The organism is Pseudomonas sp. S31 (genome assembly GCF_016648105.1).
GTDB lineage: Bacteria > Pseudomonadota > Gammaproteobacteria > Pseudomonadales > Pseudomonadaceae > Aquipseudomonas.
In genome coordinates this window covers 1-55,734 of record NZ_JACVVE010000030.1, presented here as the reverse complement: position 1 = coordinate 55,734, position 55,734 = coordinate 1, and the positions used below count along the sequence as shown (strand labels likewise).

Genomic DNA, 55,734 nt, shown 5'->3' with positions numbered 1-55,734 from the left:
TGCCGAGGGCTGGAAGCAGTTCACCCGGATTCTCGACGGCCTGGCACTGTCGCCCGAAGAGGACGCCGCCGCCGAGCGTGCCGCAGTGGCCGCCTTCGAGCGCTTCACCGAGCTGCTCAAGCACGCTTACGCTGTGGACGCCGCACCGGCCTGACACGCACCACCCGGCCACCCTTCCGGTGGCCGGACCGTTTTTCGCAGTGAGAACATGACCCGACCTGCCCGCTCCAAACTGTCGCGCCTGCTGTATGGCATCCTGGCTTACGTGAGCCTGGGCATCGGCCTGGTCGCCATCGTCATCCCCGGCCTGCCGACCACCGAGTTCATTCTCCTGGCCGCCTGGGCCGCGACGCGCAGCTCGCCGCGCTTGTCGGCCTGGCTGGAGCGCCACCGTCTATTCGGGCCGATCCTGTACAACTGGCGCAACGGCAAGATCATCCAGCGCCGGGCAAAGGTCAGCGCCACGCTGAGCATGCTGGTGTGCGCAGGATTGATGCTGGTGTTTCTCGAGCACCGCTGGCCGGTCTTCCTGGCCATTGGCGGCATGACCCTCGGCAACCTGTGGATCTGGTCCCGTCCCGAGCAGGCCAGCGTGCCGGCGTCAGAGGCTCAACAGCCCTGAATACAGGGAGTAGGCGGCAAACGCGGCGCCCAGCAGCACGGCGATGAAAATGAGTTTTTCCCAGGGTGTGAACAGCGCCTGGCCTTGCTCGCGCTTGGCCCGGGCGAACAGGATCACCCCAGGCGCATACAGCAACGCCGACAGCAGCAGGTATTTCAAACCGCCGGCGTACAGCAGCCACACCGCGTACAGCAACGCCAGCAGCCCTACCAACAGGTCCTTGTGCCGCCGTTTCGGCTGCCCCGCGTAGGTCTCGCCGCGCGCCGCCAGCAGCACCGCATAGGCCGCCGACCACAGGTAGGGCACCAGGATCATCGACGAGGCCAGGTAGATCAGGCTGGTGTAGGTACCCGCCGAGACCAGCGTGATCAGCAGGAAACCCTGAATCATGCAGTTGGTCAGCCACAGGGCATTGGCCGGCACGTGATTGGCGTTTTCCTTGGCCAGGAAGCGCGGCATGGTCTTGTCTCGTGCGGTGGCGTAGAGGATCTCGGCACACAGTAGCGCCCACGAGAGCAAGGCCCCGAGCAACGAGACCGCCAACCCGACGCTGATCAGCAGCCCACCCCAAGGCCCGACGATGTACTCCAGCACGGCGGCCAGCGACGGGTTCTGCAACCCGGCCAGTTCCGGCTGGGTCATCACCCCCAGCGACAGCACGTTGACCAGCACCAGCAAGGCCAGCACACCGAGGAAGCCGATCACCGTGGCCTTGCCCACGTCCGAACGGTTCTGCGCGCGGCCAGAGTAGACACTGGCGCCCTCGATGCCGATGAACACGAATACCGTCACCAGCATCATGTTGCGCACCTGCTCGAGCACGTTGCCGAATTGTGGATTGCTCAAGCCCCAGATATCGCGGGTGAAGATATCGGCCTTGAAGGCGAACGCGGCGATCACCACGAAGATCAGCAGCGGCACCACCTTGGCCACGGTGGTGACCTGGTTGATGAACGCCGCCTCCTTGATGCCACGCAGTACCACGAAGTGCACGGTCCACAGCAGCAGCGAGGCGCAGCCGATGGCGATTGGCGTGTTGCCCTCGCCGAAGATCGGGTAGTAGAAACCCAAGGTACTGAACAGCAGCACGAAGTAGCCGACGTTGCCCAGCCAGGCACTGATCCAGTAGCCCCAGGCCGAAGAAAAGCCCATGTAGTCGCCGAACCCCGCCTTGGCGTAGGCGTAGACCCCTGAGTCGAGTTCCGGCTTGCGGTTGGCCAAGGTCTGGAACACGAAGGCCAGCGCCAGCATGCCGACCGCAGTGATGCCCCAACCGATCAATACCGCACCGACATCGGCGCGTGCCGCCATGTTCTGCGGCAGAGAGAAGATCCCGCCACCGATCATCGAACCAACCACCAGTGCGATCAGTGCGCCAAGGCGTAGCTTCTGTCCCGGTTCGCTCATGACGCTCCTTAACTTGCACGCTGTTAACTTGCACGCTGTCATTCATTTGCAACAGCCAGCGGCCTCATATATGTACCGGGCTTATATAACTTCGACGATTAAAGCTATAGCACTCATAACTGCTTTGTCTATAGCACCGCTTATGACAAATACGAACACCACAAGCACTATAGGGGAATCTGCTAAAACGCGAAATCCATGTGAAAAATTTGCGAAACCTGCAAAAGCGGCTAGCTTGAGAGTTCGCAGGCTGCACAGAGCGATTGCTCTAGAAAGACATGGAGGTGCCAGTTTTCAAGGCCTGTAGCCAAGCTGTCGGCACGCTCCAGGAGCCGCGTGAAGGAAATCTCCCACTTCACGTGATCACACACTGATTTATGTCAGTTTGTGACTCAGGCGTCGGATTTATTCTGTCGTCAACTTTCTCCTGGTAGGAGTTGTTAAATGTCTGATTCTTCCGGAAAACTAAAACTCGGCGCATTAGTTGCACTTGTCGTTGGCTCGATGATTGGCGGCGGGATTTTCTCGTTGCCACAAAACATGGCCGCCAGCGCAGAGGTGGGGGCCGTGCTGATTGGCTGGGCGATCACCGCCGTCGGCATGCTGACCCTGGCCTTCGTGTTCCAGACCCTGGCCAACCGCAAGCCTGACCTCGACGGCGGGGTGTACGCGTACGCCAAGGCCGGCTTCGGCGACTACATGGGCTTTTCCTCGGCCTGGGGCTACTGGATCAGCGCCTGGCTGGGCAACGTCGGCTACTTCGTGCTGCTGTTCAGTACCCTCGGCTACTTCTTCCCGATCTTCGGCGAAGGCAATACCCCCGCGGCCATCATCGGTGCGTCGATCCTGCTCTGGGCCGTGCATTTCCTGGTGCTGCGCGGCATCAAGGAAGCGGCGTTCATCAACCTGGTCACCACCGTGGCCAAGGTCGTGCCGCTGCTGATCTTCGTGCTGATCTGCCTGTTCGCCTTCAAGCTGGACATCTTCACAGCCGATATCTGGGGCGCGGGTGCACCTGAGCTGGGCAGCGTGATGAACCAGGTGCGCAACATGATGCTGGTCACCGTGTGGGTGTTCATCGGCATCGAGGGGGCGAGCATCTTCTCGTCGCGGGCGGAAAAACGCTCGGACGTCGGTAAGGCCACGGTCATCGGCTTCATCACCGTGCTGCTGTTCCTGGTGCTGGTCAACGTGCTGTCGTTGGGGGTGATGACCCAACCGGAACTGGCCAAGCTGCAGAACCCGTCGATGGCCGCCGTGCTCGAACACGTGGTAGGCCACTGGGGCGCGGTGCTGATCAGTGTCGGCCTGGTTATCTCGCTGCTCGGCGCCCTGCTGTCATGGGTGCTGCTGTGCGCCGAGATCATGTTCGCCGCCGCGAAAGACCACACCATGCCGGAGTTCCTGCGCCGCGAAAACAGCAAGCAGGTGCCGGCCAACGCACTGTGGCTGACCAACGCCATGGTGCAGATCTTCCTCGTCATCACCCTGTTCTCCAGCAGTACCTACCTGTCGCTGATCTACCTCGCCACCTCGATGATCCTGGTGCCCTACCTGTGGTCGGCAGCCTACGGTTTCCTGCTGGCCTTGCGTGGCGAGACCTATGAACAAGCCGCAGCCGAACGCAGCAAGGACCTGTTGATTGGCGGTATCGCGCTCGTGTACGCCATCTGGCTGCTGTATGCCGGCGGCGTGAAGTATCTGCTGCTTTCCGCGCTGCTGTATGCCCCTGGCGCGATCCTGTTCGCCAAGGCCAAGCGCGAAGTCGGCCAACCGATTTTCACCAACATCGAAAAACTGGTCTTCGCCGCCGTGGTCGTGGGTGCCCTCGTGGCCGCCTATGGCCTGTACGACGGATTCCTGACCCTTTGATTTCCTGGTCTTCGCCTTATTGGAGGATTTGAACCATGTCCACTGAAAAACAGAAGTACGGTGTCCACTCCGAGGCCGGCAAGCTGCATAAAGTGATGGTTTGTGCTCCGGGCCTGGCGCACAAGCGCCTGACCCCCAGCAACTGCGACGAACTGTTGTTCGATGACGTGATCTGGGTCGACCAGGCCAAGCGGGACCACTTCGACTTCGTCACCAAGATGCGCGAGCGCGGCGTCGAGGTGCTGGAGATGCACAACCTGCTGACCGACATCGTGCAGAACAAAGAGGCCCTGAAATGGATCCTCGACCGCAAGATCACCCCTGACACCGTTGGCGTCGGCCTGACCAACGAAGTGCGCAGCTGGCTCGAAGGCCTGGAGGCCCGTCACCTGGCCGAGTTCCTGATCGGCGGCGTCGCCGGCCAGGACCTGCCGGCGAGCGAAGGCGCCGACGTGGTCAAGATGTACAACGATTACCTCGGCCACTCCAGCTTCATCCTGCCGCCGCTGCCCAACACCCAGTTCACCCGTGACACCACCTGCTGGATCTACGGCGGGGTGACGCTCAACCCGATGTACTGGCCGGCGCGACGCCAGGAAACCCTGCTGACCACCGCCATCTACAAGTTCCACCCGCAGTTCACCGGTGCCGACTTCCAGGTCTGGTACGGCGACCCGGACAAAGACCATGGCAGCGCCACCCTCGAAGGCGGTGACGTGATGCCGATCGGCAAGGGCATCGTGCTCATCGGCATGGGTGAGCGCACCTCGCGCCAAGCCATCGGCCAACTGGCGCAGAACCTGTTCGCCAAGGGCGCAGTTACCGAAGTGATCGTCGCCGGCTTGCCGAAATCCCGCGCGGCCATGCACCTGGACACCGTGTTCAGCTTCTGCGATCGCGACGTGGTCACGGTGTTCCCGGAAGTGGTCAAGGAAATCGTGCCGTTCATCATCCGTCCGGACGAGGGCAAGCCCTACGGCATGGACGTGCGCCGCATCAACAAGTCGTTCATCGAGGTGGTCGGCGAGCAGCTTGGGGTCAAGCTGCGGGTGGTCGAGACCGGCGGCAACAGCTTCGCCGCCGAGCGTGAGCAGTGGGACGACGGCAACAACGTGGTGGCCATCGAGCCGGGCGTGGTGGTCGGCTACGACCGCAACACCTACACCAACACCCTGCTGCGCAAGGCCGGCATCGAAGTCATCACCATCAGCGCCGGCGAGCTGGGCCGCGGCCGTGGCGGCGGCCACTGCATGACCTGCCCGATCGTGCGCGATCCGGTCGACTACTAGTTCGCCCAAACCCGGCGGCGCCAGCAGGCGCCCGCCGGGCCCCGCCCCACATTCATTGAAAGCCTAAGGAGATACCGTCATGGCGTTCAACATCCGCAATCGCAACCTGCTCAGTCTCGAACATCACACCACTCGCGAGCTGAAGTACCTGCTGGACCTCTCCCGCGACCTCAAGCGCGCCAAGTACACCGGCACCGAGCAGCAGCACCTGAAGGGCAACAACATCGCCCTGATCTTCGAGAAGACCTCCACCCGCACCCGCTGCGCCTTCGAGGTCGCCGCCTATGACCAGGGCGCCAACGTCACCTACATCGACCCCAACTCTTCGCAGATCGGCCACAAGGAAAGCATGAAGGACACCGCCCGCGTGCTCGGGCGCATGTACGACGCCATCGAGTATCGCGGTTTCAAGCAGGAAATCGTCGAGGAACTGGCCAAGTTCGCTGGCGTTCCCGTGTTCAACGGCCTCACCGACGAATATCACCCGACCCAGATGATCGCCGACGTGCTGACCATGCGCGAGCACAGCGACAAGCCGCTGCACGACATCAGCTACGTGTACCTGGGTGACGCCCGCAACAACATGGGCAACTCGCTGCTGCTGATCGGCGCCAAGCTCGGCATGGACGTGCGTATCGCCGCGCCAAAAGCCCTGTGGCCCCATGACGACCTGGTCGAACGCTGCAAGAAATACGCAGAAGAGAGCGGCGCGCGCATCACGCTCACCGAGGACGCCAAGGCTGCGGTCAAGGGCGTCGACTTCATCCACACCGACGTCTGGGTGTCGATGGGTGAGCCAATCGAAGCCTGGGGCGAGCGCATCAAGCTGCTCAAGCCCTATCAGGTGAACAAGGAGCTGATGAAGGCCTCGGGCAACCCGCGCACCAAGTTCATGCACTGCCTGCCAGCGTTCCACAACTCCGAGACCAAGGTCGGCAAGCAGATCGCCGAACAGTATCCGGACCTGGCCAACGGCATCGAAGTGACCGACGACGTGTTCGAGTCGCCAGCGTGCATCGCCTTCGAGCAGGCGGAGAATCGCATGCACACGATCAAGGCGATCCTGGTGTCGACCCTGGCCGATCTCTGACGGCTGGCGACACGCAGCCCTGTAGGAGCGGGTTCACCCGCGAAAGCGTCGGTAGCACCAGCTGCGTTGCTTGGGCTCACGCATTCGCGGGTGAACCCGCTCCTACAGGGGTGAGGTATGGCTTCGAAACCCTCTTTACTTGCTAAAAGGACATTCCCCATGCGTATCGTTGTAGCTTTGGGCGGCAACGCCCTGCTGCGTCGCGGCGAGCCCATGACCGCTGAGAACCAGCGAATCAACATCCGTACCGCCACTGAACAGATCGCCAAGATCCACCCCGGCAACGAGCTGGTCATCGCCCACGGCAACGGCCCCCAGGTCGGCCTGCTGTCGCTCCAGGGCATGGCCTACAAGCCCGACGAGGCCTACCCGCTGGATGTGCTGGGCGCCGAGACAGAAGGCATGATCGGCTACATGATCCAGCAGGAGCTGGGCAACCTGCTGCCCTTCGAGGTGCCCCTGGCCACCTTGCTCACCCAGGTCGAGGTAGACGCCAACGACCCTGCCTTCAAGGACCCGAGCAAGTTCATCGGCCCGGTGTACAGCAAGGAAGAAGCCGAACGCCTGGCCAAGGAAAAGGGTTGGGTGGTCAAGCCCGACGGCGACAAATACCGCCGCGTGGTGGCCAGCCCGAAACCCAAGCGCATCTTCGAAATCCGCCCGGTCCAGTGGCTGCTGGAAAAGCAGAGCGTGGTGATCTGCGCTGGTGGTGGCGGCATCCCCACCATGTACGATGACAACCGCAAGCTCAAGGGCATCGAGGCGGTGATCGACAAGGACCTGGCCTCGGCCCTGCTGGCCGAACAGCTCGAGGCGGACTTGCTGGTGATCGCCACCGACGTCGACGCCGCCTACATCGACTGGGGCAAACCGTCGCAGAAGGGCATCGCCGAAGCCCATCCCGACGAACTCGAACGCCTGGGCTTCGCCGCAGGCTCCATGGGGCCGAAGGTACAGGCCGCCAGCAACTTCGCCCGCAACACCGGCAAGGTGGCCGTGATCAGCTCGCTGGAAAACATCGAGGAGATCGTCAAGGGGACCGCCGGTACCCGAGTGTCCGTCAGCGCGTCCGGAATCAGCTACCGTTGATGCATCAGGCGGGCGCTGTCCGCCCGCCATCTTCACCTCCGGAGGACCGCCATGGCCAAGTACGAACCCGGTCACGTACACATCGAGCGCACCGCGCTGAACCAGAACGACCACAGCTATGACCTCAAGATCGACTACGAGGCGACGACCGACGAAAAGGAAGGCCGCGGGATCCAGTTTCGCCTGCATGGCATCATCGAAGGCAAGACGGTCGACGAGAAATTCTTCCTGTCCAAGGACCAGGTACTACCCAGTTTCCTGATGAAAGCCTCGCGCATTGCTCAGTCCTATCTCCCCCCGCACCAGAAATTCGAAACCCTGGGTTCGCCCCACAAACTCTACGACGCGATGTTCGAAGACATCCGCCAGAAGCTGGACGTGAAGTCCGGCGATCCGGTCAAACCCGAACACCTGGGTAACGCCTAACCTCATGCGTAACGGCCGCTCCCCTGTAGGAGCGGCCTCGTGCCGCGAAGGGCTGCGCAGCAGCCCCAAGCGTTGTGCAGCGCTGCCAGCCTTGGGCGCGGGCCCCGACTAGGGGCATACTAGCGCCCTCCCCAAGCCACCAACCCGCCCCAGCATGCGCATCCACGTCAGCTTCATCGACCGCGTCGGCATCACCCAGGAAGTCCTGGCCCTGCTCGGTGCCCGCAATCTCAACCTGGACGCGGTGGAAATGGTACCGCCGAACGTCTACATCGATGCCCCGACCCTGAGCCCTGCCGTGCTCGAGGAGTTGCATGACGCCCTGTTCGACGTGCAGGGCGTGCAGTCGGTGGAGGTGGTCGATATCCTCCCCGGCCAGCGCCGCCACCTGCAACTCGATGCCCTGCTCGCGGCCATGAGCGACCCGGTGCTGGCGGTGGACAGCGCCGGCAAGGTACTGCTGGCCAACCCAGCGCTGATCGCCTTGTGCGGGCGCGAATCGGCGGGCCGCTCGGTGAGCGAGCTGTTCGACGACCCGGCGTTGCTGCAAGCCCTGCTGGACAACAATTTCCACCTGCCGATGCGCGAAATGCAGCTCAACGGCCAGAGCCTGCTGCTCGACGCCACCCCTATCACCAACGCCGGCGGCCTGCTGACGCTGTACCCGCCTACGCGCATGGGCGAACGTCTGTCGGCCCTGCATCACGACCATGCCGAGGGCTTCGATGCCTTGCTCGGCGAATCGCCGGCGATCCGCACCCTCAAGGCCCGGGCGCTGCGTGTGGCGGCGCTGGACGCACCACTGCTGGTACATGGCGAGACCGGCACCGGCAAGGAGCTGGTGGCCCGCGCCTGCCATGCCTTGAGCAGCCGCCACGCCGCACCGTTCCTGGCATTGAACTGCGCAGCCCTGCCCGAGAGCCTGGCCGAGAGCGAGCTGTTCGGCTATGCCCCTGGCGCCTTCACCGGCGCCCAGCGCGGCGGCAAGCCGGGGCTGATGGAGCTGGCCAACCAGGGCACGGTGTTCCTCGACGAGATCGGCGAGATGTCGCCCTACCTGCAGGCCAAGCTCCTGCGCTTTCTCAACGATGGCAGTTTCCGCCGGGTGGGCGGCGATCGCGAGGTCAAGGTCGATGTGCGGATCATCAGCGCCACCCACCGCGACCTGGAGCGCATGGTGGCCGACGGCACCTTCCGCGAAGACCTGTTCTATCGCCTGAACGTGCTCAACCTGCAGGTACCTCCGCTGCGCGACCGAGGCCAGGACATCCTGATGCTGGCGCACTTCTTCATGCAGCAGGCCTGCACGCAAATCCAGCGTCCGCCCTGCCGGCTGGCCCCGGCCACCCATTCGGCATTGCTCGCCAACCCCTGGCCGGGCAACGTGCGCCAGTTGCAGAACGTGATCTTCCGCGCGGCAGCGATCTGCGAGGGCACGCTGGTGGACATCGGCGACCTGGACATCGCCGGCACCTCGGTGGCCCGTGGCCAAGACGGCGAAGTAGCCAGCCTGGAGCAAGCGGTCGGCGACTTCGAGCGGGAGCTGCTGCAACGCCTGTACGCCAGCTACCCCTCGACCCGGCTATTGGCGGGCCGCCTGCAGACATCGCATACCGCGATTGCGCAACGTTTGCGCAAGTACGGGATCCCCGGCAAGCCCTGAACGCGCTTCAGGCCAATTCCGCCAACAGCGGCTCGGGGCCCAGCAGGGCCTGGCGCTGGCGCTCGGCTTCGTGGCCCTCACCGAGCAACAGCAGGATGGCACACAGGCCACGGACGATGTTGTGGCTCGAACCCAGGTCGTTCATCAGCGAGCTGGTAACCATGCCATCCAGCGCCCCGCTGCGAATGCCGTCGTACAACGACTGGCGGAACCGCTCCTCGAAACGCTGCTCGCGCTCGTTCAGGGCCTGGAAGCGCACCGCCCATTGCTCGGGGTCGACATCGGCCAGGCTCAGCTGGCGGATCTCGCGCAGGCACTCCAGCACATGCCGGCGCAGCGCCAGGTAGTTCTGCCGCGCCACCGATCCGTCTGGCTCCAGGACATAGCGGCGCAGGTTCTTCTGCACCCGCCGGGCGTGCTTGACCGCGTCCACCAGCTGGAAAGCAGCCAGCTGGCAGTTACGCCAGAACGCCAGTTGCTCTGGTTCCGCCCAGGAAGATCATCGAGATGCCCAGCAGGAAGCGGCCGATGGCCTTGCCCTTGTCACCCAAGAAGCCCAGCAGCACGCCGAACACCAGCAACGGCATGGCCAGCGCCGACATGCTCAGGTTCTGCCCGGCCATGGCCAGGAACCAGATGCCGCTGGTGGCGCCCAGGTTGACCCCGAACAGCACCGCGATGCTACCAGCCAGGGTGATCAGGCCGGTACTGAGGAAGGCGATGGTCAGCAGCGACACCAAGGTGCTCGACTGCATGATGAAGGTCGCCACGCAGCCGAACATCAGGCCCTTGACCGGTGTCGCGGTGCTCTGCGCCAGCCAGGTCTCAAGGCGGCCACCGGCCAGGCTCTTGAGGCCCTGCTCGAGGCTTTGCATGCCGAAGATGAACAGCGCCAGGCCAGCCGCCAGCTGCAACCAGCTGGGGCTGAACCAGAACGACCAGGACAGCGCCAGGAACGCCAGCAACATCAATGAATACCGCGTGTTCAAAAACGTGCCCATGGTTGGCTCTCCCTCGCTGGCCGGTGACGCTGCGGACTGCCCAATCATAGCGGCTAAACGCCAGTGATAGAGCCCGTCGCTTGCACGGTAGCGAGGCAGGGGTCAGAACGGCACGGTCAACTTGATCCAATAGGCATCGCCCTGGGCGCGGTTGCGCACTTCGGTTTCCTTGGACCACTTGGCGGTGACGAACCAGCCGTCCTTGCCGCTGTACTTGATCGACGGGCCAATGGCGAAACTGCGCCCCTTGTTGTCGTCTATGCGCTCGCCATCCTGGCGGTCGTCGGTGGTCTGGCGGTAGTAGTAGCCGCCGATGCCGGCCACCCAGCCATTGCCGAAGCCCCAGCCGAGGGCATAGTCGACGTGGAATTCCTGGCCGGAGCGGTAATCGGTGTCGGGGTTGCGGCGGTTGAAGTCGTACATCACCTTGGCATCGGCGTTGAGCCCGTCGGGGTCGACGTAGGTCATGGCGTAGACCGGCTCGAACACCCAGTAGTTGCGCCCCGGGTTGGCCAGGTCGTTCTTGTCGTAGCGGCCGGTGGGGGCAATCATGTCGAAGGCCAGGATGCTGTGGAACTTCTCGCTGTGGTGAAAACCCAGTGCCGGGCCGAAGATCACGTCGCCCAGGCCGCTGTTGCGCTGCGACCGGCCATTGAGGCTGACCTTGACGTCCACCAGCGGCACGATCGCGTGCAGGCCCACGCTGGCGCCGAACAAGGTGTAGTCACTGACCCAGATCAGCCGGGGAACGATGGCGTTGGCGCGCACGCTGAAGTCCACCGGCAGCTTGCGGCCATCGTTGCCGCGCAGGTTGTCTGCCTCGTAGTGGTTGACGAACAGTTGGCCGTAGAAGCCGGGTGGTGGCATGGCGCCGCTCATGTAGTTTTCCGCACCCAGCGGGTAGGAAGTGCCCCCGCCTTCGGTGGCATGTGACAGGTTGGCCACGCCGAACAGGCCAAGGCCGGCGGCGAGGCGAAGCAGGGTCGCAAGGGTCGGGTTCATACAGGTCAACCTTTGTTGTTGTTATCGGTCGGGTGCACCTGGGCACCCCGCCCCTGGCGAGGTACCCGGCTATCAGGTTCAGATGCGCTTGAACAGGGCCGAACGCTGGCCTTCGCCGGCACCGTCGGCGGCGCTGTAGAAGCGCTCCATGAAGATGTCGCGTTCGAACAGACGGCCCTGCATCAGGCAGGTGATGGCGGCGTCGATCATCGGTGGCGGGCCGCACAGGTAGGCCTTGTGGCCGGTGAAGCGGCCATCGAAATGGGCCTTGGCCGCGTCGTGCACGTAGCCACGAAAGCCCTGCCAGGCATCGTCGTCACCGGCCTGGCTCAAAGCTGGCACGTAGCTGAAGTTGGCGAACTGGGCGGCCAGCGCGACGAACAGATCGTGGTTGTACAGCTCGGCGCGGGTGCGTGCGCCCTGGAACAGGGTCATCTGCCGGGTATCGCCCTGGGCCAGCAGGTCGAGAATCATCGATTGCGGGCTGGACAGCCCCGAACCGCCGGCGATGAAGATCAGGTTGCCCGGTTGCGTGCTGCGCACGAAGAACTGCCCGTAGGGCCCGGACAGCTCCACCGCATCGCCCACCTGCAACTGCTGGTGGATGTGGCTGGTGGCGAGCCCGCCTTCGACCAGGCGCACGTGCAGTTCGACTTCGTCGGCCCGGCCCGGCGGGTTGGCCAGGGAAAACGCCCGTGTGCCCTCGATGCCTGGCAGTTGCAGGTTGATGTACTGCCCGGCCTGGAATGCCATGGGCCGGTCGAGCTTGAGGTGCACACCGCGGATGGTCGGCGACAACTCCACCAGCTGGGTGACCGTTGCGCGATAGTCCTGCACCGGCAGGCCGGCGAAGTCCGGGTCGACGTCGATGTCGGCCTCGATCACCAGGTCGCTCTGGGGGATGGCGCAGCAGGCCAGCACCTTGCCCTCCTCGCGCTCCATGTCCATCAGGGCGAAGGGCGAAGCGGCGCCGATGTCCACCTCGCCTTCGAGCACCTGGCACTTGCAGGTGGCGCAGGTGCCATGGCCGCAGGCGAAGGGCAACCATACCCCTTGGCGCAGGGCGGCCTGGAGCAGGGTCTGGCCCTCTTCGACTTCGATCTGTTCGCCGGTGGGTTCGATCGTGACTTGGTAGCTCATGGCGCGGCTCCTCAGTTGCAGCTGCCACCCAGGCCTTCGAGGCCGGGGGTGTGCAGGTGCAGCAGGCTTTTGTGAACGACGCCGTTGGCAGCCAGGCCCCGCGCTGGATCGGGTGTGAACGATTGTTCGTCCAGGCGCCAGCGCGCGGCGGCGAAGTCCACCTGGGCGGCATCGGGGTGCAGGGCGATGGCCGGCTTGACCACCTGCTCGATGAAGTCGGCGAAGGGCAGCGCCGGGTCGACCGGCAGGGTGAACGGCGCGCAGAACAGCAGGTGGTTTTCCCAGCACAGGTAGACCAGCTGGGCGCCGTGGAAATTGGCCTGGCGATCCAGGGGTTGGGCAGTGTAGGTGCCAATGGCGGTCACGGGCATGACGGTGTCCTCTTGTTCTTGTAGGGCCGGGGCGGCACCCGCCGCCCCGGATGGCGATCAACCAGCCTTGCGCTCGGCGCTACGCAGCGCCTGCCAGCGTTGCTCCTCGGGCGAGCCCTGGTATTCGAAGTTGTCCTGGCCGGGGTCGATGTTGTAGTAGTCGCGCACCACCGCCTCGACGTCGCCGCCGCCGCAGTTGCCTTGGAGAATCTGGTGCACCGGCAGCCAGGCCTGGACGTACTTCTCCGGCTCGTGGGCGAAGATGTCGCAGCAGCCGTCGGAGCAGAAGTGGTAACGCTCGCCTTCATGCACCAGGCTGCGATGGCTGAGTTGGGTGGGATTGTCCGGCTCGGTGAACGCCAGGGGGATCTGGCAGATCTGGCACAGCATCGGCAGGGTCGGGTTGTAGAAGCGCTCGCCGCGCGCCTGCAACTCGCGCCAGTGCTCGTAGCGCGGCCGGTAGTAGCGGTCGAAGGTGTCCGGGTACTTGGCCGACAGCCAGTCCAGTTCCTCGTCGGTGGGGATCCAGGTGTGGAAGTTGGTGGCCTGGCTGTACTGGTAGAAGATCGACCAGGCCTGGTGGGTGATGTGCTCCTTGCCGATGATGGTCTGCTCGACGTACTTGGGTGGGCGGATGCCGTAGCGCTCCAGGTCCTTGAACAGCGCGCCACCGGCCTGCTCGAAGTACACCTCCCAGGCCTCGGCCCAGGACATGACCTTGTTCGGCAGCATGTAGTCCATCATCATCCCGACCAGGGTCAGCAGGCGGTAGCCGCGCCAGAACCATTTGTCGATCCAGCGCTGGACGATCGGCACGTTGTCCTCGTGCTGTTCGAGCAGGAACTTGATCACCTCCAGCCCCAGGGTCATGTGCCGGGCTTCGTCGGACTGCGCCGAGAAACCGAAGGTCACCGTGGCCATGTCGCCGTTGTAGGCGGCGCCAGACATGAACGGCACGAACAGCAGGTTGGTCAGCACGTACTCGAACGAGAACGAGATGGCCGTGAGGAATTCGAACGGGCCGGCGGTACGGGCATCCTCGAAGAACGACTTGGGCACCGAGAGGAACCACACCCGGTCGTGCATGTGGGCGAAGTCGTGCAGGCCGTTGAAGTGCTTGTTGTAGTGGCTCATCGCGTGCACCTGGGTCTGCACGTGACGCAGTTCGTCGATCGCCTGCATCTGGCAGGCGACCCGCGCGCCGGCACCGCCGAAGTGCCGGCCGACGCGGGCGAAGCCCTGGTAGGCCTGGTATTCCAGCGGCGTGACGCCGCTCAGGAACAGCTTCAGGGCATTGACGTAGCGCGCATCGGAGATGTTCTGGTGGCCGTTGTTCTGGGCGAAGGCGTCGAAGATCGCATAGAGCTTCTTTTCCTTCTCGGCCTGGTACTTCCAGTAGGCGTCCATGGTCAGGCGGAACGGGTCTTCCCACTTGTCCCAGTCGGTGATCTTGATCCCTTCGAAGTGCTCGTAGGGGTAGATGTCCTCCTTGGTCTGGTAGCTCGGCTCCCAGCCCAGGTCACGGGTCAGGCAGCGGTACTTGTCTTTCTGGTTCAGGCGTTTGGCGGCCATGGTGGTTCTCCGGATTCTTGTCGTTGTACGGATCAGTTCCAGTGCAGGGCGAAGCAGTCTTCGTCTTCCTCGACGTTGCCGCCGAGGGTGATCACGTCGATCAGCATTTCCTGCACGTCCCATTCGCGGCCGAGCTTTTCCTCCACCGTGGCGCGGTGGATTTCCAGACGGCCTTCGGCCTGCACGCGGATCATCGCTGGCTGGTGCTGCACCTCGGCATGGGGGTTGTCCTGGGTGATGGCCTCGACGATGTAGCGGGCGCTGTCGTTGTCCTGGAAGGCGATGTAGACGAGGGAAGTCATGCGCACGCTCCGTTCAGGCCGAGTTTCGCCAGGCGGGCGCCAAAGGCGGTGTCCACGGCATCGAGGGCATCACGGCCTGGGCCGAGGTCGGCCAGTGGGCGCAAGGCTGCCAACGCGCGACCGCGCCAATGGCCGACCCAGCCATCGATCAGTTGCTGGTTTTCCGGGCTGGCCGCGGTGACGGTCTTGACCAGCGCATCGACCCAGCGCTGGCTTTCACCGAACCACAGGCGCATGAATTCGGTGAGCATGCTGACCGGGGCAGCGCCGGCCATCGCCAGCTGGTCGTCGAAACGCTCGAACAGCAGCGGATACAACAAGCCATCGCTGACCAGGTTCTGGGCCAAGGTCAGCTCGAACCAGTCGCGCACCACCAGGGTGTCTTCGACGTAGCGGCGCAGGCCCTGCCAAGCCGGCTCATCGAGCCAGCGCTGCTTGGCCTCGGCGAGCAGTGCCAGGCCGTCGTCCTCCAGCAGCAGGCCGATGCGCGACAGGTACTGGGCGATGGCCAGGCGGTCCATGGCGTGGAACATGTGCATCTGCGTCACGCTGGTGCCGAAGGCGTCGGCGGCAATGCCGCTGTTGTTCATGTTGGCGCCGAGCTCGGCGTGGCGCAGCGGCAGCAGCAGGTGGGCGATCGAGGCGCGCAGTGGTGCCGGCAGGTTGGCCAGCAGCTCGCGTTTCTCGCAGAAGCCGAAGCTGTGCTCGGCGTTTTCCTGCATGCGCGCCCGGGCCTGCACGTAGGCGCCGTAGTAGTACTGGCGCGGGTCGCTGACCACGTACCAGTCGGCCATGCGCACGGCGGTGCGGGTGGGGTCGTTGAGCAGTTTGTCGGGCTGCCACAGCGGGCGGTAGTGGAAGTTGGTCGCCGCCTCGATGTCGAAGCTGGCCTCCTGGTAGCGGCTGGCAGGCTTGTCGCCGAAGCGCCGACGGGTATGGCTGAAGGTCTGGCGGATCGGCTCGACGGTAGCCGTCTTGATTTCAATGCTCATGCAAGGCGTCCTGTAGTTGTTGTTGTGGGCAAGGCTGCAGCGCAGCGCCTCAGTCGTCCTGGTCGCGGCCTTCGCCGTAGCGCCACTTGAGCATGTCGGCGTCGACGGCAGCGGCCATCGTCGCGTCCATGTGCTGCACCTGGTTGTGCTCGCAGAAACTGGCGAAGGCCGCTGCTGGCAGGACCAGCTCGACGAACAGGTCCGGGTAGCCAATGGCGAAGTCGAATTCGACGAAGGCGGCGCCCGGCTCGCTGCGAACGCGAACGTAACGCGGCATTTGCTCGAATGACGAAGTGGCTGGGGTCATGGTGAGTTGCTCCATCTGGGCTCGATGGGATCAGAGCAACAGCTGTGCCAGGCCGTAAAAACCTCGTGGGCATAGCTCATAACCAATTGATAAAAATTGACTTTTAAATCAGGAGCCTGGCCACCCAGGGCGCATCCAGAGGGCTGTCGGCCACCCTGTGCTCGCGGCAGATTGATCATTTGATCAATGCCTGATCGCGACGATGCAGCAAATGACCCATTCACCCGGCGATTGACTTTTGCCTGGCTTTCAGGCGGTTTTAGAAAGGACAGGACGGCCCATGCGTGCACACCCAGGCCTCCTCGGCATGAACGAAACCCGCCAGCCTGAGCGGGCCCATGCCGAAACCCCATACAACTACAATCAAGGGGCGCTACCTATGATCACCCAGTACCGGGCACCTGAACCGGCACCGGCCTTGAAGGACCTCACCGAGCGGGTGCGCTTTCTCGGCACCGAAGGCAAGATCTGGCTGGACGAACAACGCATGCTGCTGGTCCAGGCCGCGGTGATGGCGAGCATGCGCCGCGAGCTGATCGAAATGCTCGGGGTCGAACGGGCCAAAGGCTTCTTCCTGCGCCTGGGCTACCAGTCCGGGCTCAAGGATGCCGAGCTTGCGCGCAAGCTGCGGCCCAACGGCAACCCGGTCGAGATGTTCTTCATCGGCCCGCAGTTGCACTCGCTCAAGGGCATGGTCAAGGCCCGTCCACTGCAATTGGAGATCGACCTGGAGAGCGGCCACTTCTACGCCGATATCCAGTGGCAGGACTCGTACGAGGTAGAAAACTGCCAGCTCGAGAACCTGCACTCCGACCAGCCGATCTGCTGGATGCTGCTGGGCTATGCGATCAGCTACAGCTCGTTCTTCCTCGGCCGCCAGGTGCTGTACAAGGAAGTCAGCTGCCGGGGCTGCGGCGGTGCCGAATGCCGCATCATCGGCAAGCCCGTCGAGCAGTGGGAAGATGCCGATGAGTTCATGCGCTACTTTCAGAGCGACCCGATCATCGACGAGCTGCAGAGCCTGCAGGTGCAGGTGGCCAACCTGCGCCAGCGCCTGCAGTACGCGGCCGGGCAGTTCTATGGCATCGGTGACTCGGCGGTGTATCGGCGCTGCTGCACCTTGATCGACAAGGTCGCCACCGGCAAGGCCTCGGTGCTGCTGCTGGGCGAAACCGGAGTGGGCAAGGAAGTGATCGCCCGCAGCCTGCACCTGCGCAGCGAACGCGCCGGCGCGCCGTTCGTGGCCCTCAACTGCGCGACGATCCCACCCGACCTGATCGAGGCCGAACTGTTCGGCGTCGAGAAAGGTGCCTACACCGGCGCCCAGCAGGCGCGCATGGGCCGCTTCGAGCGGGCCAACGGCGGCACGCTGTTCCTCGATGAAATCGTCGAACTGACGCCGCGCGCCCAGGCCAGCCTGCTGCGCGTGCTGCAGGAGGGCGAACTGGAGCGGGTGGGCGACACCCGTACCCGCCAGGTCGATGTGCGGGTCATCGCCGCCACCCACGAAGACCTTGAACAGGCGGTCAAGCAAGGTCGTTTTCGCGCCGACCTGTTCTACCGACTGAACGTATTCCCAGTGCGCATCCCTGCCCTGCGCGAACGCCGCGAAGACATTCCACTGCTCATCGAGCACTTCCTCGGCCGCCTGCACGAAAGCTATGGCAAGAAGACTCGGGGGCTCAGCGACAGGGCAATGCAAGCCTGCCTACAGTACGAATGGCCAGGCAACATCCGCGAGTTGGAAAACCTCATGGAGCGCGGCGTGATCATCACTGACGACAACCAGAGCATCGCCGTGGATGCCCTTTTCCCCCAGGCCCCGGCCATCGACGAGAGCATCGGTTTGGGCAACGATGGCCGCCTGGTCGCCGACAGTGGTCCTGGCGCGCCAGGCTGGGTCGCGCAGATCATCGACAGCGGTACCAGCCTCGAATCGGTGGAAGGTGCATTGATGCAGGAGGCCATGGCCCGCTGCCAGCAGAATGTCTCAGAAGCGGCGCGGCTGCTGGGCATGACCCGCCCGGCCCTGGCCTACCGGCTGAAGAAGGCACCCGGCGAAGAGGCCCCAGGCAGGGCTTGAGCATTTGCGCAATGCCGGCAGGCGGTGTTGATCAAATGATCCACCGCCCTGCCCGGACCACCGCCTGGAGCCCCTGCAATGCCTGGGTTGGCGACCTGGCACCGGCTTTGCAAAACCGACTTCACCGGAAAAACAACAACAATGACCTGTGAGGTATCCCATGGCTGCAAAAATCGCTCATACCGCCGAACTGCTGGCGTTCTTCGAAAAGGCCGCAGGCGCCCACAGCGCACAGGGCAACCCGCGCGTGAAACAGATCGTCCTGCGCCTGCTGCAGGACTGCGCCCGGCTGATCGAAGACCTCGAGATCAGCGACGACGAATTCTGGTCGGCGGTCGACTACCTGAACCGCCTGGGCGGCCGTGGCGAGGCCGGTTTGCTGGTGGCCGGCCTGGGCCTGGAGCACTTCCTCGACCTGCTCAGCGACGCCCGCGACCAGCAGGCCGGGCATGTCGGCGGCACGCCACGCACCATCGAAGGTCCCCTGTACGTGGCCGGCGCGCCGTTGCACGAAGGCGAAGCCCGGCTGGACGACGGCACCGACCCCGGCATGCCGATGCTGCTCGAAGGCCAGGTGCTGGACCTGCAGGGCAAACCGATCGCCGGCGCCATCGTCGACGTCTGGCATGCCAATACCCAGGGCTTGTATTCCTACTTCGACTCCAGCCAGAGCGACTACAACCTGCGCCGACGCATCCGCACCGACGCCCAGGGCCGCTACCGCGCACGCAGCATCGTACCCAGTGGCTATGGCTGCCCTCCCGACGGGCCGACCCAGCAATGCCTGGACCTGCTGGGCCGCCATGGCCAGCGCCCGGCGCACATTCACTTCTTCATCTGCGCACCTGGCCACCGCCACCTGACCACCCAGATCAACCTGGCCGGCGACCAGTACCTGTGGGACGACTTCGCCCACGCCACCCGCGACGGACTGGTGGGTGACGTGATCCTGGGCGAAGACCCCAGCAGCGGGATCGCAGGGCGCTTTGCCAGCGTGCGCTTCGACTTCCAACTGCAACCGGCGAGCGAGGCCCAGGATGAATTGCGCAGCCAGCGACCGCGGGCGTTGCAGGCCAGTTGAGGGGCTGATCAACAGGCAAGTCCAAGCCTGAGCGCGCCCCCACAGCTCATGCGGAATGGAATCAATACACTGTATTGATTTCATTCCGTATGAGGTCGGTGGCTTATAGCCAAGGGTTTGATAGATCAAACCTTTTGCCACCGCTATATGACTGTATCGATTTCATTCCAATCAAGTATTTCGAAAAACCTAAACCTTCATATAACTAATTGATAAACATAAACTTTTTTTAAGTGGCCACATTCTTGCAATAAAAATCCTCACTGACCGGGCGCGCCTTACGCGCCACCAAGCCCTGCTTCCCGAGGATTTCCCATGAGCGAGTTGCGTTTCACTGAAGATCACGAATGGCTGCGCGTCGAAGCCGATGGCAGTGTCACCGTGGGCATCACCGCCTACGCCCAGAACGCCCTGGGTGATGTGGTCTACGTGCAACTGCCGGAACTGCAGCATTACGACAAGGGCGCCGAAGCCTCTACCGTCGAATCGGTCAAGGCCGCCAGTGGCGTGTACATGCCGCTCACCGGTGAAGTCGTGGCGGTCAACGAACAACTTGCCGACCAGCCCGAACTGGTCAACGAAGACCCGCTGGGCGAAGGCTGGTTCTTCCGCTTCAACCCGGCCGACATGGCCGAAGTCGACGCGCTGCTCGACCAGGACGCCTACGACCGCCTGATCAAAGCCAACGACGACGCCTGAGGAGACCGACCATGACCATCAACCTCGGCACCGCCAACGAATTCATCGCCCGCCACATCGGCCCACGCAGCGCCGACGAGCAGGCCATGCTCGCTACCCTCGGCTTCGACTCGCTGGAAGCCATGACCGCCGCGGTCATCCCCGACAGCATCAAGGGCACCAGCGTGCTCGGCAGCGAGGACGGCCAGAGCGAAGCCGACGCCCTCGCCGCGCTCAAGGCCATCGCCGGCAACAACCAGTTGTTCAAGAGCTACATCGGCCAGGGCTACTACAACACCCACACCCCGGCGCCAATCCTGCGCAACCTGCTGGAGAACCCAGCCTGGTACACCGCCTACACCCCGTACCAGCCTGAAATTTCCCAGGGCCGCCTGGAAGCGTTGCTGAACTTCCAGACCCTGGTCAGCGACCTGACCGGCCTGCCCATCGCCAACGCCTCCCTGCTCGACGAAGCCACTGCCGCCGCCGAGGCCATGACCTTCTGCAAGCGCCTGTCGAAGAACAAGGCCAGTCACGCCTTCTTCGTCTCGCAGCACTGCCACCCGCAGACCCTCGACGTGCTGCGCACCCGCGCCGAGCCGCTGGGCATCGACATCGTGGTGGGCGACGAAGCCCAGCTCAGCGATGTTTCCGCCTTCTTCGGCGCACTGCTGCAGTACCCTGCCAGCAACGGCGAAGTATTCGACTACCGCGAACTGGTACAGCGCTTCCATGCGGCCAACGCCCTGGTGGCCGTCGCCGCCGACCTGTTGGCCCTGACCCTGCTCGCCGCACCGGGTGAATTCGGCGCCGACGTGGCCATCGGCAGCGCCCAGCGCTTCGGCGTGCCACTGGGCTTCGGCGGCCCGCACGCGGCCTACTTCGCTACCCGCGACGCCTTCAAGCGCGACATGCCGGGCCGCCTGGTCGGTGTGTCGATCGACCGCTTCGGCAAGACCGCCCTGCGCCTGGCCATGCAGACCCGCGAGCAGCACATCCGCCGCGAGAAAGCCACCAGCAACATCTGCACCGCCCAGGTGCTGCTGGCCAACATCGCCAGCATGTTCGCCGTCTATCATGGCCCCGAAGGCCTCAAGCGCATCGCCCAACGTACCCACACGCTGACCTCGATCCTGGCTGCCGGCCTGGAAAAACTGGGCGTGCAGGTGGTCGGCGACAGCGCCTTCGACACGCTGACCCTGGCAACCGGCTCGGCGACCGCCGGCCTGCACGACAAGGCCCGCGCCCAGCGCATCAACCTGCGCCAGATCGACGCCGACCATCTGGGCTTGTCGCTCGACGAGACCAGCACCCAGGCCGATGTCGAGGCGCTGTGGCAGCTGCTCGGCGGCGACCAGGCGCAACCGGACTTCACCGCCCTGGCCTCCAGCACCGCCTCGCGTTTGCCGGCAGCACTGCTGCGCCAGTCGGAAATCCTCCAGCACCCGGTGTTCAACCGCTACCACAGCGAAACCGAGCTGATGCGCTACCTGCGCCGCCTGGCCGACAAGGACCTGGCGCTGGACCGCAGCATGATCCCGCTGGGCTCGTGCACCATGAAGCTCAACGCCGCCAGCGAGATGATCCCGGTGACCTGGGCCGAGTTCGGCAACCTGCACCCGTTCGCTCCGGCCGCGCAAAGCCAGGGCTACCTGCAGATGACCAGCGAGCTGGAAGCGATGCTCTGCGCCGCCACCGGCTACGACGCCGTGTCGCTGCAGCCCAACGCCGGCTCCCAGGGCGAGTACGCAGGCCTGCTGGCCATCCGTGCCTACCACCGCAGCCGTGGCGAAGCCCATCGCGACATCTGCCTGATCCCTTCCTCGGCCCACGGCACCAACCCGGCGACCGCGCACATGGCCGGCATGCGCGTGGTGGTCACCGCCTGTGACGCCCGTGGCAACGTCGATGTGGACGATCTGCGGGCCAAGGCGATCGAGCACCGCGAGCGCCTGGCGGCGATCATGATCACCTACCCGTCGACCCACGGCGTGTTCGAGGAAGCGATCGGCGAGATCTGCGCGATCATCCACGACAACGGCGGCCAGGTGTACATCGACGGCGCCAACATGAATGCCATGGTCGGCCTCTGCGCGCCTGGCAAGTTCGGCGGCGACGTATCCCACCTGAACCTGCACAAGACCTTCTGCATTCCGCACGGTGGTGGTGGCCCGGGCGTCGGCCCGATCGGCGTGAAGTCGCACCTGGCGCCGTTCCTGCCGGGCCACGCCCAGCTCGCGAACACCACCGGCGCGGTCTGCGCCGCGCCGTTCGGCAGCGCCAGCATCCTGCCGATCACCTGGATGTACATCCGCATGATGGGTGGCGCCGGGCTCAAGCGTGCCTCGCAGATGGCCATCCTCAACGCCAACTACATCGCCCGTCGCCTGGAAGAGCACTATCCTGTTCTGTATACCGGTGGCGATGGCCTGGTGGCGCACGAATGCATCCTCGACCTGCGCCCGCTCAAGGACACCAGCGGCATCAGTGTCGATGACGTGGCCAAGCGCCTGATCGACTTCGGCTTCCACGCCCCGACCATGTCGTTCCCGGTGGCCGGCACGCTGATGATCGAACCGACCGAGAGCGAGTCCAAGGAAGAACTGGACCGTTTCTGCGACGCGATGATCCGCATCCGCGAAGAAATCCGCGCAGTCGAGACCGGCAGCCTGGACAAGGACGACAACCCGCTGAAGAACGCCCCGCACACCGCGGCCGAGCTGGTTGGCGAGTGGGCCCATGGCTACAGCCGCGAGCAGGCGGTGTACCCGCTGCCGAGCCTGATGGAAGGCAAGTACTGGCCGCCGGTCGGCCGGGTCGACAACGTGTTCGGCGACCGCAACCTGGTCTGCGCCTGCCCTTCGATCGAGAGCTATCAGGACGTCTGATGGCCCTCGGGTCCACTGCCGCCCTGTAGGAGCGGGTTCACCCGCGAATGCGATGCTGGCCTCACCACCGCTTTCGCGGGTGAACCCGCTCCTACAGGGGTCACCGTCAACCTGGAGAATCGCCATGTCCTTGAGTGTCTTCGACCTTTTCAAGATCGGCATCGGCCCCTCCAGCTCCCATACCGTCGGCCCGATGCGCGCCGCCGCCCGCTTCGCCGAAGGCCTGCGACGCGACGGCCTGCTGGCCAGCACGGCCAGCGTCAAGGCCGAGCTGTATGGCTCGCTGGGGGCTACGGGCAAGGGCCATGGTAGCGACAAGGCGGTGCTGCTCGGCCTAGAAGGCGAGCACCCCGACAGCGTCGACACCGAAGCCATCCCCGCCCGCCTGCAGGTGATCCGCGACAGTGGCAGCCTGAACCTGCTTGGCGAACACCCCATCGCCTTCGTCGAGAAACAGCACCTGGCGATGATCCGCAAACCGCTGGCCTACCACCCCAACGGCATGATCTTTCGCGCCTTCGACGCCGCCGGCCTGCAGATTCGCAGCCGTGAGTACTACTCGGTGGGCGGCGGTTTCGTGGTCGACGAGGACGCCGCCGGCAAGGACCGCATCGTCGAGGACAGCACCGTGCTGGCCTACCCCTTCAAGACCGCCAGGGAACTGCTCGGCCACTGTGTCGCGCAGCAACTGTCGATCAGCCAGGTGATGCTCGCCAACGAGTCGGCCTGGCGCCCCGAGGCCGAGACCCGCGCCGGCTTGTTGCGCATCTGGCAGGTGATGCAAGACTGCGTCGCCGCCGGCTGCCGGCACGAAGGCATCCTGCCCGGCGGGCTCAAGGTCAAGCGCCGCGCCCCAGCCTTGTATCGCCAGCTCAGCCAGCACCCCGAGGCCGGCCTGCGTGATGCCTTGTCGGTGCTCGACTGGGTCAACCTGTACGCCCTGGCGGTCAACGAGGAAAACGCCCACGGCGGCCGCGTGGTCACCGCACCGACCAATGGCGCGGCGGGCATCGTCCCGGCCGTGCTGCATTACTACATGCGCTTCATTCCGGCAGCCAACGAGGACGGTGTGGTGCGCTTCCTGCTCACCGCTGCCGCCATCGGCATCCTGTACAAGGAAAACGCCTCCATCTCGGGGGCCGAGGTCGGCTGCCAGGGCGAGGTGGGCGTGGCCTGCTCGATGGCTGCCGGGGCACTGTGCGAAGTGCTCGGCGGCACCCCGCAACAGGTGGAGAACGCCGCCGAGATCGGCATGGAACACAACCTGGGCCTGACCTGCGACCCCATCGGCGGGCTGGTCCAGGTGCCTTGCATCGAGCGCAACGCCATGGGCTCGGTCAAGGCGATCAATGCGGTGCGCATGGCCTTACGCGGCGACGGGCAGCATTTCGTGTCGCTCGACAAGGTCATCCGCACCATGCGCCAGACCGGCGCAGACATGAAAAGCAAGTACAAGGAGACCGCCCGCGGCGGTCTGGCCGTCAACATCATCGAATGTTGACCCGAACAGCAAACCAAGGAGTCATCGATGTCCGAAACACTGCTCAAGACCCCACTGCACGCCCTGCACCTGGAACTGGGTGCGCGCATGGTGCCGTTCGCCGGCTACGACATGCCGGTGCAGTACCCACTTGGCGTGCTCAAGGAACACCTGCACACCCGCGAGCAGGCCGGCCTGTTCGACGTCTCGCACATGGGCCAGATCGTGCTGCGCGGCAGCGACGCCGCCAAGGCCCTGGAGAGCCTGGTGCCAGTGGATATCGTCGACCTGCCGCTGGGGATGCAGCGCTACGCCATGTTCACCAACGAGCAGGGCGGCATCCTCGACGACCTGATGGTCGCCAACCTGGGTGACGACACGCTGTTCCTGGTGGTCAACGCCGCCTGCAAGGACCAGGATCTGGCCCACCTGCAAGAACGCATCGGCGGCCAGTGCGAGATCCAGCCGCTGTTCGCTGAACGCGCCCTGCTCGCCCTGCAAGGCCCGGCAGCGGTCAAGGTGCTCGAGCGCCTGGCGCCGGAAGTGGCGGGCATGACCTTCATGCAGTTCCGCCCGGTCACACTGCTGGGCCAGGACTGCTTCGTCAGCCGCTCGGGCTACACCGGCGAGGACGGCTATGAGATCTCGGTGCCGGTCGCCGGCGCCGAAGCCCTGGCCCGTCGCCTGCTGGCCGAGCCGGAGGTACAACCGATCGGCCTCGGTGCGCGCGACTCGCTGCGCCTGGAAGCCGGCCTGTGCCTCTACGGCCATGACATGGACACCACCACTACCCCCGTCGAAGCCAGCCTGCTCTGGGCCATTTCCAAGGTACGCCGCGCCGACGCCGAGCGCGCCGGCGGCTTCCCCGGTGCCGAAACGGTGTTCGCCCAGCAGCGCCAGGGCGTGGCGCGCAAGCGCGTAGGCCTGCTGCCGCAGGAACGCACGCCAGTGCGCGAAGGTGCCGAGATCGTCGATGCCACGGGCAAGACCGTTGGCCAAGTGTGCAGTGGTGGATTCGGCCCGACGCTCGGCGCACCCTTGGCCATGGGCTATGTCGAAGTCGAACATGCAGCACTCGATACCGCGTTGTTCGCCTTGGTACGCGGCAAGCAAGTTGCCCTGAAAGTCAGCAAAATGCCTTTCGTTGCACAACGTTACTATCGCGGCTGAATGCACAACATGAGGTTCGCCGATATTCGTTTTCGAACCTCTTCCATAACTTTTCAACATGGCGCCAGGCCAGGCGCCATGCCGTTTCCGACAATTTTGTCGGCTATCGGCAAATGCCCGATTTCCTGCAGCTCGGAGGGCTTGTTTTTTTCTCGGGAGTTGGCGTAGAGTCACTGCACTGTGTTTGCATGGGTCGCAACAGTTCGTGACCTGGGCCAGTAGCCGCAATCTGCTACAACCCGTTCGACGTCTCTTACTTTCCTGCAACCCAGCCCGGTACTCTTTCGCCTACAAATATGTGAAAGAAACTGTCATCAAAAAATTTAAGCTTCATAGGAAACAAGACAATGGCTGAGCGTCAGAACGGTACCGTCAAGTGGTTCAATGACGAGAAAGGTTACGGCTTCATCACCCCAGAGAGCGGTCCGGATCTGTTCGTGCACTTCCGTGCCATCGAAGGCAACGGCTTCAAGAGCCTGAAAGAAGGCCAGAAGGTCACCTTCGAAGCAGTCCAAGGCCAGAAAGGCATGCAGGCTGACAAAGTCCAGCCTGTCTAAGCACAAGCCCGACTCCTAAAAAGCCCCTGCCATGTGCAGGGGCTTTTTTTTGCCCGTAGAATACCCGCTTCGCCATACGGAGCCGTCCTGCATGTCCAAGCCCCTGCTCTCCCCCCAGGGTGATTTCCCACCGGTCGGCCTGGGCCGACGCCTGGCGGCGATGTTCTATGACTTCCTGCTGTGCACCGCGCTGCTGATCGTTACCGCAGGCGCCTACAAGATGATCCAGATGGCGATCATCGGCGAAGCACGCATGCGCGAACTCACCGAGGCCGGCGCCCTGGATGGCGACCCACTGCTGTCGACCCTCCTGCTATTCGCCCTGTTCGGCTTCTTCGCCAAGTTCTGGACCCATGGCGGCCAAACCCTGGGCATGCAGGTGTGGGGGGTGCGGGTGCAGAATGCCGACGGCAGCGCCATCAGCCTGTGGCAAGCGCTGTTGCGCTTCGTGGTGTCGATTGCTTCGTGGCTGTGCCTGGGGCTGGGGTTCTTCTGGGCCCTGGTCGACAAGCGCAAGCGCGGCTGGCACGACATCTACTCGGAAACCCAACTGGTGCGGCTGCCCAAGCGTAAAAAATGACGTTACGCGTATTGCCGGCCCAGCGACCACAAAAAAGCCGACCCAAGGGTCGGCTTTTTCATGCAGCGTGTCCGTTACCCCGCCCTGCGTAACAGCCACAGCCCCGCGACCGCGCAGATCCCGGCGGGTATCACCACCGCCAGCAGCGGCGGGAAGCCGAACACCTGGCTCGATGGACCCAGCAGGTCGCCGGCAATCCGGAACACGAAGCCCACCAGCACGCCGGTGAACACGCGCTGGCCCAGAGTCACCGAACGCAGCGGGCCGAAGATGAACGAGATCGCCATCAGCACCAGGGCGGCGGTCACCGCCGGCTGCAGGACCTTGGTCCAGAAGGCCAGCCAGTAGCGCGCATTGTTCAAGCCCTGGTCAGCCAGGTAGTGAATGTAGTCCCACAGCCCGGTGATCGACAGCGACTCCGGTGCCAGGACCACGGTGTTGAGCAACTGCGGCGTAACCGAAACGTCCCAGTCTTCCTTGGCGTTCTTCACCACTTCGGTGTGATCGCCATGGAAGTGGGTGGTGCTGACGTCGCTGAGCACCCAGTGATCGTCCTGGAACTGGCCACGACGGGCGAAGCTGGAGGTGACGATCTTGCGTTCGTCATCGAAGCGATAGCGGGTGACGCCCAGCAGCAGGCCATTGGGCTGCACCGAGTTGATGTGCACGAACTCTTCGCCCTGGCGGTGCCACATGCCGCGCTTGGAACTTTGCGCCTCGCCGCCACCCTGGGCCAGCGAGCGGTCGGCCTGGGCCTTGTTCTCGGTGACCGGAGCCACGTACTCGCCGATCAGCACACCGACCAGCATCAGCACCAGCATCGGCTTCATCACCGCCCAGACGATACGGCCGATGGACACGCCAGCGGCACGCATGATGGTCAGCTCGCTGTTGCTGGCCAGGGTACCCAGGCCGATCAGGCAGCCGATCAGCGCCGCCATCGGCAGCATGTCGTAGAGACGACGCGGCGCGGTCAGCAAGGTGTAGATACCGGCGTCGAGCACCGTGTAGGTGTCGCTCAGGTCGCTCATCTCGTCGATAAAGGCGAACAGCGAGGCCAGGCCGAGAATGATCCCCAGCACGGCCAGGATGGCCAGCAGCACGCTCTGGCCGATGTAGCGGTCGAGCTTAGCCATGGGCCACCTCCGCACGACGCGCGGCACGCTTGAGGCGTAGCGGCTCCCAATACATCAGGCCGAGGCCGATGAGCAGGAACAGCCCATGCACCCACCACATGCCCAGGCCAATCGGCAACTTGCCCTTTTCCAGGGCGCCGCGTACGGAAATCAGCATCGTCAGGTAGGCCATGTACAGGAGAATCGCCGGCAGCAGCTTGAGGAAGCGGCCCTGGCGCGGATTGACCTTGGCCAGCGGTACCGCCAGCAGGGTCACGATGAACACCAGGATCGGCAGCGACAGGCGCCATTGCAGCTCGGCACGCTCGCGCAGGCCCTTCTGGCCGAACAGCTCAGAGGTCGGAATCGCCTCGCGCTCGGTGACTTCCTCGCTGACCTCAGGTTTGGGCAGCAGCACACCGTAGGTGTCGTACTTGATCGCGCGGTAGTCGGCCTGGCCGGGGTTGCCGTCGTAGCGGTAGCCGTTTTCCAGGACCAGGTAGCGGTTGCCGTCAGCCTGCACTTCCTGGTGGCCCTTCTCGGCGACCAGTACCGAAGGCGCGCGGTCCTTGGTCTTGTCCTGGTTGAAGCGTTTTTCCGAGATGAACACGCCGTCGAGCTTGACCCGGTCATCCGACAGCTGCTCGGTGTAGGTCACCCGCGAGCCGTCGCGCAGGGTCTGGAAACGCCCCGGCACCAGGGTGTCGAACTCGGTCAGGGCGTCCTGCTGGGCGATGATCTTCTGCACGTGGGCCACGCCCAGGGGGGCGAGGCTCAGGCTCAGCCAGGCCACCAGCAGGGCGACCAACGCGGCCGGTGCCAGGGTCAGTGCCAGCAGACGTTGCTGGCTCATACCGGTGGCCGACAGCACGGTCATCTCGCTCTCCAGGTACAGCCGGCCATAGGCCAGGAGAATGCCGAGGAACAGCCCCAGGGGCAGGATCAACTGCAGGAAACCCGGCAGGCGGAACCCCATGATCAGGAACAGCACGCCCGGGTCGAGCACGCCCTGGGCCGCCTGGGCCAGATACTTGATGAAGCGCCCGCTCATGATGATCACCAGCAGCACGGCGCTGACGGCGCTCAAGGTCACCAGGACCTCACGGGACAGATAACGAAAGACGATCAAACCAGACACTCCTGGGTTGTCAGGGTGGACTGCCAGACACTGGCGCCAGACGATGACTTAGTGCAACCAAGACCAATGCCGGTTCGCCAACGGCGAACCTCCATGTAAAGTGCGCGCATTATCCTGTGATTGACCGCGCCTGTCACTTGGCCGCGCATCGAGGCGTACATCGGGGTTGTCAGCACGCTTGCCACAGGCTCAAACTGGCAGCTTTTCACCCGGCACGCGACCACGCGGTCGGGCCCGCTCAAGGCGCAAGCACACTTGGCGCCAACTGTAGAGATCATTCGGGGACCCTGACATGGAACTGGTTGTAAAAAGCGTAGCTGCTGCATCCGTAAAAACCGCCACCCTGGTCGTGCCGGTCGGTGAAGGCCGCAAGCTCGGCAGTATCGCCAAGGCCATCGACGAAGCCGCCGGCGGCGCGATCAGCGCCCTGCTCAAGCGTGGCGACCTGGCCGGCAAGCCGGGCCAGACCCTGCTGTTGCAGAGCCTGCCAGGCCTCAAGGCCGAGCGCGTGCTGCTGGTCGGCAGTGGCAAGGAAGAGCCCATGGGCGACCGCGCCTGGCGCAAGCTGGTGGCCAGTGTCGCCGGTGTGCTCAAGGGCCTGGGCGGCAGCGATGCGGTGCTGGCTCTGGACGACATCGCCGTGAACAACCGTGATGCCTTCTACGGCAAGTACCGCCTGCTGGCCGAGACCCTGCTCGACGGTGCCTACGTGTTCGACCGCTTCAAGAGCCAGAAAGCCGAGCCGCGCGCCCTCAAGAAGATCACCCTGCTGGCCGCCAAGGCCGGCCTGGCCGAGGCCGAGCGTGCGGTCAAGCATGCCAGCGCCATCGCCACCGGCATGGCCTTCACCCGCGACCTCGGCAACCTCCCGCCAAACCTGTGCCACCCAAGCTTCATGGCCGAGCAGGCCAAGGAACTGGGCAAGGCGCACAAGGGCCTGAAGGTCGAAGTGCTCGACGAGAAGAAGATCAAGGACCTGGGCATGGGTGCGTTCTACGCCGTGGGCCAGGGCAGCGACCAGCCACCACGCCTGATCGTGCTCAACTACCAGGGCGCCAAGAAGGCCGACAAGCCGTTCGTGCTGGTGGGCAAGGGCATCACCTTCGACACCGGCGGCATCAGCCTCAAGCCAGGTGCCGGCATGGACGAGATGAAGTACGACATGTGCGGCGCCGCCAGCGTGTTCGGCACCCTGCGCGCCGTGCTCGAGCTGCAGCTGCCGATCAACCTGGTGTGCCTGCTGGCCTGCGCCGAGAACATGCCGAGCGGTGGCGCCACCCGTCCGGGCGACATCGTCACCACCATGAGTGGCCAGACCGTCGAGATCCTCAACACCGACGCCGAAGGCCGCCTGGTGCTGTGCGACACCCTGACCTACGCCGAGCGCTTCAAGCCCCAGGCCGTGATCGACATCGCCACCCTCACTGGCGCCTGCATCGTTGCCCTGGGCAGCCACACCTCTGGCCTGATGGGCAACGACGACACCCTGGTCGAGCAACTGCTCGATGCCGGCAAGCGTGCCGACGACCGCGCCTGGCAGCTGCCACTGTTCGACGAGTACCAGGAACAGCTGGACAGCCCGTTCGCCGACATGGGCAACATCGGCGGGCCGAAAGCCGGCACCATCACCGCCGGTTGCTTCCTGTCGCGCTTCGCCAAGGCCTACCAGTGGGCGCACCTGGACATCGCCGGTACCGCCTGGATCAGCGGTGGCAAGGACAAAGGCGCCACCGGTCGCCCGGTGCCGATGCTGACCCAGTACCTGCTCGACCGCGCCGGCGCCTGATGGCGTAGACCGGTGGCGCCCCGCGCCACCGGTTGGCAGACCGAACCATGAGCAAAGTCGATTTCTACATCCTGCCCACCGACTCGCTGTCGGCGCGGCTCGATTTCGCCTGCAAGCTGTGCGAAAAAGCCTGGCGCCTCGGCCACCGGGTCTACCTGCACTGCCTGGATGCCGAGCAACGCGGCGAACTGGACCTGCGCCTGTGGCGCTTCAAGGGCGAAGCGTTCGTCCCGCACGATCTGGCCGAAGACCATGCCGACGCCGCAGTAGCCCTGGGGCTGGGTGACGACGCAGGTGACCACAAGGGCTTGTTGATCAACCTCGGCGCCCAAGTGCCCGGGTTCGTCAGCCAGTTCGAACGGGTGGCCGAAATCGTCGTCGAGGAACCCGGCATCCGCCTATCGGCTCGCGAGCGATTCCGTTTCTACCGTGAACAGGGCTATGCTCTGCAAGACCACCGCTTACAGCGACTCTGACAATGATGGACAAGCCTTCCGCCCTGCCTGACTCCGCCCACCTGCTCGACGACCTGGAGTCGATTCGCCAGCTGTTGGGCGATGCCGACCTGCAGCCGCCGCTGCTGACCGACACGGTCGAACAGATTCCGCTGCTGCTCGACGAGCCGGCCGGCAACCCGGCGCCCGTGCCTGAGCCCGAGCCGGTTGCAGCCGAGCCCGAGGATGATCCCCAGACCCGCCGCCAGGACACCCTGCTGCACCTGGAGAGCGAGTTGCGCGCTGCCGCGCAGTTGATCATGCAGGACGTGATCAACGACTTCACCCCGCATATCGAGACCGAGATCAAGCGCCGCCTGGATGCGCGCATCGAGCGGTTGATCAAGCGTTCCGAGTGAACCGCCCCTTCAGCGGCGCGGCCTTCGCGGGTAAACCCGCTCCTACAGGGTGGTGAGTAACCTGTAGGAGCGGGTTTACCCGCGAAGGCCGCGCCGCCGCATTGCCAGATAGCAGCAGCTTGTCGCCTGCCGCTCCCAGCTTCGTTATACTTCCCGGCTTTCCCGAATAAATGCACAGGGTCCCGCCGCGCATGGATAAGACCTACCAGCCGCACGCCATCGAAACTTCCTGGTACAACACCTGGGAGTCCGAAAACTATTTCGCTCCACAAGGTGCAGGTGAGTCCTACACCATCATGATCCCGCCACCGAACGTGACGGGCAGCCTGCACATGGGCCACGGCTTCAACAACGCGATCATGGACGCCCTGATCCGTTTCCGCCGCATGCAAGGCCGCGACACCCTGTGGCAGCCAGGTACCGACCACGCCGGTATCGCCACGCAGATGCTGGTCGAGCGCCAGCTCGAGGCCAAAGGCCAGAACCGCCACGACCTGGGTCGTGAGAAGTTCCTGGAAAAGGTCTGGGAATGGAAGGATCAATCTGGGGGCAACATCAGCCGTCAGATCCGTCGCCTGGGCTCGTCGGTCGACTGGAGCCGCGAGCGTTTCACCATGGACGACGGGCTGTCCGAAGCCGTCAAGGAAGCCTTCGTGCGCCTGCACGAAGACGGCCTGATCTACCGCGGCAAGCGCCTGGTCAACTGGGACACCAAGCTGCACACGGCCATTTCCGACCTCGAAGTGGAGAACCACGACGAGAAAGGCCACCTGTGGAACCTGCGCTACCCGCTGGCCGACGGCGCCAAGACCGCCGAGGGCAAGGACTACCTGGTAGTCGCCACCACCCGCCCGGAAACCCTGCTCGGTGATGCCGCCGTTGCCGTCAACCCGACCGACGAGCGCTACCAGGCGCTGATCGGCAAGTTCGTCGAGCTGCCGCTGGTCGGCCGCCGCATCCCGATCATCGCCGACGACTACTGCGACCCCGAGTTCGGCACCGGCTGCGTGAAGATCACCCCGGCCCACGACTTCAACGACTACGAAGTCGGCAAGCGCCACAACCTGCCGCTGCTGAACATCTTCGACAAGAACGCCCTGGTGCTGTCCGCCGCCCAGGCCTTCAACCTCGACGGCAGCGTCAACGAACAATTCGACACTACCCTGCCCGCTCAGTATGCCGGCCTCGACCGCTTCGTCGCGCGCAAGCAGATCGTCGCCGACCTGGACGCCCAGGGCCTGCTGGTCAGCATCGACGACCACGCACTGAAAGTGCCGAAAGGCGACCGTTCGGGCACCGTCATCGAGCCGTGGCTGACCGACCAATGGTACGTGTCCACCAAGCCGCTGGCAGAACCTGCCATCGAAGCCGTGGAAGATGGCCGTATCCAGTTCGTGCCCAAGCAATACGAGAACATGTACTTCTCCTGGATGCGTGACATCCAGGACTGGTGCATCAGCCGTCAGCTGTGGTGGGGCCACCGCATCCCGGCCTGGTACGACGAGGCCGGCCAGGTCTATGTCGGCCGCAATGAAGAAGAAGTCCGCGCCAAGCACGACCTCGGTAGCGATGTGCAACTGCGCCAGGACGACGACGTGCTCGACACCTGGTTCAGCTCGGGCCTGTGGACCTTCTCCACTCTGGGCTGGCCGGAACAGACCGAGTTCCTGAAGAAATTCCACTCCACCGATGTGCTGGTGACCGGCTTCGACATCATCTTCTTCTGGGTTGCGCGCATGATCATGTTGACCATGCACCTGATCAAGAACGAGGACGGCACCCCGCAGGTCCCGTTCAAGACCGTGTACGTGCACGGCCTGGTCCGCGACGGCCAGGGCCAGAAGATGTCCAAGTCCAAGGGCAACGTGCTCGATCCGCTGGACATCGTCGACGGTATCACCCTCGACGCCCTGCTGGAAAAACGCACCAGCGGCATGATGCAGCCCAAGCTCGCCGAGAAGATCGCCAAGCAGACCAAGGCCGAGTTCCCTGAGGGCATCGCCAGCTACGGCACCGACGCCCTGCGCTTCACCTTCTGCTCGCTGGCCTCCACCGGCCGTGACATCAAGTTCGACATGGGCCGCGTCGAAGGCTACCGCAACTTCTGCAACAAGATCTGGAACGCCGCCCGCTACGTGCTGGACAAGGGCGAGGACTGCGGCCAGAACGGCGAAGCCTACGAGCTGTCGCTGGCCGACCGCTGGATCATCTCGCAGTTGCAGCGCACCGAAGCCGAAGTGACCCGCCAGCTCGAACAGTTCCGCTTCGACCTGGCCAGCCAGGCACTGTACGAGTTCATCTGGAACCAATACTGCGACTGGTACCTGGAGCTGTCCAAGCCGGTGCTGTGGGACGAGAACGCCCCGGTCGAACGCGCCCGTGGCACCCGTCGCACCCTGGTGCGCGTACTGGAAGTGGCGCTGCGCCTGGCGCACCCGTTCATGCCGTTCATCACCGAGGAAATCTGGCAGCGCATCGCGCCGCTGGCCGGCATCGACGGCAAGACCATCATGCTGCAGCCGTGGCCGGTAGCCAATGAAAGCCGCATCGACGCTGGCGCCGAAGGCGACATCGAATGGCTCAAGGAACTGATGGTCGGCCTGCGCAACATCCGCGCCGAGATGAACATCGGCCCGGGCAAGCCGCTGCCACTATTCCTCAAGAACGCCAACGCCGACGACCAGCGTCGCCTGCAGGAAAACGAAGCGCTGTTGAAGAAACTGGCCAAGGTCGAGTCGTTCACCGTGCTGGGCGATGCCGACGAGGCACCGCTGTCGGCCACCGCGCTGGTGGGTGACCTGCAGGTGCTGGTACCGATGGCCGGCCTGATCGACAAGGATGCCGAGCTTGCGCGCCTGAACAAGGAAATCCAGCGCCTGCAAGGCGAAGTGGCACGTGTCGGCGGCAAGCTGTCCAACGCCGCCTTCGTCGACAAGGCTCCGCCTGCGGTGATCGAGAAGGAACGCGCCAAGCTGGCCGAGTCGGAACAGGCCCTGGCCAACTTCACCGAGCAGCATGCGCGGATTGCGGCGCTGTAATCGCTAGAAAGACCGTTGGGGCCGCTACGCGCCCCTTTCGCGGCACAAGGCCGCTCCTACCGGACGGTGCCGCCCCATGGCACCGCTATCCGGTAGGAGCGGCCTTGTGCCGCGAAAGGGCTGCGCAGCAGCCCCCTCGGCCAGCATCACCGGACCCGACCATGACCGAAAAACCCACCCTGCACCCGCGCAACCGCCACCAAGGCCGCTACGACTTCCCCAGCCTGATCAAGGCCCACCCTGACCTGGCGCGCTTCACCATCACCAATCCCCACGGCAAGCCCAGCATCGATTTCGCCAACCCCGAGGCGGTGCGGGTGTTCAACCGCGCCCTGCTCAAGGCCCAGTACGGCATTCAACACTGGGATATCCCGGCCGACTACCTGTGCCCGCCGATTCCCGGGCGCGCCGACTACATCCACGTCGCCGCCGACCTGCTGGCCGCCGACCATGCCGGCGAAGTGCCCAGGGGCGCCCAGGTGCGCGCCCTGGACGTCGGTGTGGGGGCCAACTGCATTTACCCCCTGCTCGGCCACAGCGATTACCGCTGGCGCTTCCTCGGCTCGGACATCGACCCAATCGCACTGGCCTCGGCCAAGGCCATCGTCCAGGCCAACGGCCTGGCCAAGGCCATCGAGTTGCGCCAGCAGCCCAACCGCAAGCACATCCTCAGCGGCCTGCTGCAGGCCGAAGAGCGCTTCGCGCTGACCCTGTGCAACCCGCCCTTCCATGCCTCGCGCGAAGAAGCCACCCGCGGCAGCCAGCGCAAATGGAAGAACCTCGGCAAGCAGGACCCCAAGCGCAAGCTGCCGGTGCTGAACTTCGGCGGGCAGAACAACGAGCTGTGGTGCGAGGGTGGGGAAATCCGCTTCGTTGCCCAGCTGGTCAACGAAAGCGTGCAATACGCCGCCCAGGTACTGTGGTTCACCAGCCTGGTGTCCAAGGCCAGCAACCTGCCAGGCATCGAGGCGGCGGTGAAGAAGGCCGGCGCCAAGGCCCTGCGCATCGTCGAGATGGGCCAGGGGCAGAAGCAGAGCCGCATGGTCGCCTGGAGCTTCCACGACGACCAGGCACGCCAGGCCTGGCTCGCCCAGGGCAAAACCCAGGCATGAAAAAACCGCGTCCGGGCAAGCCGGGCGCGGTTTTTTCAACGCATCAACACATTACTTGTTGATGGAGTCGTTCAGGGCTTTGGCCGGTACGAACTTGACGACTTTCTTGGCAGCGATTTCGATGGCAGCGCCAGTCGAAGGGTTGCGGCCGGTACGGGCAGGACGCTCGGAGACTTTCAGCTTGCCGATGCCTGGCAGAGTGATTTCAGCGCCGTTTTCCAGCTGGTCGGCAACGATCTGGCCCAGTTGCTCCAGAGCGTTACGCGCGGTGGTTTTCGGCGCGTCGATGGCTTCGGCGATGTCGGCAATCAGTTGGTCTTTGGTCAATGCCATGGTGGTGTTCCTTCCCTATCAAAATTCAGTGGTTATGCAGCGTGCTACGACGATATCGGGCCAGCCCCTGAAATTTGGAGGGCCGCGCCAACCGCGCATGTAGATGCGTAATTTGGCGTTTGGTTCGACGCGCTGCGAGCACACTGCCAGCAATGCGCCACACAAGGTGCGCAAGACCGCGCAAAGCTACCACAGGAATCGACAAATATCCGCTGCCGACCTCGATTTAATGCAGGTTTTTCGGGGGTTTTAGCCTAAAACGCAAAAAATCGAACAAAAACTGAACAACCGACATTTCTGCCAACATCCGGCCACTGCATCACCTGCCGGCTGGGGTAAACTGAACGACTTTTGCAGCGCGGTCTCGCACCGCCCCGATCACCCGAGAATTGCCCATGCCAATCCGTCATTGCATCGTTCACCTGATCGACAAGAAGCCCGATGGCAGCCCCGCCGTGCTCCATGCCCGTGACACCGAACTGGGCCAGTCGGACGCCATCGAAAACCTCCTCGCCGACCTCAACGACAGCTACAACGCCAAGCAAGGCAAGGCCTGGGGGCTCTTCCACGGGGAGTCCGGCGCCTATCCATTGAGCGGCTGGCTGAAACAGTACCTGGAAGACGAAAAAGACTTCACCGGGTTCAGCCGCGAGGCCGTCGAGCACCTGCAAAAACTGATGGAAGAGTCCAACCTCTCCACCGGCGGGCATGTTCTCTTCGCCCACTACCAGCAAGGCATGACCGAGTACCTGGCCATCGCCCTGCTGCACCACAGCGAAGGGGTGGCGGTGAACGCCGAACTGGACGTCACACCGTCTCGCCATCTCGACCTCGGCCAATTGCACCTGGCCGCGCGGATCAACCTGTCGGAATGGAAGAACAACCAGGCCTCCAAGCAGTACATCTCGTTCATCAAGGGCAAGAACGGCAAGAAGGTGTCCGACTACTTCCGCGACTTCATCGGGTGCCAGGAAGGCGTCGACGGCCCGGGTGAAACCCGCACCCTGCTCAAGGCCTTCAGCGACTTCGTCGAGAGCGAGGACCTGCCCGAGGAATCCGCCCGCGAAAAGACCCAGACCCTGGTCGAATACGCCACTATCCAGACCAAGCTCGGCGAGCCGGTGACGCTGGAAGAATTGTCGAGCCTGATCGACGAAGACCGTCCCAAGGCGTTCTACGACCATATCCGCAACAAGGACTACGGCCTGTCGCCAGAGATCCCCGCCGACAAACGCACCCTCAACCAGTTCCGCCGCTTCACCGGGCGTGCCGAGGGCCTGTCGATCAGCTTCGAGGCTCATCTGCTCGGCGACAAGGTGGAATACGACGAGGCTGCGGGCACCTTGATCATCAAGGGCCTGCCGACCACGCTGGTGGATCAGCTCAAGCGACGCAAGGACTAGCCGAGCGCCACATAGGAGGCCACCAGCGCCTCCTTGGCCGACTTGCGCAACTTCTTCACCAGGCGCTCCTGGCGCAGCGCCTCGCCCTTGTCGGGCCACTGCTCGACGTAGACCAGCGCCTGGGCCGGGCTGGTCTTGAAGTAGCGCGCCCCCTGCCCCTTTTGATGGGCCGCGAAGCGCCGCTGCGGATCATCGCTGATGCCGCAGTACAACGAGCCGTTGGCGGCTCGCACCAGATACACGTACCAGGGCTTGCCTGCCTGGATTTCTGACACGTCGTTCACGAGGCTTCTTGCGCGTGGAAAGCCGACAGCTTAACCCGCCTCCTGGAATGCCCGCAGCCCCTTGAAGGCTTGCTGACGCACTTTGTTCTGCAAGAGTGGCGACCAGCCCAGCAACACCCCAGGCATGCCCAGCGCCTGGCGTGACCAGCGCCACAGGTCGAAGCTGTCGTCGTGCTGGCAGATCAGCCCATCGCGGATGACGAAACGCGCCTGGATATCGTTGACCACGGTGCGCCCGGTCTGGCTGAACTGATAGGTCGCCACCCAGCGTGCGCATCCGCTCTGGGCGTCGGCGCGCACCTGGTCGAAGGTTAGCGAGAAGTCCTTGGCCCGCCGCGTCAGCAGGCGCCACATGTCGCCGGCATCCGCCCCGCGCAGGGTGCCGAAGACCGGGTCGCTGAAGACGATGTCGTCGCTGTAGCAGGCCACCATCGCCTCGGCATCGAGGCGCTGGAAAGCCTGGTAGAAGCGGGTGATCAGGTCGCGGTTGGCGTCGTTCATTGGGCGAGTCCGTCCTGAGGGGCGTGGGAAGCCTGAAAGATAGTCCGCGTCATGGGGGTCTGTACATCCCATCAAGACAGCGCAGGCCCCTTCGCGGGTAAACCCGCTCCTACAGACGGTCCTGTAGGAGCGGGTTTACCGCCCCACCCCCCCCCCCCCCCCCCCGCGCGGGGGGGGGGCCCCCCCCCGCGAAGGGGCCTGGACTGCCGCCTCAAGACTCAGACCTTCTCGGCAGTCACCTGCACATGCAGCGCCCGCCCCGCCCCCAGGCCGAACACCAACGCGCCCAGGCCCACCACCGCGAAGATCCAACCCACCGCAGCCCAGCCCCCAGTCCAGTCATGCACCAACCCCACTGCCAACGGCCCCATGGATGCCAGGGTGTACCCCACGCCCTGGGCCATGCTCGACAGGTTGGCAGCCACATGGGCATCGCTGGAGCGCAGCACGATCAGCGTCAGCGCCAGGGCGAAGGTCGCCCCCTGGCCCAACCCCAGCACTACCGCCCAGCCCCACAACCCGGAAATCGGCGCGTACAAGCAGCCGAACAGACCGGCCAAGGTGGTCAGCATGGCCAACACGATCATCAACCGCTGATCCTTGCCGCGGGTCGACAACCACGGCGCCGCCAGGGAGCTGACCAGCTGCACGATCACCGACCCGGACAGCACCAATCCCGCTTCGGTGGGGCTCAAGCCACGGCCGATGAGAATCGAGGGCAACCAACCGAAGACGATATAAGCCAGGGATGACTGCAAGCCCATGTACAGGGTCACCTGCCAGGCCAGCCGATCACGCCACAGCCCACGCACCCGGTAGGCGACCTTGTGCGCGCCATGCCCCTGACGCGCCTGTGGCAGCCATACCAGCATCGCCAGCAGCGCCGGCACCACCCAGAAGCCCAGGCCCAGCGCCCAGCTGTCGCCGAAGTGCTGGGTCAACGGCACGGTGGCCCCGGCCGCGATAGCGGCCCCCAGGGACAGCGCCATGGTGTAGACGCCGGTCAGCGTGCCAGCCTGGCGAGGGAAATCCCGCTTGACGATACCGGGCAGCAGCACCCCGATCACGCCGATGCTCGCGCCCGCCAGCAAGCTTCCGAGAAACACGCCCAAGGCGCCCAGCGAGCTGCGCAGGACGATACCCAGCGCCAGCGTGAGGAGAATCCCGAGCACCACCCGTTCGCTGCCGAAGCGCCGGGCCAACACCGGCGCCAATGGCGCGAACAGGCCCAGGCAGAGTACCGGCAAGGTAGTCAGGAGGCCGGCCAGGGAAGCGCTCAGGCCCAGGCTCTGGGACACCTCGGCGAGCACCGGCGCCATGCTCGACAGTGCCGGGCGCAGGTTCAACGCCACCAGTACCAGGCCCAGCAGCAACAGCCAGGGGCGCCGGGGCGCCTGCGGCGGTTGCAGTTGCGCATCGTCCGCTTCCGCGTCGATCAGCAGTTCTTCGATATGCCGCTCGCGGGCAGGATGGTCGCGGGTCATTGATTCAGCCATGGCCTTCTCGTTGTCAGGATTCGATGAGTGCCCGGCTCAGGCGCTTGGCGCGCTCCGGGTCGCGTTGTTCGATGGCGTCGAGGATCTGCCCATGCAGGTCGAAGGTCGCCTGGCAGCGCGGTTCGGCGCTGAGGTTGTGCTGCACGGCTGCGGCCACCACCCCCGAGAAGTAGCGGTAAAGCTCGCTCAAGGCCGGGTTGTGCGCGGCGTCGACCAATTGCTGGTGAAACACCATGTCGCAGGAGATATAGGTATCCAGATCACCATGAAAGTGCCCGGCGCTGCCGGCCAGTGACTGGCGCAGTGCGATCAGGTCCTGATCGGTGCGGCGCAGCGCCGCCAGGCCGATGGCCTCGGCTTCGAGGATGTGCCGTGTTTCCCGCGCTTGCTCGGGCGTGCAACGCGACATGGCCTGCACCGCTTGCAGGGGGTCCTGTGCGGTACGCAGGTAGCTGCCGTCGCCCTGGCGAATCTCTACCAGGCCACTGAAGGCCAGCACACGCATGGCCTCGCGCACGGTATTGCGGCTGATACCGAGCTCCATCGCCAGTTCCGGTTCGGTCGGCAGCCGCTGGCCGACGTGCCAGTCGCCCTGGAGGATGCGCTGGCGCATGCGCTCCACGGCCAGCTCGACCAGGGAGCGTTTAGGTAACTCAGTGCTCACGTCATTCAACCAATCATCCGATGTTTTAATCGAGTGTAATGGAACGACGGGCAAGCAGCAACAACACTCAAGGCCTGGCGCCGGGGGACAGCCCCGGCGCCAGGCGATCACGCTTCGAGTGCGTCCAGCAACGCCTGGTTCATCTCTGGCGTGCCAATGGTGATACGCAGGAACTGGGCAATCCGTTCTTGCTTGAAGTGCCGCACGATCACGCCCTGTTCACGCAGGCGCGCTGCCAGTTGCGCGGCGTCCTGCTGCGGGTGGCGGGCGAAGATGAAGTTGGCCGCAGACGGCAACACCTCGAAGCCCTTGGCAATCAGCTGCTCGACCAGCGCTTCACGGCTGTCGATCACTTTGCGGCAGGTTTCCTCGAAGTACGCCTGGTCTTCGAACGCCACCGCCGCGCCAACGATCGCCATACGGTCCAGCGGGTAGGAGTTGAAGCTGTTCTTGATTCGTTCCAGCGCCTCGATCAGGTCCGGATGGCCAACCGCCAGGCCGACCCGCAAGCCCGCCAGCGAGCGCGACTTGGACAGGGTCTGGGTCACCAGCAGGTTGTCGTAGCGGTCGACCAGGCTGATGGCGGTTTCGCCACCGAAATCGATGTAGGCCTCGTCCACCACCACCACCGAATCACGGTTGGCCTGCAGCAGTTGCTCGACCGCTTCGAGCGCCAGCAGGCAGCCAGTAGGCGCGTTGGGGTTGGGGAAGATGATCCCGGCGTTTGGCTTGCTGTAATCGGCCACGCGGATCTGGAACTGCTCGTCCAGCGCCACCGGCTCGAATGGGATTGCGTACAGGCCGCAGTACACCGGGTAGAAGCTGTAGCTGATGTCCGGGAACAGCAGCGGGCCGCGATCGTGCTGGAACAGGCCGTGGAAGATGTGCGCCAGCACTTCGTCCGAGCCGTTGCCGACGAACACCTGGGCCGGGGTCACGCCGTAGTACTCGGCCACCGCCTGCTTGAGGCGATCGCCATTCGGGTCCGGGTACAAGCGCAGGTTGTCGTTGACCTCGCCGCGCATGGCCTCCAGCGCCTTGGGCGACGGGCCATAGGGGTTCTCGTTGGTATTGAGCTTGACCAGGCGGGCCAACTTGGGTTGCTCGCCCGGCACGTAAGGCACCAGGTCCTTGACGAAGGGGCTCCAGAAACGGCTCATGTTCAGTTCCCCTCGGCTTGGGTCAGGATACGGTATTCGGCGCTGCGGGCATGGGCGGTCAGCGACTCGCCACGGGCCAGGACCGAGGCGGTGTGACCCAGCTCGGACGCGCCCTGCTCGGAGCAGAAGATGATCGACGAACGCTTCTGGAAGTCATACACCCCCAGCGGCGACGAGAAACGCGCGGTACCGGAGGTCGGCAGCACGTGGTTGGGGCCGGCGCAGTAGTCGCCCAACGCCTCGCTGGTGTGACGCCCCATGAAGATCGCGCCGGCATGGCGAATCTGCGGCAGCCAGGCCTGCGGATCGGCGACCGACAGCTCCAGGTGCTCGGGGGCGATGCGGTTGGCCACCTCGATGGCCTGCTGCATGTCGCGCACCTGGATCAACGCGCCACGGCCATTGATCGATTTCTCGATGATCTCGGCGCGCTCCATGGTCGGCAGCAGCTTGTCGATGCTGGCGGCCACGCGGTCGAGGAATTCAGCATCGGGGCTGACCAGGATGGCCTGGGCGTCCTCGTCGTGCTCGGCCTGGGAGAACAGGTCCATGGCGATCCAGTCAGGGTCGGTCTGGCCATCGCAGACCACGAGGATTTCCGACGGGCCCGCGATCATGTCGATACCGACCTGGCCGAACACGTGGCGCTTGGCGGTGGCGACATAGATGTTGCCGGGGCCGACGATCTTGTCCACCTGCGGCACGCTCTCGGTGCCGTAGGCCAGCGCTGCGACCGCCTGGGCGCCACCGATGGTGAACACACGGTCGACGCCGGCGATGCAGGCAGCGGCCAGCACCAGCTCGTTGACCTCGCCACGCGGGGTCGGCACCACCATCACCACTTCGCCGACACCGGCGACCTTGGCCGGAATGGCGTTCATCAGCACCGACGACGGGTACGACGCCTTGCCGCCCGGCACGTACAGGCCAGCGCGGTCCAGCGGGGTGACCTTCTGCCCAAGCACGGTGCCATCGGCCTCGGTGTACTGCCAGGAGTCCTGCTTCTGCCGCTCGTGGTAGATGCGCACGCGCTCGGCGGCCTTCTCCAGCGCCTCGCGCTGGACCGCCGTGATGCGCGTCAGCGCCAGTTCCAGGCGTTCGCGGCCGAGGATCAGGTCGTCGATCGAACCGGCTTGCAGGCCATCGAAGCGCTGGGTGAACTCGACCAGCGCCGCGTCACCCCGTTCGCGCACGGCCTTGATGATGTCGAGCACGCGCTGGTTGACCGCGTCATCGGACACACTTTCCCAGCTCAGCAGATGATCCAGATGTCGGGCGAAATCCGGATCAGCGGCGTTGAGACGGGCAATTGCAGTGGACACGGTCATGGCGAGGGCCTCGATTATTAGCGAATGCTCAGGCGCCCTAGGCTACCAGTCCATCCGCGCGGGCACCCGAGAAAAATGGCTATGACGCGGATAGACGAGCGCGACTGCGAAGGTCGCGCGAGTCGGTAGAGAGTTAACCGCGGTGTCGCGATTCGACCGCTTGACGCAGGGTGTCGATCAGGCTCTGGATGCGTGCATGCTGCATCTTCATCGACGCCTTGTTGACCACCAGGCGCGAGCTGATCGTGGCGATCAGTTCCTGAGGTTCAAGGCCGTTGGCGCGCAGGGTGTTGCCGGTATCGACCACGTCGATGATCTTGTCGGCCAGGTTGATCAGCGGCGCCAACTCCATGGAGCCGTACAGCTTGATGATGTCGACCTGACGGCCCTGCTCGGCGTAGTAGCGCTTGGCTACGTTGACGAACTTGGTCGCCACCCGCAGGCGGCCCTTGGGCTCGGGCGCGCCGACCACACCGGCGGTCATCAGCTTGCAACGGGCAATCTGCAGGTCCAGGGGCTCATACAGGCCCTGGCCGCCGTATTCCATCAGCACGTCCTTGCCGGCCACGCCAAGGTCGGCGGCACCATGCTCGACGTAGGTCGGCACGTCGGTGGCACGCACGATCAGCAGGCGCACATCATCCTGCGTGGTAGGGATGATCAGCTTGCGGCTCTTGTCCGGATTCTCGGTCGGCACGATGCCCGCTTCGGCCAGCAATGGCAGGGTGTCGTCGAGGATGCGGCCTTTGGAAAGCGCGATGGTCAACATTGGAACGTCGGTCCTTAAGCGGCTACAGCCGGCCAGGTCATGGACCTGGCCGCATTCAATTCGTAGGGGGCAGGCTTGCCCGCCCCCGTAGGCAGACGACTAGCCCGGTACGCGACGGATCTTCGCGCCCAGCATCTGCAGTTTTTCTTCGATGCACTCGTAACCACGGTCGATGTGGTAGATGCGATCGATCAGCGTATCGCCGTCGGCGACCAGTGCCGACAGCACCAGGCTGGCCGAGGCCCGCAGGTCGGTGGCCATGACGGGTGCGCCCTTGAGCGAGTTGACCCCGGTCACGATGGCGGTGTTGCCTTCGACCTGGATCTGCGCGCCCATGCGGTGCATTTCATAGACGTGCATGAAGCGGTTCTCGAAGATCGTCTCGATCACCGCGCCAGTGCCTTCGGCGATGGCGTTGAGCGAGATGAACTGCGCCTGCATGTCGGTCGGGAACGCCGGGTACGGGGCGGTACGCAGGTTGACGGCTTTCGGCCGCTTGCCGTGCATGTCCAGCTCGATCCAGTCTTCACCGGTAGTGATGTCGGCACCGGCTTCCTTGAGTTTTTCCAGCACCGCCTCGAGGATGGTCGGATCGGTGTCCTTGACCTTGACGCGGCCACCGGTCACGGCAGCGGCGACCAGGTAGGTGCCGGTCTCGATACGGTCCGGCATGACGCGGTAGTTGGCCGAGGCCAGGCGCTCGACGCCATCGATGACGATGGTGTCGGTGCCAGCGCCTTGGACCTTGCCGCCCATGGCATTGATGAAGTTGGCCAGGTCGACCACTTCAGGCTCGCGCGCGGCGTTCTGCAGCACGCTGCGGCCCTTGGCCAGGGCGGCGGCCATCATGATGTTCTCGGTACCGGTCACACTGACGGTATCGAAGAAGAAGTGCGCGCCACGCAGGCCACCCTCAGGCGCCTTGGCCTTGATGTAGCCACCTTCGACCTCGATCTTCGCACCCATGGCCTCGAGACCGCGAATGTGCAGGTCGACCGGACGCGAACCGATGGCGCAACCGCCAGGCAGGGCCACTTCGGCCTCGCCGAAACGCGCGACCATCGGGCCGAGCACGAGGATCGAGGCACGCATGGTCTTGACCAGCTCGTACGGCGCGACCAGGGTCTTGATGGTCCGTGGGTCGATTTCCACCGCGAGCTTTTCGTCGATCACAGGCTCGATGCCCATGCGACCGAACAGCTCGATCATGGTGGTGATGTCGTGCAGGTGTGGCAGGTTGCCCACGGTGACCGGGCCATCGGCCAGCAAGGTCGCCGCCAGGATCGGCAGGGCCGCGTTCTTCGCGCCCGAAATGCGGATCTCGCCGTCGAGACGGGCGCCGCCAGTAATAATCAGTTTGTCCATTGGAGTCTCGCCGCCAAGTTGGCTCAGGTGCGCTCAGCCCAGGCTGCGCTGCTGAAAAATTTCATGGTTACCGCATGGATGCTGCCATTGGCGATCCACGGATTCAGGTGAGCATAGATCGCCTGCTGGCGCTTGACCGGGCTCAGGCCGGCCAGCTCATCGCTGATCACGTTCAACTGGAAGTTGCAGCCTTCGCCTTCAACTTCAACCCGGGATCCCGGCAATTTCTCTTCAAGGAAGCTCTTAACTTCTACGGCCTGCATGCTCAACCTCAATCGGCGCCCGATGCGCGCGGGTCGGCCATCATACAAAAAAGCCCCTCGCCTGCGAAGCCCACTGGTGGGTTACGCTGACCGAGGGGCTTCCATCACCGGTAAGCCATCAGCTTGCCAGTACCTCATCGAGGTCGTAGACCTCGGCGATTTCCCGCATGTCGTCGGGCATGCCACGGACCTCGCAGGCCTTGCCGGCGCCCTGGGCATCACGGATGAACGCCAGCAGCAACGACAGGCCGACGCTGCTGCTCTTGGCCACGGCCGAGCAATCCAGCACCAGGCGCTGCTCGCGGCAGGCGGCGATCAGCCCCTTGCCCTGCTTGCGCAGGGCCGGGCCGCTGCGGTAATCGAGCACACCGGCCAGGCGCAACACGCCTGGCTCGGTCATGCTGACAGCGGCGTCACTCATTTCACTTCCTTTTCAGGCGAGTTGTCCGCCGCTTCCTTGGCCTTGGCCACTTCGCCGGCCCAGCCGTCGATGGTCTTGTCCAGGTTGTTGCCGTTACGCTGCATGGCATCGGCGAACTGGTCACGGAACAGCTTGCCGATGTTGATACCGTTGACGATGACGTTACGCACCTTCCACTCGCCGCTGATGTTCTCCAGGGTGTACTGCACCGGGTAGACCGCACCGTTATTGCCGGTGACCTTCATGCCGACGCTGGCACGCTTGCCGTCGTCCGCCTTGGCCGGGTCGACGGTGATGCCCTGGTTGTTGTACTCGAGCAAGGCGTTGCCATAGAACTGCATCAGGCTGCGCTTGAAGTTCTCCTGGAAGCGCTGCATCTGCTCGGGCGTAGCCTTGCGCGAGTACTTGACGGTCATGATGCTGCGAGAAATACCATCGGCGTCCACCACCGGGCCGAGGATGCGGTTGAGCGCATCGTAGAAGGCGTTGGGGTTGCTCTTGTACTGCTCCTTGTTGGCCTTGAGGTCGTTCAGCAGTTCGCTGGTGGTGCTCTGTACCACATCGTGCGGCGACTGCGCGGCCAGGGCGAACAGAGGGAAGGCCGCCAGCAGGACCAGCAGGCCACGTCGCAGGATCGAAATCATGGAAACTCCTTAATTAGCCGGTTGCGCTTCTTTCGGTTCCTTGCCAACGGAGTTGAGCAGGAACTTGCCAATCAGATCTTCCAGCACCAGCGCCGACTGGGTGTCATGGATGGTGGCACCATCCTTGAGCACGTCTTCCTCACCGCCCACGCTGATACCGATGTACTTCTCGCCCAGCAACCCGGCGGTCAGGATCGATGCGGTGGAGTCGGTCGGCAGGTTGTCGACCGACTTGTCCAGCTGCAGGGTCACCCGACCGGTGTAGGAATCACGGTCCAGATCGATGGCGGTGACCTTGCCGATCGTCACGCCGGCCATGGTCACTTTAGCTCTGACCGTCAAACCGGCGATATTGTCGAAGTACGCATAAACTTTGTAGGTATCGCTGCTCGGGCTGGCGGACAGCCCGCTGACGCGCAGGGCCAGCAGCAGCAGCGCCAGGATCCCGGCCAGGAGGAACAGGCCGACACCGATTTCCAGGGTGCGGTTTTGCATCAGAAATCTCCAAACATCAAAGCGGTCAGAATGAAGTCCAGACCCAGTACGGCCAACGAGGCGTAGACCACGGTCTTGGTGGTGGCACGGCTGATCCCCTCGGACGTGGGCTCACAGTCATACCCCTGGAACACGGCGATCCAGGTGCTGACGAAGGCGAACACCAGGCTCTTGACCAGCCCGTTGAGCACGTCGTCGGTAAAGGAAACACTGTTCTGCATGTTGGCCCAGAACGAGCCCTCGTAGACGCCCAGCCAATCGACCGCGACCCACGAACCACCCCAGATACCGACCACGCTGAAGATCAGCGCCAGCAGCGGCAGCGAGATGAAGCCGGCCCACAGGCGTGGCGCGACGATGTACTTGAGCGGGTCGACGCCGATCATTTCCAGGCTCGACAGCTGCTCGGTGGACTTCATGTTGCCGATCTCGGCGGTCAGGGCCGAGCCTGCACGACCGGCGAACAGCAACGCAGTGACCACCGGGCCGAGCTCACGCAGCAGGGTCAGGGCGACCATCTGCCCCACCGCCTGCTCCGAGCCGTACTTGGTCAGGATGCTGTAGCCCTGCAGGGCCAGCACCATGCCGATGAACACGCCGGACACGACGACGATCGCCAGCGACAGCACGCCCACCGAATACAGCTGCTTGGTCAGCAGCTGGAAGCCACCGCCGATGCCGCCGCGGCCGATCAGGGCATGGAACAGGAACAGGCATGAGCGCCCCAGGACCGCCACTACGTCGATCGCCGAGCGACCGAGCAGGCGGATGCGTTCGAGTAAGGATTTTCTGCGCATCACCGCGCTCCCAGCAGGTCGGCGCGGTAGTCAGGCGCAGGGAAATGGAAAGGTACCGGGCCGTCCGGGTCGCCCTTCATGAACTGGCGAATGCGCGGATTGTCCGAGCCCATCAGTTCGTCGGGCGTGCCCTGGCCAAGCACCTGGCCATCGCCGACCACATAGATGTAGTCGGCGATGCTGGCGGTTTCGGCCAGATCGTGCGACACCACGATGCTGGTGATACCCAGAGCATCGTTGAGCAGGCGGATCAGGCGTACCAGCACGCCCATGGCGATCGGGTCCTGGCCGACGAAAGGTTCGTCGTACATGAGGATCTGCGGGTCCAGGGCAATCGCCCGGGCCAATGCCACGCGCCGCTTCATGCCCCCGGAGAGCTCATCGGGCATCAGGTCGATGGCGCCGCGCAGGCCCACGGCCTGCAGCTTCATCAGGACGATGTCGCGGATCATCTCGTCCGACAGCTGGGTGTGCACCCGCAGCGGAAACGCCACGTTCTCGAATACGTCGAGGTCGGTGAACAGTGCGCCGCTCTGGAACAAAACGCCCATCTGCTTGCGGGCATCGAACAGATCGCTGCGCGACAGCGACGGCAGATTCTGCCCGGCCACCCACACCTCGCCGCTCGACGGCCGCAGCTGCGCGCCCATCAGGCGCAGCAGCGTGGTCTTGCCGCAACCCGATGGCCCCATGATCCCTGTGACCTTGCCACGCGGAATACGGATGTCGACGTTGCTGAAAATGCTGCGCGAACCGCGCTTGAAGGTGACTCCCTTCAACTCGACCGCGTAGGCGCTATCCACACTCATCTAGACTCCTTGCTGATGCAGCCTCGTCCTTATGGACGCTGGCCCCCATCATGAAGGCACACGCGCCCCCGACGGGCCGAATAGCGGCGAACTATAGCACCGCTGGCAGGCCGCCCCCAAGGCCATTGCCACGCTTGTTCAGCCCCCAGACAGGCAACCCAGCACCATGTGACAATCGAATGATGAGGCTTTCGCACATTGCCGCTATAATCGGCGCCTTTTCATCAGGCATTGCTTTTTCGACATGAGCCAATCCAGCGAGCTGATCCAATCCGCCCAGCGCACCCTGCGCCTTGAACTCGAAGCCGTCGAGGGCCTGCTGCCGCGCATAGACGCCAGTTTCGTCAAGGCCTGCGAGCTGATCCTGGCGAGCAAGGGCCGGGTGGTCGTGGTCGGCATGGGCAAGTCCGGTCACATCGGCAACAAGATCGCCGCCACCCTGGCCAGCACCGGCACGCCGGCGTTCTTCGTGCACCCGGCCGAAGCCAGCCACGGCGACATGGGCATGATTACCCGTGACGACGTCATCCTGGCCCTGTCCAATTCCGGCAGCACTGCCGAGATCGTCACCCTGCTGCCGCTCATCAAGCGCCTGGGCATCCAGCTGATCAGCCTCACCGGCAAGCCCGAATCGCCCCTGGCCCAGGCCGCCGAGGTCAACCTCGACGCCAGTGTCGCCCAAGAGGCCTGCCCGCTGAACCTGGCTCCGACGTCCTCGACCACCGCGGCCCTGGTGCTGGGCGACGCCCTGGCCATCGCCCTGCTCGAGGCGCGCGGCTTCACCGCCGAGGACTTCGCGTTCTCGCACCCCGGTGGCGCCCTCGGTCGCCGTCTGCTGCTCAAGGTCGAGAACGTCATGCACGCCGGCGACGAACTGCCCTGCGTGCAACGCGGCACCTTGCTCAAGGACGCACTGCTTGAAATGTCCCGCAAAGGTTTGGGCATGACCGTGGTCCTCGAGGCCGACGGCAAGCTGGCCGGGGTATTCACCGACGGCGACCTGCGCCGCAGCCTGGACCGCAACATCGACGTGCACACCACCCTGATCGACCAGGTGATGACCATGCACGGCAAGACCGCCCGCGCCGAAATGCTCGCCGCCGAGGCCCTGAAGATCATGGAAGACCACAAGATCAGCGCGCTGGTGGTCGTCGACCAGGACGACCGCCCGTCCGGCGCCCTGAACATGCACGACCTGCTGCGCGCCGGAGTGATGTAAATGAACCAAGACCTGATGCAACGCGGCAAGGCCATCAAGCTGGCGGTATTCGACGTCGACGGCGTGCTCACCGACGGGCGCCTGTACTTCCTCGAAGATGGCAGCGAATTCAAGACCTTCAACACCCTCGACGGCCACGGCATCAAGATGCTCATGGCCTCGGGCGTGACCACGGCGATCATCAGCGGGCGCAAGACGCCTGTGGTCGAGCGCCGGGCGAAGAACCTCGGCATCCCGCACCTGTATCAGGGCCGCGAAGATAAACTGGTGGTTCTGGACGGCCTGCTCGCCGAACTGGGCCTAAGCTATGAGCAAGTCGCCTATCTGGGCGACGACCTGCCCGACCTGCCGGTGATTCGCCGCGTCGGCCTGGGCATGGCGGTGGCCAACGCCGCGCCGTTCGTTCGCCAACACGCCCATGGCGTGACCCAGGCCCGCGGCGGCGAGGGTGCCGCCCGCGAGTTCTGTGAACTGATCATGCAGGCCCAGGGCACCCTGGACGCTGCCAACGCCAACTACCTGTAAGGCTGCCCATGTTCAGCAAGAAAGTCCGAAACATCGCGCTGCTCGGGGTGATCGCTGCCCTGCTGGTGGCCGTCGGCTACTGGAACGTCAGCCCCGAGAGCTTCCTCGACAAACCGGTGGCGCAGGTCGACGAGAGCGCCATCGACTACTACGCGGTGAACGCCCACACCCTGCAGTTCCTGCCGGACGGCAAGTTGCAGTACGAGATGACCGCCGACAAGGTCGAACACCTCAAGGCCAGCGAAGTCACCTTGGTGACCACGCCCGACCTGCACCTGTATCGCGGCACCGAATACCCCTGGCACGTGCAGAGCGTGCGCGCCGAGGTCAATCCGGACGGCACCGAAGTCGAATTGATCGACAAGGTGCGCGTGGCCCGCACCGACGAAAAGCAGCGCGAGACCATCATTACCAGCTCGCGCATGACCGTGTTCCCGCAGAAGCAATATGCGCAGACCGATCAAGCCGTTAGAATCGACGGCGCCGGTGGCGTAACTACGGGCAAAGGAATGAAAGCGTATTTGAAAGAAAGCAAGATGGACTTGCTCTCTAACGTAAGAGGACAGTATGAGGCTCGTTAAAACCCTCCCCCTTTTGCTCAGCCTGAGCGCAGCAGCACTGGGAAGCGCGAGCGCCTTCGCCCTGCCTAATGACCGTGACCAGCCGATCCGTATCCAGGCCGACAACGCGCACCTGGACGACAAACAGGGCGTGGCCACCTACACCGGCGACGTGATCATCACCCAGGGCTCGATGATGATCAAAGGCAACACCGTGACCATGACCCGCGCCGCCAGCGGCGATATCGACGTGGTGACTTCGGTGGGCAACCTGGCCTACTTCGAACAGCAGCAGAGCGCGGCCAAGCCCGACAAGATGAAAGGCTGGGCGGTGACCATTCAGTACCAGGCCCAGAAAGACATGGTGATCCTCACCGACCGCGCCAAGGTCGAGAACGAGGGCAACACCACCGAAGGCGAGAAAATCGTCTACAACACCAAGACCCAGGTGGCGACCGCAGGTCGTGGTGGCAACGTGACCACGCCGCGTCAGCGCATCGACATGGTCATCCAGCCGAAGAAGAAGGCCGAGTAAATGGCGACCCTCAAAGCCCAGCACCTGGCCAAGAGCTACAAGGGCCGCCAGGTGGTACGCGACGTCAGCCTGTCGATCGACAGCGGCCAGATCGTCGGCCTGCTCGGCCCCAACGGCGCCGGCAAGACCACCTGCTTCTACATGATCGTCGGCCTGGTCCAGGCCGAGCAGGGGCGTGTACTGATCGACAACCTCGACGTCAGCCACCAGCCCATGCACGGCCGCGCTCGCGCCGGCATCGGCTACCTGCCGCAGGAGGCCTCGATCTTCCGCAAGCTGTCGGTGGCCGACAACATCATGGCCATTCTCGAGACCCGCAAGGACCTCGACCGCGACGGCCGCCGCAAGGAGCTCGAAAGCCTGCTGCAGGAGTTCCACATCAGCCACATCCGCGACAACCTCGGCATGAGCCTGTCCGGTGGTGAACGCCGCCGCGTCGAGATCGCCCGCGCCCTGGCCACCGCGCCGAAATTCATCCTGCTCGACGAACCCTTCGCAGGTGTCGACCCGATTTCGGTAGGCGACATCAAGCAGATCATCCACCACCTCAAGGCCAAGGGCATCGGCGTACTGATCACCGACCACAACGTCCGCGAGACCCTGGATATCTGCGAAACCGCTTACATCGTCAACGATGGCCAACTGATCGCCGAAGGCGATGCCGAGACCATCCTGGCCAACGAACTGGTGAAAGAAGTCTACCTGGGCCACGAGTTCCGGCTCTGATCCAGGCCTGCCCGAGCACTGGCAAACCCGCCATGAACAGGCCTAAGTTGTTACAGTGCTCTAGGCAAACGCTACAAATTAAGGCATAAAACTTGCTTGAATTCGGCGCTCCGGCGCCCTGTAGTGGATGGCGCATGCGCGCCGGCGAACAAGGTATTTAGCCCCAGCCATGAAACCATCGCTCGTCCTAAAAATGGGCCAGCAACTGACGATGACCCCGCAGTTGCAACAGGCCATCCGTCTGCTTCAGCTCTCGACCCTGGACCTTCAACAGGAGATCCAGGAAGCGCTGGAGTCGAACCCGATGCTCGAACGTCAGGAAGACGGCGACGACTTCGACAACAGCGACCCGATGGCGGACAACGCCGAGAACAAGCCGGTCGCCGAAGCCCAGGACAACAGCTTCCAGGAAACCACGGCCAGCGCCGAGAACCTGGAAGAAGGTGAATGGAACGAGCGCATCCCAAACGAATTGCCGGTCGACACGGCCTGGGAAGACATCTACCAGACCAGCGCCAGCAGCCTGCCCAGCAACGATGACGACGAGTGGGACTTCACCACACGCACCTCCGCCGGCGAGAGCCTGCAGAGCCATCTGTTGTGGCAACTGAACCTGGCACCGATGTCCGACACCGACCGCCTGATCGCGGTCACCCTGATCGACAGCATCAACGGCCAGGGCTACCTGGAAGACACCCTCGAGGAAATCTGCCAGGGCTTCGACCCCGAGCTGGACATCGAACTCGACGAAGTCGAGGCCGTGCTGCACCGCATCCAGCAATTCGAGCCGGCGGGCGTCGGCGCTCGCAGCCTCGGCGAGTGCCTGTTGCTGCAGCTGCGCCAGTTGCCGGCCAGCACGCCCTGGATGAGCGAGGCCCAGCGCCTGGTCACCGACTTCATCGACCTGCTCGGCAGCCGCGACTACAGCCAGCTGATGCGCCGCATGAAGCTCAAGGAAGACGAGCTGCGCCAGGTCATCGAACTGGTGCAGAGCCTCAACCCGCGCCCAGGCTCGCAGATCGAGTCGAGCGAACCGGAATACGTGGTCCCGGACGTGATCGTGCGCAAGGACAGCGACCGCTGGCTGGTCGAGCTGAACCAGGAAGCCATCCCTCGCCTGCGGGTCAACCCGCAGTACGCAGGCTTCGTGCGCCGCGCCGACACCAGCGCCGACAACACCTTCATGCGCAACCAGCTGCAAGAGGCCCGCTGGTTCATCAAGAGCCTGCAAAGCCGCAACGAAACGCTGATGAAGGTCGCCACGCAGATCGTCGAGCACCAGCGCGGCTTCCTCGACCACGGCGACGAGGCCATGAAGCCGCTGGTACTGCACGATATCGCCGAGGCGGTTGGCATGCACGAGTCGACCATTTCCCGGGTGACCACGCAGAAATACATGCACACGCCGCGTGGCATCTATGAATTGAAATACTTTTTCTCGAGCCACGTCAGCACCGCCGAAGGGGGCGAATGCTCGTCCACGGCGATCCGCGCGATCATCAAGAAACTGGTGGCTGCGGAAAATCAGAAAAAGCCATTGAGTGACAGCAAGATCGCTGGTTTACTGGAGGCACAAGGCATCCAGGTAGCCCGTCGCACCGTCGCCAAGTACCGCGAGTCCCTCGGCATCGCACCGTCGAGCGAGCGCAAGCGACTGATGTAGCCCCTGGATGTGCCACAGCGTTTTCGGGGCAGGTGCAATACCTGCCTCCTTATGCACGGGCAACAAAGGAGAAGCTGTATGCAAGTCAACATCAGTGGACACCATGTAGAAGTCACCCAGCCGCTGCGCGACTATGTCGAGCAGAAACTCAAGAGGCTGGAAGGCCATTTCGACAAGATCACCAACGTGCAGGTCATCATGAAGGTCGAGAAGCTGCAGCAGAAGGTCGAAGCGACCCTGCAGATTCCCGGCGGCGAAGTGGTTGCCAACGCGGAACACGAAGACATGTATGCAGCGATCGACGCCTTGACCGACAAGCTCGACCGCCAACTGAAAAAACACAAGGAAAAACAGCAAAGCCTGCTGCAAGGTGCAGCCGCCCGCTGATCCCCCTCATCCATGATCCGACTTGAAACCATCCTGACCCCCGGCCGTTCCCTCGTGAACGTGCCGGGAGGCAGTAAGAAGCGCGCCCTGGAAAAGGTCGCTACCGTCATTGCCGAGCAAGTGCCGGAGCTGGAGATGCAAGACGTCTTCGAAAAGCTCGTGGCCCGCGAAAAACTCGGTTCGACCGGCTTTGGCAATGGCATCGCCATCCCCCACTGCCGGCTCGAAGGCTGTACTGCCCCGGTCAGCGCACTCCTGCACCTGGAAGCACCCATCGATTACGACGCCATCGACGGCGCGCCGGTCGACCTGCTGTTCGTCCTGCTGGTGCCCGAAGCCGCCACCGATGCCCACCTTGAACTGCTGCGCCAGATCGCCAGCATGCTCGATCGCAAGGAGGTTCGCGATCGCCTGCGTGCCGCCGACAGCAGCGAGGCCCTGTACCAGGTTGTCCTGGACGCACAGAACGAGCACTGAACATGCGCCTGATCATCGTCAGCGGGCGGTCCGGCTCTGGCAAGAGCACCGCCCTCGATGTGTTGGAAGACAACGGTTACTACTGCATCGACAACCTGCCTGCCGGGCTGTTGCCGCAATTGGCGGAGAACGCACTGATCAACACCGAGCTGTTGCAGCCCAAGGTGGCCGTGTCGATCGATGCCCGTAACCTGCCCAGCCATCTGTCGCGCTTCCCCGAACTGCTCGACGAGGCCCGCGCCAGGCACATCAAGTGCGATGTGCTGTTTCTCGACGCCGATGAAGACACCCTGCTCAAACGCTTCTCCGAGACCCGCCGACGCCACCCGCTGACCAACGCCGACCGCTCGTTGGCCGAGGCGATCCGCGTCGAAAGCGAGTTGCTGGGGCCGATCTCCGACCTGGCCGACCTGAAGATCGACACCACCAACCTGAACCTGTACCAACTGCGCGACTCGATCAAGCTGCGCCTGCTCAACCAACCCGAGCCCGGTACCGCGTTCCTGGTCGAATCGTTCGGTTTCAAGCGCGGCATGCCGGTCGATGCCGACCTGGTGTTCGACGTGCGCTGCCTGCCGAACCCCTACTGGAAACCCGAACTGCGCGAGCATTCGGGGCTCGAACAACCGGTCATCGACTACCTGGCCGCCCAGCCGGATGTCGAGGAAATGTTCCACGACATTTCCAGCTACCTGCTGAAATGGCTGCCCCGCTTCGCGGCCAGCAACCGCGCCTACGTCACCATCGCCATCGGCTGCACCGGCGGCCACCACCGCTCGGTGTACATCACCGAACGCCTTGGCCAGTTGCTGCAGCAATCCCTGAAAAACGTCCAGGTCCGCCATCGCGACCTCTAGCCCACAGGATCCACCCTACGATGCCCGCCCGCGAAATCACCATCATCAACAAACTTGGCCTGCACGCACGCGCGGCCGCCAAGTTCGTCGGCGTGGCCGGGCGCTTTCCCTGCCAGGTCCGAGTGGGCCGCGCGCCGGACAAGCTGGTGGACGGCAAGAGCATCATGGCGGTGATGATGCTGGCGGCCGGCAAAGGCACCCAGGTGCACCTGCACACCGAGGGCGAGCAGGACGGCGAAGCCATGGACGCGCTGGTAGCGTTGATCGACAACTTCTTCGACGAAGGCGAGTGACCAGAAGTCCGCATCGCCGGGGAGCCGGGGGGGTGGGCGCCCCCGGGGGCGGCCGG

General features: G+C 64.1%; 58 protein-coding genes and 1 pseudogene (1 of these 59 only partly in view). 32 read left to right on the top strand and 27 right to left on the bottom strand.

What is annotated here, in order from left to right; translation table 11 throughout:
* Window positions 1-154, top strand: the 3' portion of a protein-coding gene (locus tag IAE37_RS20590; protein ID WP_201176446.1) for a biliverdin-producing heme oxygenase. The gene continues 440 nt to the left of window position 1, outside the view; 154 of the gene's 594 nt are visible here — the last part of the coding sequence; the start codon falls outside the window, past its left edge; its stop codon occupies window positions 152-154.
* A gap of 54 nt (window positions 155-208) precedes the next feature.
* The gene (locus IAE37_RS20585) at window positions 209-622 is read left to right on the top strand and encodes a YbaN family protein (RefSeq protein ID WP_201176445.1); all 414 of its coding nucleotides are present in this window, start codon (window positions 209-211) and stop codon (window positions 620-622) included.
* On the opposite strand, the gene arcD (IAE37_RS20580) is transcribed toward IAE37_RS20585, so the two are convergent.
* Window positions 602-2,029 carry an arginine-ornithine antiporter gene (gene arcD / locus IAE37_RS20580; protein ID WP_201176444.1) on the bottom strand — a complete coding sequence of 476 codons (1,428 nt, stop codon included), beginning with the start codon at window positions 2,027-2,029 and terminating at the stop codon, window positions 602-604. The genes IAE37_RS20585 and arcD (IAE37_RS20580) overlap by 21 nt on opposite strands.
* A 444-nt stretch (window positions 2,030-2,473) precedes the next feature.
* On the opposite strand from arcD (IAE37_RS20580), the gene arcD (IAE37_RS20575) reads away from it, so the two are divergent.
* From arcD (IAE37_RS20575) to IAE37_RS20550, 6 genes are all read left to right on the top strand, one after another.
* Window positions 2,474-3,901, top strand: coding sequence for an arginine-ornithine antiporter (gene arcD, locus IAE37_RS20575; protein WP_201176443.1), 1,428 nt, complete (start codon window positions 2,474-2,476; stop codon window positions 3,899-3,901).
* A gap of 35 nt (window positions 3,902-3,936) precedes the next feature.
* Entirely contained in the window at window positions 3,937-5,190 is a 1,254-nt protein-coding gene (gene arcA, locus IAE37_RS20570) for an arginine deiminase (RefSeq protein ID WP_201176442.1), read from the top strand.
* Between the two features lie 79 nt (window positions 5,191-5,269).
* Window positions 5,270-6,280, top strand: coding sequence for an ornithine carbamoyltransferase (locus IAE37_RS20565; protein ID WP_201176440.1), 1,011 nt, complete (start codon window positions 5,270-5,272; stop codon window positions 6,278-6,280).
* 159 nt (window positions 6,281-6,439) lie between these two features.
* On the top strand, window positions 6,440-7,369 hold the full coding sequence (gene arcC, locus IAE37_RS20560; RefSeq protein ID WP_201176438.1) for a carbamate kinase: 930 nt from the start codon (window positions 6,440-6,442) through the stop codon (window positions 7,367-7,369).
* A gap of 51 nt (window positions 7,370-7,420) precedes the next feature.
* On the top strand, window positions 7,421-7,795 hold the full coding sequence (locus IAE37_RS20555) for a DUF5064 family protein (RefSeq protein WP_201176437.1): 375 nt from the start codon (window positions 7,421-7,423) through the stop codon (window positions 7,793-7,795).
* 154 nt (window positions 7,796-7,949) lie between these two features.
* Window positions 7,950-9,458, top strand: coding sequence for a sigma-54-dependent transcriptional regulator (locus IAE37_RS20550; protein ID WP_201176435.1), 1,509 nt, complete (start codon window positions 7,950-7,952; stop codon window positions 9,456-9,458).
* A gap of 7 nt (window positions 9,459-9,465) precedes the next feature.
* Here IAE37_RS20550 and IAE37_RS29290 read toward each other — a convergent pair whose 3' ends face one another.
* From IAE37_RS29290 to IAE37_RS20510, 9 genes and pseudogenes are all read right to left on the bottom strand, one after another.
* A complete protein-coding gene (locus tag IAE37_RS29290; protein ID WP_442967843.1) occupies window positions 9,466-9,891 on the bottom strand; it encodes a hypothetical protein in 426 nt (141 codons plus the stop codon).
* Between the two features lie 55 nt (window positions 9,892-9,946).
* Window positions 9,947-10,459: pseudogene (locus tag IAE37_RS29285) on the bottom strand (Na/Pi symporter); the annotation flags it as partial.
* Between the two features lie 102 nt (window positions 10,460-10,561).
* Window positions 10,562-11,461, bottom strand: a complete 900-nt coding sequence (locus IAE37_RS20540; RefSeq protein ID WP_201176433.1) for a SphA family protein — start codon at window positions 11,459-11,461, stop codon at window positions 10,562-10,564.
* Window positions 11,462-11,539: 78 nt separating this feature from the next.
* Window positions 11,540-12,601 carry an NADH:ubiquinone reductase (Na(+)-transporting) subunit F gene (locus IAE37_RS20535; protein ID WP_201176432.1) on the bottom strand — a complete coding sequence of 354 codons (1,062 nt, stop codon included), beginning with the start codon at window positions 12,599-12,601 and terminating at the stop codon, window positions 11,540-11,542.
* An 11-nt stretch (window positions 12,602-12,612) separates the two neighbouring features.
* Entirely contained in the window at window positions 12,613-12,972 is a 360-nt protein-coding gene (locus IAE37_RS20530) for a phenol hydroxylase subunit P4 (protein ID WP_201176430.1), read from the bottom strand.
* 57 nt (window positions 12,973-13,029) lie between these two features.
* Window positions 13,030-14,544 (bottom strand): aromatic/alkene/methane monooxygenase hydroxylase/oxygenase subunit alpha, encoded by a 1,515-nt coding sequence (locus tag IAE37_RS20525; protein ID WP_201176429.1) that lies wholly within the window; start codon window positions 14,542-14,544, stop codon window positions 13,030-13,032.
* 32 nt (window positions 14,545-14,576) lie between these two features.
* Entirely contained in the window at window positions 14,577-14,846 is a 270-nt protein-coding gene (locus tag IAE37_RS20520) for an MmoB/DmpM family protein (protein WP_201176427.1), read from the bottom strand.
* Complete coding sequence (locus IAE37_RS20515; RefSeq protein WP_201176426.1) at window positions 14,843-15,838, bottom strand: aromatic/alkene monooxygenase hydroxylase subunit beta; 996 nt, start codon at window positions 15,836-15,838, stop codon at window positions 14,843-14,845. The genes IAE37_RS20520 and IAE37_RS20515 overlap by 4 nt, the downstream gene beginning before the upstream one ends.
* A 49-nt stretch (window positions 15,839-15,887) precedes the next feature.
* Window positions 15,888-16,145 carry a phenol hydroxylase subunit gene (locus IAE37_RS20510; RefSeq protein ID WP_201176424.1) on the bottom strand — a complete coding sequence of 86 codons (258 nt, stop codon included), beginning with the start codon at window positions 16,143-16,145 and terminating at the stop codon, window positions 15,888-15,890.
* A 379-nt stretch (window positions 16,146-16,524) separates the two neighbouring features.
* Between IAE37_RS20510 and IAE37_RS20505 the strand changes: the two genes are divergently transcribed.
* The 8 genes from IAE37_RS20505 to IAE37_RS20470 all read left to right on the top strand — a co-directional run bounded on the left by IAE37_RS20505 (window position 16,525) and on the right by IAE37_RS20470 (window position 26,662).
* Window positions 16,525-18,228, top strand: a complete 1,704-nt coding sequence (locus tag IAE37_RS20505; protein ID WP_201176480.1) for a sigma-54-dependent Fis family transcriptional regulator — start codon at window positions 16,525-16,527, stop codon at window positions 18,226-18,228.
* A gap of 160 nt (window positions 18,229-18,388) precedes the next feature.
* A complete protein-coding gene (gene catA, locus IAE37_RS20500) occupies window positions 18,389-19,309 on the top strand; it encodes a catechol 1,2-dioxygenase (protein WP_201176422.1) in 921 nt (306 codons plus the stop codon).
* Between the two features lie 315 nt (window positions 19,310-19,624).
* Complete coding sequence (gene gcvH / locus IAE37_RS20495; protein ID WP_201176420.1) at window positions 19,625-20,008, top strand: glycine cleavage system protein GcvH; 384 nt, start codon at window positions 19,625-19,627, stop codon at window positions 20,006-20,008.
* Window positions 20,009-20,019: 11 nt separating this feature from the next.
* Complete coding sequence (gcvP, locus tag IAE37_RS20490) at window positions 20,020-22,875, top strand: aminomethyl-transferring glycine dehydrogenase (protein ID WP_201176418.1); 2,856 nt, start codon at window positions 20,020-20,022, stop codon at window positions 22,873-22,875.
* Window positions 22,876-22,999: 124 nt separating this feature from the next.
* Window positions 23,000-24,376, top strand: coding sequence for an L-serine ammonia-lyase (locus IAE37_RS20485; protein WP_201176416.1), 1,377 nt, complete (start codon window positions 23,000-23,002; stop codon window positions 24,374-24,376).
* Window positions 24,377-24,403: 27 nt separating this feature from the next.
* Window positions 24,404-25,525: a glycine cleavage system aminomethyltransferase GcvT gene (gene gcvT / locus IAE37_RS20480; protein WP_201176414.1), complete on the top strand. Its 1,122-nt coding sequence runs from the start codon at window positions 24,404-24,406 to the stop codon at window positions 25,523-25,525.
* 347 nt (window positions 25,526-25,872) lie between these two features.
* Complete coding sequence (locus IAE37_RS20475) at window positions 25,873-26,082, top strand: cold-shock protein (protein WP_016392187.1); 210 nt, start codon at window positions 25,873-25,875, stop codon at window positions 26,080-26,082.
* Between the two features lie 91 nt (window positions 26,083-26,173).
* Window positions 26,174-26,662 (top strand): RDD family protein, encoded by a 489-nt coding sequence (locus tag IAE37_RS20470; protein WP_201176412.1) that lies wholly within the window; start codon window positions 26,174-26,176, stop codon window positions 26,660-26,662.
* Between the two features lie 74 nt (window positions 26,663-26,736).
* Here IAE37_RS20470 and lptG read toward each other — a convergent pair whose 3' ends face one another.
* Complete coding sequence (gene lptG, locus IAE37_RS20465; RefSeq protein WP_201176410.1) at window positions 26,737-27,798, bottom strand: LPS export ABC transporter permease LptG; 1,062 nt, start codon at window positions 27,796-27,798, stop codon at window positions 26,737-26,739.
* Window positions 27,791-28,906, bottom strand: a complete 1,116-nt coding sequence (gene lptF / locus IAE37_RS20460) for an LPS export ABC transporter permease LptF (protein WP_201176408.1) — start codon at window positions 28,904-28,906, stop codon at window positions 27,791-27,793. The genes lptG and lptF overlap by 8 nt, the downstream gene beginning before the upstream one ends.
* A gap of 301 nt (window positions 28,907-29,207) precedes the next feature.
* Between lptF and IAE37_RS20455 the strand changes: the two genes are divergently transcribed.
* The 5 genes from IAE37_RS20455 to rlmF all read left to right on the top strand — a co-directional run bounded on the left by IAE37_RS20455 (window position 29,208) and on the right by rlmF (window position 35,704).
* A complete protein-coding gene (locus IAE37_RS20455) occupies window positions 29,208-30,701 on the top strand; it encodes a leucyl aminopeptidase (protein ID WP_201176406.1) in 1,494 nt (497 codons plus the stop codon).
* A gap of 47 nt (window positions 30,702-30,748) precedes the next feature.
* Window positions 30,749-31,177 (top strand): DNA polymerase III subunit chi, encoded by a 429-nt coding sequence (locus tag IAE37_RS20450; protein WP_201176404.1) that lies wholly within the window; start codon window positions 30,749-30,751, stop codon window positions 31,175-31,177.
* A gap of 5 nt (window positions 31,178-31,182) precedes the next feature.
* Window positions 31,183-31,554 carry a DNA polymerase III subunit chi gene (locus IAE37_RS20445; RefSeq protein ID WP_201176403.1) on the top strand — a complete coding sequence of 124 codons (372 nt, stop codon included), beginning with the start codon at window positions 31,183-31,185 and terminating at the stop codon, window positions 31,552-31,554.
* A 191-nt stretch (window positions 31,555-31,745) separates the two neighbouring features.
* Window positions 31,746-34,592: a valine--tRNA ligase gene (locus tag IAE37_RS20440; protein WP_201176402.1), complete on the top strand. Its 2,847-nt coding sequence runs from the start codon at window positions 31,746-31,748 to the stop codon at window positions 34,590-34,592.
* 161 nt (window positions 34,593-34,753) lie between these two features.
* A complete protein-coding gene (gene rlmF, locus IAE37_RS20435) occupies window positions 34,754-35,704 on the top strand; it encodes a 23S rRNA (adenine(1618)-N(6))-methyltransferase RlmF (RefSeq protein ID WP_201176397.1) in 951 nt (316 codons plus the stop codon).
* Window positions 35,705-35,755: 51 nt separating this feature from the next.
* Here rlmF and IAE37_RS20430 read toward each other — a convergent pair whose 3' ends face one another.
* On the bottom strand, window positions 35,756-36,037 hold the full coding sequence (locus IAE37_RS20430; RefSeq protein ID WP_103445548.1) for an HU family DNA-binding protein: 282 nt from the start codon (window positions 36,035-36,037) through the stop codon (window positions 35,756-35,758).
* Window positions 36,038-36,432: 395 nt separating this feature from the next.
* Between IAE37_RS20430 and yejK the strand changes: the two genes are divergently transcribed.
* Window positions 36,433-37,440, top strand: coding sequence for a nucleoid-associated protein YejK (yejK, locus tag IAE37_RS20425; RefSeq protein ID WP_201176395.1), 1,008 nt, complete (start codon window positions 36,433-36,435; stop codon window positions 37,438-37,440).
* On the opposite strand, the gene IAE37_RS20420 is transcribed toward yejK, so the two are convergent.
* The 14 genes from IAE37_RS20420 to IAE37_RS20355 form a co-directional block, all read right to left on the bottom strand.
* On the bottom strand, window positions 37,437-37,724 hold the full coding sequence (locus IAE37_RS20420; RefSeq protein ID WP_201176394.1) for a GIY-YIG nuclease family protein: 288 nt from the start codon (window positions 37,722-37,724) through the stop codon (window positions 37,437-37,439). The two genes, yejK and IAE37_RS20420, sit on opposite strands and share 4 nt — an antisense overlap.
* Window positions 37,725-37,754: 30 nt before the next feature.
* Window positions 37,755-38,225, bottom strand: a complete 471-nt coding sequence (locus tag IAE37_RS20415) for a nuclear transport factor 2 family protein (RefSeq protein ID WP_201176393.1) — start codon at window positions 38,223-38,225, stop codon at window positions 37,755-37,757.
* Between the two features lie 218 nt (window positions 38,226-38,443).
* On the bottom strand, window positions 38,444-39,721 hold the full coding sequence (locus tag IAE37_RS20410; RefSeq protein ID WP_201176392.1) for a CynX/NimT family MFS transporter: 1,278 nt from the start codon (window positions 39,719-39,721) through the stop codon (window positions 38,444-38,446).
* A gap of 13 nt (window positions 39,722-39,734) precedes the next feature.
* Window positions 39,735-40,385 carry a FadR/GntR family transcriptional regulator gene (locus IAE37_RS20405; protein WP_201176391.1) on the bottom strand — a complete coding sequence of 217 codons (651 nt, stop codon included), beginning with the start codon at window positions 40,383-40,385 and terminating at the stop codon, window positions 39,735-39,737.
* 107 nt (window positions 40,386-40,492) lie between these two features.
* A complete protein-coding gene (gene hisC / locus IAE37_RS20400; protein ID WP_201176390.1) occupies window positions 40,493-41,545 on the bottom strand; it encodes a histidinol-phosphate transaminase in 1,053 nt (350 codons plus the stop codon).
* 2 nt (window positions 41,546-41,547) lie between these two features.
* Complete coding sequence (hisD, locus tag IAE37_RS20395; RefSeq protein ID WP_201176389.1) at window positions 41,548-42,873, bottom strand: histidinol dehydrogenase; 1,326 nt, start codon at window positions 42,871-42,873, stop codon at window positions 41,548-41,550.
* 133 nt (window positions 42,874-43,006) lie between these two features.
* Complete coding sequence (gene hisG, locus IAE37_RS20390) at window positions 43,007-43,642, bottom strand: ATP phosphoribosyltransferase (protein WP_023382134.1); 636 nt, start codon at window positions 43,640-43,642, stop codon at window positions 43,007-43,009.
* Window positions 43,643-43,741: 99 nt separating this feature from the next.
* Window positions 43,742-45,007, bottom strand: coding sequence for a UDP-N-acetylglucosamine 1-carboxyvinyltransferase (gene murA / locus IAE37_RS20385; protein ID WP_201176387.1), 1,266 nt, complete (start codon window positions 45,005-45,007; stop codon window positions 43,742-43,744).
* A gap of 23 nt (window positions 45,008-45,030) precedes the next feature.
* The gene (locus tag IAE37_RS20380; RefSeq protein WP_003255121.1) at window positions 45,031-45,270 is read right to left on the bottom strand and encodes a BolA family protein; all 240 of its coding nucleotides are present in this window, start codon (window positions 45,268-45,270) and stop codon (window positions 45,031-45,033) included.
* Window positions 45,271-45,388: 118 nt separating this feature from the next.
* Entirely contained in the window at window positions 45,389-45,691 is a 303-nt protein-coding gene (locus IAE37_RS20375) for an STAS domain-containing protein (protein ID WP_201176386.1), read from the bottom strand.
* Window positions 45,688-46,335, bottom strand: a complete 648-nt coding sequence (locus IAE37_RS20370; RefSeq protein WP_201176385.1) for an MlaC/ttg2D family ABC transporter substrate-binding protein — start codon at window positions 46,333-46,335, stop codon at window positions 45,688-45,690. Before IAE37_RS20370 ends, IAE37_RS20375 begins: the two co-directional genes overlap by 4 nt.
* A gap of 9 nt (window positions 46,336-46,344) precedes the next feature.
* Complete coding sequence (gene mlaD / locus IAE37_RS20365; protein WP_201176384.1) at window positions 46,345-46,830, bottom strand: outer membrane lipid asymmetry maintenance protein MlaD; 486 nt, start codon at window positions 46,828-46,830, stop codon at window positions 46,345-46,347.
* Window positions 46,830-47,627, bottom strand: a complete 798-nt coding sequence (gene mlaE / locus IAE37_RS20360; RefSeq protein WP_201176383.1) for a lipid asymmetry maintenance ABC transporter permease subunit MlaE — start codon at window positions 47,625-47,627, stop codon at window positions 46,830-46,832. Before mlaE ends, mlaD begins: the two co-directional genes overlap by 1 nt.
* Entirely contained in the window at window positions 47,627-48,436 is an 810-nt protein-coding gene (locus IAE37_RS20355; RefSeq protein ID WP_043213285.1) for an ATP-binding cassette domain-containing protein, read from the bottom strand. Before IAE37_RS20355 ends, mlaE begins: the two co-directional genes overlap by 1 nt.
* Before the next feature lie 244 nt (window positions 48,437-48,680).
* Between IAE37_RS20355 and IAE37_RS20350 the strand changes: the two genes are divergently transcribed.
* From IAE37_RS20350 to IAE37_RS20305, 10 genes are all read left to right on the top strand, one after another.
* Window positions 48,681-49,655, top strand: a complete 975-nt coding sequence (locus IAE37_RS20350) for a KpsF/GutQ family sugar-phosphate isomerase (RefSeq protein ID WP_201176382.1) — start codon at window positions 48,681-48,683, stop codon at window positions 49,653-49,655.
* The gene (locus tag IAE37_RS20345; RefSeq protein WP_201176381.1) at window positions 49,656-50,180 is read left to right on the top strand and encodes a KdsC family phosphatase; all 525 of its coding nucleotides are present in this window, start codon (window positions 49,656-49,658) and stop codon (window positions 50,178-50,180) included.
* An 8-nt stretch (window positions 50,181-50,188) separates the two neighbouring features.
* Complete coding sequence (gene lptC, locus IAE37_RS20340) at window positions 50,189-50,761, top strand: LPS export ABC transporter periplasmic protein LptC (RefSeq protein ID WP_201176379.1); 573 nt, start codon at window positions 50,189-50,191, stop codon at window positions 50,759-50,761.
* Complete coding sequence (gene lptA, locus IAE37_RS20335; protein ID WP_201176378.1) at window positions 50,748-51,275, top strand: lipopolysaccharide transport periplasmic protein LptA; 528 nt, start codon at window positions 50,748-50,750, stop codon at window positions 51,273-51,275. Before lptC ends, lptA begins: the two co-directional genes overlap by 14 nt.
* Window positions 51,276-52,001 carry an LPS export ABC transporter ATP-binding protein gene (gene lptB / locus IAE37_RS20330; RefSeq protein WP_133326376.1) on the top strand — a complete coding sequence of 242 codons (726 nt, stop codon included), beginning with the start codon at window positions 51,276-51,278 and terminating at the stop codon, window positions 51,999-52,001. It abuts the gene before it with no gap.
* A 169-nt stretch (window positions 52,002-52,170) separates the two neighbouring features.
* Window positions 52,171-53,664 (top strand): RNA polymerase factor sigma-54, encoded by a 1,494-nt coding sequence (locus tag IAE37_RS20325; protein ID WP_201176377.1) that lies wholly within the window; start codon window positions 52,171-52,173, stop codon window positions 53,662-53,664.
* Between the two features lie 78 nt (window positions 53,665-53,742).
* A complete protein-coding gene (gene hpf / locus IAE37_RS20320; RefSeq protein ID WP_201176376.1) occupies window positions 53,743-54,051 on the top strand; it encodes a ribosome hibernation-promoting factor, HPF/YfiA family in 309 nt (102 codons plus the stop codon).
* Window positions 54,052-54,063: 12 nt separating this feature from the next.
* Window positions 54,064-54,528, top strand: coding sequence for a PTS IIA-like nitrogen regulatory protein PtsN (gene ptsN / locus IAE37_RS20315; protein WP_201176375.1), 465 nt, complete (start codon window positions 54,064-54,066; stop codon window positions 54,526-54,528).
* A 2-nt stretch (window positions 54,529-54,530) separates the two neighbouring features.
* The gene (gene rapZ / locus IAE37_RS20310; RefSeq protein ID WP_201176374.1) at window positions 54,531-55,385 is read left to right on the top strand and encodes an RNase adapter RapZ; all 855 of its coding nucleotides are present in this window, start codon (window positions 54,531-54,533) and stop codon (window positions 55,383-55,385) included.
* 20 nt (window positions 55,386-55,405) lie between these two features.
* Entirely contained in the window at window positions 55,406-55,678 is a 273-nt protein-coding gene (locus tag IAE37_RS20305; protein WP_201176373.1) for an HPr family phosphocarrier protein, read from the top strand.
* Window positions 55,679-55,734 lie beyond the last annotated feature (56 nt).

Excerpts from the sequence above, each read along its gene's own strand:
- IAE37_RS20585 (WP_201176445.1), top strand. The coding sequence starts at position 209 with ATGACCCGACCTGCCCGCTCCAAACTGTCGCGCCTGCTGTATGGCATC.
- arcD (WP_201176444.1), bottom strand. The coding sequence starts at position 2,029 with ATGAGCGAACCGGGACAGAAGCTACGCCTTGGCGCACTGATCGCACTG.
- arcD (WP_201176443.1), top strand. The coding sequence starts at position 2,474 with ATGTCTGATTCTTCCGGAAAACTAAAACTCGGCGCATTAGTTGCACTT.
- arcA (WP_201176442.1), top strand. The coding sequence starts at position 3,937 with ATGTCCACTGAAAAACAGAAGTACGGTGTCCACTCCGAGGCCGGCAAG.
- IAE37_RS20565 (WP_201176440.1), top strand. The coding sequence starts at position 5,270 with ATGGCGTTCAACATCCGCAATCGCAACCTGCTCAGTCTCGAACATCAC.
- arcC (WP_201176438.1), top strand. The coding sequence starts at position 6,440 with ATGCGTATCGTTGTAGCTTTGGGCGGCAACGCCCTGCTGCGTCGCGGC.
- IAE37_RS20555 (WP_201176437.1), top strand. The coding sequence starts at position 7,421 with ATGGCCAAGTACGAACCCGGTCACGTACACATCGAGCGCACCGCGCTG.
- IAE37_RS20550 (WP_201176435.1), top strand. The coding sequence starts at position 7,950 with ATGCGCATCCACGTCAGCTTCATCGACCGCGTCGGCATCACCCAGGAA.
- IAE37_RS20540 (WP_201176433.1), bottom strand. The coding sequence starts at position 11,461 with ATGAACCCGACCCTTGCGACCCTGCTTCGCCTCGCCGCCGGCCTTGGC.
- IAE37_RS20535 (WP_201176432.1), bottom strand. The coding sequence starts at position 12,601 with ATGAGCTACCAAGTCACGATCGAACCCACCGGCGAACAGATCGAAGTC.
- IAE37_RS20530 (WP_201176430.1), bottom strand. The coding sequence starts at position 12,972 with ATGCCCGTGACCGCCATTGGCACCTACACTGCCCAACCCCTGGATCGC.
- IAE37_RS20525 (WP_201176429.1), bottom strand. The coding sequence starts at position 14,544 with ATGGCCGCCAAACGCCTGAACCAGAAAGACAAGTACCGCTGCCTGACC.
- IAE37_RS20520 (WP_201176427.1), bottom strand. The coding sequence starts at position 14,846 with ATGACTTCCCTCGTCTACATCGCCTTCCAGGACAACGACAGCGCCCGC.
- IAE37_RS20515 (WP_201176426.1), bottom strand. The coding sequence starts at position 15,838 with ATGAGCATTGAAATCAAGACGGCTACCGTCGAGCCGATCCGCCAGACC.
- IAE37_RS20510 (WP_201176424.1), bottom strand. The coding sequence starts at position 16,145 with ATGACCCCAGCCACTTCGTCATTCGAGCAAATGCCGCGTTACGTTCGC.
- IAE37_RS20505 (WP_201176480.1), top strand. The coding sequence starts at position 16,525 with ATGATCACCCAGTACCGGGCACCTGAACCGGCACCGGCCTTGAAGGAC.
- catA (WP_201176422.1), top strand. The coding sequence starts at position 18,389 with ATGGCTGCAAAAATCGCTCATACCGCCGAACTGCTGGCGTTCTTCGAA.
- gcvH (WP_201176420.1), top strand. The coding sequence starts at position 19,625 with ATGAGCGAGTTGCGTTTCACTGAAGATCACGAATGGCTGCGCGTCGAA.
- gcvP (WP_201176418.1), top strand. The coding sequence starts at position 20,020 with ATGACCATCAACCTCGGCACCGCCAACGAATTCATCGCCCGCCACATC.
- IAE37_RS20485 (WP_201176416.1), top strand. The coding sequence starts at position 23,000 with ATGTCCTTGAGTGTCTTCGACCTTTTCAAGATCGGCATCGGCCCCTCC.
- gcvT (WP_201176414.1), top strand. The coding sequence starts at position 24,404 with ATGTCCGAAACACTGCTCAAGACCCCACTGCACGCCCTGCACCTGGAA.
- IAE37_RS20475 (WP_016392187.1), top strand. The coding sequence starts at position 25,873 with ATGGCTGAGCGTCAGAACGGTACCGTCAAGTGGTTCAATGACGAGAAA.
- IAE37_RS20470 (WP_201176412.1), top strand. The coding sequence starts at position 26,174 with ATGTCCAAGCCCCTGCTCTCCCCCCAGGGTGATTTCCCACCGGTCGGC.
- lptG (WP_201176410.1), bottom strand. The coding sequence starts at position 27,798 with ATGGCTAAGCTCGACCGCTACATCGGCCAGAGCGTGCTGCTGGCCATC.
- IAE37_RS20455 (WP_201176406.1), top strand. The coding sequence starts at position 29,208 with ATGGAACTGGTTGTAAAAAGCGTAGCTGCTGCATCCGTAAAAACCGCC.
- IAE37_RS20450 (WP_201176404.1), top strand. The coding sequence starts at position 30,749 with ATGAGCAAAGTCGATTTCTACATCCTGCCCACCGACTCGCTGTCGGCG.
- IAE37_RS20445 (WP_201176403.1), top strand. The coding sequence starts at position 31,183 with ATGGACAAGCCTTCCGCCCTGCCTGACTCCGCCCACCTGCTCGACGAC.
- IAE37_RS20440 (WP_201176402.1), top strand. The coding sequence starts at position 31,746 with ATGGATAAGACCTACCAGCCGCACGCCATCGAAACTTCCTGGTACAAC.
- rlmF (WP_201176397.1), top strand. The coding sequence starts at position 34,754 with ATGACCGAAAAACCCACCCTGCACCCGCGCAACCGCCACCAAGGCCGC.
- IAE37_RS20430 (WP_103445548.1), bottom strand. The coding sequence starts at position 36,037 with ATGGCATTGACCAAAGACCAACTGATTGCCGACATCGCCGAAGCCATC.
- yejK (WP_201176395.1), top strand. The coding sequence starts at position 36,433 with ATGCCAATCCGTCATTGCATCGTTCACCTGATCGACAAGAAGCCCGAT.
- IAE37_RS20415 (WP_201176393.1), bottom strand. The coding sequence starts at position 38,225 with ATGAACGACGCCAACCGCGACCTGATCACCCGCTTCTACCAGGCTTTC.
- IAE37_RS20410 (WP_201176392.1), bottom strand. The coding sequence starts at position 39,721 with ATGGCTGAATCAATGACCCGCGACCATCCTGCCCGCGAGCGGCATATC.
- hisC (WP_201176390.1), bottom strand. The coding sequence starts at position 41,545 with ATGAGCCGTTTCTGGAGCCCCTTCGTCAAGGACCTGGTGCCTTACGTG.
- hisD (WP_201176389.1), bottom strand. The coding sequence starts at position 42,873 with ATGACCGTGTCCACTGCAATTGCCCGTCTCAACGCCGCTGATCCGGAT.
- hisG (WP_023382134.1), bottom strand. The coding sequence starts at position 43,642 with ATGTTGACCATCGCGCTTTCCAAAGGCCGCATCCTCGACGACACCCTG.
- murA (WP_201176387.1), bottom strand. The coding sequence starts at position 45,007 with ATGGACAAACTGATTATTACTGGCGGCGCCCGTCTCGACGGCGAGATC.
- IAE37_RS20380 (WP_003255121.1), bottom strand. The coding sequence starts at position 45,270 with ATGCAGGCCGTAGAAGTTAAGAGCTTCCTTGAAGAGAAATTGCCGGGA.
- IAE37_RS20375 (WP_201176386.1), bottom strand. The coding sequence starts at position 45,691 with ATGAGTGACGCCGCTGTCAGCATGACCGAGCCAGGCGTGTTGCGCCTG.
- IAE37_RS20370 (WP_201176385.1), bottom strand. The coding sequence starts at position 46,335 with ATGATTTCGATCCTGCGACGTGGCCTGCTGGTCCTGCTGGCGGCCTTC.
- mlaD (WP_201176384.1), bottom strand. The coding sequence starts at position 46,830 with ATGCAAAACCGCACCCTGGAAATCGGTGTCGGCCTGTTCCTCCTGGCC.
- mlaE (WP_201176383.1), bottom strand. The coding sequence starts at position 47,627 with ATGCGCAGAAAATCCTTACTCGAACGCATCCGCCTGCTCGGTCGCTCG.
- IAE37_RS20355 (WP_043213285.1), bottom strand. The coding sequence starts at position 48,436 with ATGAGTGTGGATAGCGCCTACGCGGTCGAGTTGAAGGGAGTCACCTTC.
- IAE37_RS20350 (WP_201176382.1), top strand. The coding sequence starts at position 48,681 with ATGAGCCAATCCAGCGAGCTGATCCAATCCGCCCAGCGCACCCTGCGC.
- IAE37_RS20345 (WP_201176381.1), top strand. The coding sequence starts at position 49,656 with ATGAACCAAGACCTGATGCAACGCGGCAAGGCCATCAAGCTGGCGGTA.
- lptC (WP_201176379.1), top strand. The coding sequence starts at position 50,189 with ATGTTCAGCAAGAAAGTCCGAAACATCGCGCTGCTCGGGGTGATCGCT.
- lptA (WP_201176378.1), top strand. The coding sequence starts at position 50,748 with ATGAGGCTCGTTAAAACCCTCCCCCTTTTGCTCAGCCTGAGCGCAGCA.
- lptB (WP_133326376.1), top strand. The coding sequence starts at position 51,276 with ATGGCGACCCTCAAAGCCCAGCACCTGGCCAAGAGCTACAAGGGCCGC.
- IAE37_RS20325 (WP_201176377.1), top strand. The coding sequence starts at position 52,171 with ATGAAACCATCGCTCGTCCTAAAAATGGGCCAGCAACTGACGATGACC.
- hpf (WP_201176376.1), top strand. The coding sequence starts at position 53,743 with ATGCAAGTCAACATCAGTGGACACCATGTAGAAGTCACCCAGCCGCTG.
- ptsN (WP_201176375.1), top strand. The coding sequence starts at position 54,064 with ATGATCCGACTTGAAACCATCCTGACCCCCGGCCGTTCCCTCGTGAAC.
- rapZ (WP_201176374.1), top strand. The coding sequence starts at position 54,531 with ATGCGCCTGATCATCGTCAGCGGGCGGTCCGGCTCTGGCAAGAGCACC.
- IAE37_RS20305 (WP_201176373.1), top strand. The coding sequence starts at position 55,406 with ATGCCCGCCCGCGAAATCACCATCATCAACAAACTTGGCCTGCACGCA.